This window comes from Azospirillum sp. TSH100, from assembly GCF_004923295.1.
In the GTDB taxonomy this organism is placed as follows: domain Bacteria; phylum Pseudomonadota; class Alphaproteobacteria; order Azospirillales; family Azospirillaceae; genus Azospirillum.
The window spans coordinates 992,401-1,047,847 of the sequence record NZ_CP039634.1; the positions used below are offsets into that span (position 1 = coordinate 992,401).

Genomic DNA, 55,447 nt, shown 5'->3' on the forward strand with positions numbered 1-55,447 from the left:
GGGTGGTCTCGACTCGGTGCAGCGCGAGGTGACGGTGATGTTCACCGACATCCGCGGCTTCTCCCGCATGGCCGAGCATATGGCCGCCGCCGACACCGCCGCCCTGCTGAACGAGCATTTTACCCTGCTCGCCGCCTGCATCGAGGCGGAGGGCGGCACGGTGGACAAGTTCATCGGCGATTCCCTGATGGCCTTCTGGGGCGCGCCGGAGGCGCAGGAGGACCATGCCGTCCGCGGTCTGCGCGCGGCGCTGGCGATCCATCATGCCATCCGTGCCGACAACCGCCGCCGCGTCGCCGAGGGCCGGGCGCCGATCCAAGTCCGCGTCGGTTTGCACAGCGGCCCGGTGGTGGTCGGCAACATCGGTTCCGACAGCCGGATCAACTACACCATCGTCGGCGACACCGTGAACGTCGCCGCCCGCATCGAGGAGCTGTCGGCCGCCCTCCAGGGCGAGTCCGAGGTTATCGTGCTGACCAGCGGCGTCACCGCTGCCAAGGGCAAGGACGCCGTCCCGCTGGTCCGCCAGGGCGGCCGGTCGCTGCGCGGCCGCACCGGCATGACCGAACTCTGGCGCCTGGTGCTGGAGGAGGAGAAGAAGGACGCGGCGAGGGCGGGGGAGAAAACGACGCCAACTCTTTCCCTCCCTTCCCCTCCCGACACCGGAGAGGGCGCGAAGCCGGCTTTCGCAGGTAAGGATACACCCTAAACCGGGCCGGTGTTTCCGTCTAAGTCGTTGAAAAATATGGAAACCTCCTGCCCGCTTCCTTACCTCAACGCCAGCCGCGACGGCCACCGCGGCGGTCGTCCTCGTCGAACAGTTCCGCCAGCTTGTTCATCATCGTGCCGCCCAGCTGCTCCGCATCGACGATGGTCACGGCGCGGCGGTAGTAGCGGGTCACGTCGTGGCCGATGCCGATCGCCACCAGCTCGACCGGCGAGCGGGTCTCGATCTGCTCGATGGTCTGGCGCAGATGGCGTTCCAGATAATTGCCGGCATTCACCGACAGGGTCGAGTCGTCGACCGGAGCGCCGTCGGAGATCACCATCAGGATACGGCGCTGTTCCGGCCGGCCGAGCAGCCGGTTGTGCGCCCATTGCAGCGCCTCGCCGTCAATGTTCTCCTTCAGGATGCCTTCGCGCAGCATCAGGCCCAGATTCTTGCGGGCGCGGCGCCACGGCATGTCGGCGGCCTTGTAGACGATGTGGCGCAGGTCGTTCAGGCGGCCGGGATGCGCCGGCTTGCCGGCGGCGACCCAGGCCTCGCGCGCCTGTCCGCCCTTCCAGGCACGGGTGGTGAAGCCCAGCACCTCGACCTTCACCGCGCAGCGCTCCAGCGTGCGGGCGAGGATGTCAGCGCTCATCGCGGCGATGGAGATCGGCCGGCCACGCATGGAGCCGGAATTGTCGATCAGCAGCGACACCACCGTGTCGCGGAAGTCCATCTCCTTCTCTTTCTTGAAGGAGAGCGGCAGGACCGGGTTGGCGACAACGCGGGCAAGCCGGGCGGCGTCGAGGATGCCCTCCTCCAGGTCGAAGTTCCAGGAGCGCTGCTGCTTGGCCATCAGGCGCCGCTGCAAGCGGTTCGCCAGCTTGGAGATCACGCCCTGGAGGTGCTGCAGCTGCTGGTCCAGCAGGTGGCGCAGCCGTTCCAGCTCCGCCGGGTCGCAGAGGTCGGCGGCGTCGACCACCTCGTCATACTGCGTGGTGAAGGCCTTGTAGGCGTTGGGATCGGGCTCGTTGCGGCGGTTGGCATCGTTGCGCCAGGGCTGGCCGGGGCCGGCGGGCTCCTCCGCCCCCTCGCCCTCGCCCATCTCCATGTCGCCTTCCTCGCCTGCACCCTCCTCGGCGCTGTCGCCGGCCTCCGACGAGTCCTGCATCTCCGACGAGGCCATGGATTCGGAGTCCGACTGGTCCTCGTCCTGGCCGCGGGTCTGGCCGTGCTGGGGCGACTCCTCGTCCTCGGAGGACTGGGTCTGCTGATCCTCTTCCTCCTCCTGGTCGGCTTCCTGCCCGACTTCCATGTCGAGATCGGCCAGCAGGCGGCGGACCGTCTTGGCGTAGGCCTCCTGGTCGCCGGCGTAGTTCGCCAGCCCCTTCATGTCCTTGCCCAGCCGCTCCTCGATCCAGGGGCGCCAGAGGTCGACGGCATGGGCGGCGGCGGGCGGCGGCGGCGCGCCGGTCATCGCCTCGCGCGCCATCAGCCGCAGCGCTTCGGACAGGGGCACCTGCCCGCGGTCCTCGAAACGGTCGAAGCCCTGGCGGGTGTAGCGATCGTCCAGCGCTGCTTCCAGATTATGGGCGACGCCGGCCATGTCGCGGCTGCCCAGCGCCTCGCAGCGCGCCTGTTCCATCGCGTCATAGGCCTGGCGCGCGGCATCGCCCAGCGGCATGCGGTGGGCATGCACCGTGGCGTCGTGATAGCGCAGCCGCAGCGCCACGGCATCGGCCGCCCCGCGCAGCTTGGCGACCTCCACCGGATTGAGATCGCGCGCCGGCAGTGGCACCCGCACCCGCTGGCCCGACAGCCCCGGCGGATCGGACGAAAAGCCCACCTGCACCTCCGCCCGCCGGGACATGGCGCGCACCGTGGCGGTGGTGGACCGCTTGAAGGCTTCGACGGGGGTGTCGTTCTGGGTGGTCATCGCGGGGCGTCTTTGTTCTTGGGACAATTAAGGCGCGGTGGGCAGGATCGACACGGAACAGGGCATGGCGTTTACGGACATGCCGGGACTTGAACCGCTGATACAAGCTCTTGCCCAGTGATGCCATCCGCCCCGGTCCGCGTGAATCCTTGTGTGCCGCGCCCCGACTTCACCGAAGAGCGGGGCGCGGCGCACAGGATCACACGAGGTTCGCCTGAACCCCCGTCTCCGGCAGCTCGACGCCGAAGCAGCGCTGGTAGTATTCGGCCACCGTCGGCCGTTCCACCTCGTCGCATTTGTTCAGGAAGGTGATGCGGAAGGCAAAGGCGACGTCGTTGAAGATCCGCGCGTTCTCGGCCCAGGTGATGACCGTGCGCGGGCTCATGACGGTGGAGATGTCGCCGTTGATGAAGCCGGCGCGGGTCAGGTCGGCCAGACGCACCATCGACGCCACGGTGTCGCGGCCCCTGGCGTCGTCGTAGGACGCGACCTTGGCCTGGACGATCTTCACCTCGGCGTCGACCGGCAGGTAGTTCAGCGTCGCCACGATGTTCCAGCGGTCCATCTGGCCCTGGTTGATCTGCTGGGTGCCGTGATACAGGCCGGTGGTGTCGCCCAGGCCCACGGTGTTCGCGGTGGCGAACAGGCGGAAGGCCGGATGCGGACGAATGACGCGGTTCTGGTCGAGCAGCGTCAGCTTGCCTTCCACCTCAAGCACGCGCTGGATCACGAACATCACGTCCGGGCGGCCGGCGTCATATTCGTCGAACACCAGGGCGCAGGCATGCTGCAAGGCCCAGGGCAGGATGCCCTCGCGGTATTCGGTGACCTGCACGCCGTCGCGGAGCACGATGGCATCCTTGCCCATCAGGTCGATGCGGCTGATGTGGCTGTCCAGGTTGACGCGGATGCAGGGCCAGTTCAGCCGGGCGGCGACCTGTTCGATGTGGGTCGACTTTCCGGTGCCGTGATAGCCCTGGACCATGACGCGGCGGTTGTAGGCGAAGCCGGCGAGGATGGCCAGCGTCGTGTCCCGGTCGAAGCGGTAGGCGCTGTCGAGGTCGGGCACATGCTCCGTGCGCTGGCTGAAGGCCGGCACCTGCATGTCGCTGTCGATGCCGAAGACCTCACGCACCGAGACCGTCGTGTCGGGCTTGTGGTCGAACAGGGCCGAGCTGGCCTGGGTCGCTCCTTGGGAAGCCATGGGTGGTTTCTTACGTTCCAGCGAGTGTCGGTTGTCCGGCGGCCGCGGGATTGACCCGGCCCGCCAACGGGGGTTCAGGCAGCATAACAGGCTTTCAGCGTATTGTAGGCCTGATTGATTTCTTTCAGGCGTTCTTCCGCAGCCTTGTCGCCGCCGTTGGCATCGGGATGATGCTTTTTCGCAAGCTCCCGATAGCGTGCCTTGATCCGTGTGAAGTCCACAGGGGGCGTCAGTTCGAGGACCGCCAGTGCCTTTTCCTCGTCGGTGCGGGCATGGTTGCGCCGTTGCGCCTTTTCCTCATCCTTCGTCTTGCCGGTGTCCTGGCCGAATTCGAAACTGAAGCCGTTGACGACGCGGTCGCGGATGAAGCGCTCCTGCGTCGCCCATTTGCCGAGCGGCCAGCTCGGCCGTTGCCATGTGGTGTCGCGCCGCACCTCCGCCTCGATCTGGTCGGTGGACATGCCGGCGTAATAGTCCCAGGCGCGGTTGTACTCCCGGACGTGGTCCAGGCAGAACCACCAGTATTCGTTGAGGCTGCTGCGGCTCTTCGGCGCACGATATTCGCCGGCGGCGACGCAATCGGGATGGTCGCACACACGGGTGGCCGCACGCGGGGCGGCATAGCTGTCGTAACTGGAGCGGGCGCGGTTCCTGGTCATCGGCCAAGTATGGGAAGAGCCGATGGCTCTGGCAAGCACGCCGAATCGAGCTTCCGTCATCCGCAATCTGCGGGACGCCGGGCTTGACAGGCGCTTGACAGGGCAGGGAACGCACCGTCTCCTGACTGCCGGTGCGGCTGCCCGGACATGCTCCTCCGCCGCAGCCCCTTCCATCCATCCCCGATTAGTGCCGAGACATCAGGAACCTGCCATGGAATACGCCACGCGCATCCGCGAAAAGCTGACCACCGGACTGGCGCCGGACCGGTTGGAGGTCGTCGACGACAGCGCCCGCCATGCCGGCCATGCCGGGGCGGACGCCGCCGGCGAAACCCATTTTCACGTCACCATCGTTTCCGCCGCCTTCGCCGGCAAGTCGCGGGTGGAGCGTCAGCGGATGGTCTACGCGCTGCTGGCGGACGAACTGCGCGAGCGAGTGCATGCGCTGGGACTGACCACTCACGCACCCGGCGAAGCCGGGGCATGAAATCCTCCCGGTGAAGCCTGGGCCTGAAGCATCTCCCAGGGAAGCCTGGGCGTAAGGCAAAGCCCCGTTCTCTTACGCAAGCTGCTGAAAAACTGACCGTTAGTGCGCTTTAAATAACGAGTGGTTGAGCGCTGGAAATAGCATACATATGGATGCAACCAAGAGTCGATTTTAGGAAAACTTGTAAGAATGAGAGACGCTAGCGTGGTTGCAATTCCCGCCGCGTTTAGTAGAGTGCTATATATGCAACCATTTATCGCGCCGTGGCGGACACAAACTTCGCATGTCCGCCGGCGGCTTCGTGGAAGGGGCTGCGGATGGCGAAGCGTGGGCCGAAGAAAAAGCGCGTGAACACTTCCCATGCGGGGGTGGAACCGCTGAGGAGCCAGAACATCATGATCGGCGGACACCGCACGAGCATGCGGCTGGAACCGTCGATGTGGGATGCTCTGGAGGATATCGGCCGTCGGGAAGGCATGACCGTCAACCGCCTCTGCACCCAGATCAAGGAGCGGATCGAGGAGCAGGCGCGCCGTAAAGGCATCAAGCCGGAGGACGCGGATGTCACACTGACCTCCGCGGTGCGTGTCTTCATCGCGTCCTATTACCGCCGTGCCTGCACGGAGGACGGCCACCAGCGTGCCGGCCATGGCGGCAGCGACCCGTTCATCGGCACACCTTTCGAACTGCCGCCGGTCGACGACGCCGAAGGGGTCAAGGCTGCGGTCGCCGAAGGCGGCAATTTCCCCACGCCTGGTCAGACCCAGGCAGCTTCGGTCCGACCCGGCCTGGAGGCCTGAACAGCGCCACCCGGCGCCTTCTCCCGCCGGGCAGCCTCCTTGCCGCCGCCCCGGGGTGAATTCGTATGTTATTCCGCCGCCTCTTCCCGGGCGGCGTCTTCGTTTTGGTGGCCGGTGTAATGGGCTGGCCAATGTTTGCGCACCACTTCGCCGTTGCTGTCGAAAATGTGGCACATGTTCAGCAGAACCGGCCTCTTGCCGTCGTCCTGGGCCGGTTTGCCGGAGGCTTTCGCGCGCTCCGCCGCCTCGCGGGCCAGAATCGGATAGACGGTCTGGAAGGCGGTGGTCGCCAGCGGTCCCAGCAGCTCCACCAGATGGGTACACCCCTTCGGCCCGCCCAGCCGGTCCTTCACCGCCCGGGTCCAGCCCGGACCGATGCGCAGGCCCACCAGCTGCTGAAACCGTGGCGTGATGCTGGCGCAGGCGTTGTAGGGGCTGTGTTCGGTCACCGCCTCCACCGCCTGGACGGTCAGTTTGTCGTCGATGGTCAGGCGCATCCACATCTGGTGGATCGGTGTCCCCGGCTCCAGATGCCCGCGTTCCTCCGTGTGGAAGCCGTAACTCTTGACGTCGGTTAGATGGCCTTCGATGTCCCACAGCCCATCGGCACGCCGAAAGCCCTGGCAGGTCACACGGCGGGTGTGGATGGGCTCGCGCGCGGTGGGGGCGGACAGCGAGGGCGCGGACATCGGGCTTTCCAGTTCGGCAGTGAGGATGGCTCACCCTCGACTATCGACGGGGCCGGGCGCCCGGTCAACCCGACCCCGCCGCAACGCAGCGTTACCTATAGGTCAACTCCCGGTCCCCGATCAGCCGACAGTCGCCTCCGCCGAATAGCCGCTGCCGAACATGTAGGCCTCGCGGTTGCGCAGTTCGTCCTCCAGATGGGTCCGTACCACGGCGAACAGGTCACGGATCGACACCATGCCGACGGCCTCGCCGTTCACCGCGATCGGCAAGTGGCGGTAATGGTGACGTTCCATCAGGTCGAGTGCCGCCAGCGCGGTGGCCGAGGGTTCCAGCGTGTCGGGATCGGCGGTCATCACCGCCGACAGCGGGGTGGTGTCGGGGGCGAGCCCGGCCGCGATCACGCGGGTGGTCATGTCGCGTTCGGTGACGATGCCCTTCAGCGTCCGTCCTTCGGTGATCAGCACGGCGGCGATGCGCTTTTCCGCCATCAGCGTGGCGGCGTCGCGCACGGTGGCGTCCGGCGGCAGGCAGGTCAGTTCCTGGTTCTTGATGACGTCGGGCATCAGTCGGCGTGTCGGCATGTGTCCCATCTCCCTCGTGATTGCAGGTTTTGTGGACGAACGATGCACTCGACCGCGATTTCGCAGCGCGGCATACACGATCCTGTCAGCTTGATGCGCGGATAGTCAATAGAACTGATTGTCGAAAACTTCCCGCGTGCGCCGGGTCATTGCCGCCGCCGATCCGGTTATTGGCCTGAGTCCAGACGTTTGCGCAGACCGTCGAAGCCACTGGTGTAGATGCCGGAGATCGCCTTGCGCGCGTCCGTGTCGGAGGCGCCGTTGGCCTCGAAGCGCGACGACCAGATGATCCGGGTGGTTCGGGCGTCCACCGCGCTCAGCCGGATGGTGGAGGTGTAGTTCCTAACCGGCAGCGGTCCGCTCAGCAGGGTGTAGCGCATCCGGTGCTTGGCGGCGGAAAGGCCGGTCAGCCGCTCCTGGATGGCGCCGCCGCCCTTCAGCGCGATGTCGCGCTCCTGCTTGTTGCCGGTCTTGCGCAGGGTGCAGCTTTCCACCGCCGGGTGCCAGTCGCCGATCGCGCAGAAGGGGCCGATCTGCTTCCACACCTGCTCGATCGGCGCCTTGATCGTCGCCTGTTCGCGAACCTCCAGCGCCATGGCAGGCGCCGCCGCCAGCAGCAGCACCGCTCCCATCGCCGACATCCCCAGCATCGCCTTCATCACGCATCCTCCCCGTCGCCGCCGCGGCCGGATGGCCGCGATCTTGAAGCGGAGTATGGGGGCGCAGCCGTTGCCGCGGCTATTGTGCGAAAGACTGATTATCCGTGATGAGTGGAAATCAGGCGGGCTGGACCGCCTCTTCCAGAACGGCGCGGACGGTGGCGGCATCGACGTCGCGGCGGGTGAAGGCGTTGCCGATGCGGTCGGCCAGGATGAAGGTGATGCGGCCGTCCTGCACCTTCTTGTCCTTGGCCATCGACCGGACCAGCCCGTCGACGTCCCAGGCGACGCCGGGAATGTCGGCCGGGCGCACCGGCAGGCCGACATCGGCCAGATGGGCGCGGGCGCGCCGCGCGTCCTCGGCAGGACACAGCCCCAGACGGACCGACAGGTCGAAGGCCAGCACCATGCCGATCGCCACCCCTTCGCCATGCAGCAGGGTCTGGCCGAAGCCGGTCGCCGCCTCCAGCGCATGGCCGAAGGTGTGCCCCAGGTTCAACAGCGCCCGGTCGCCGCTCTCGCGTTCGTCGACACCGACGATGTCGGCCTTGGCGCGGCAGCTGACCGTCACAGCGTGGCGGCGGGCGTCGCTGTCGCCGTCCACCACGCGCCGGCCGTTCCGCTCCAGCCAGGCGAAGAAGTCGGGCTGGCGGATCAGGCCGTACTTCACCACCTCGGCATAGCCGGCCAGCACCTCGCGCCGGGGCAGGGTGTCGAGCGTGGCGGTGTCGGCGATGACCAGACGCGGCTGGTGGAAGGCGCCGATCAGGTTCTTGCCGTGGCGGCTGTTGATGCCGGTCTTGCCGCCGACCGAGCTGTCGACCTGGGACAGCAGCGTGGTCGGCACCTGGATGAAGTCGATGCCGCGCAATGCCGACGCTGCGGCGAAGCCGGTGATGTCGCCGATCACTCCGCCGCCCAGCGCCAGCAGAACGGTGGAGCGCTCGATGCCGCGGCCCAGGACGTCGTCCATCAACTGCTGGAAATGGGCGAAGTCCTTGGTCTTCTCGCCGGCCGGCAGGACGATGGCCGGCTGTGGGGCGATCCCCGCCTCCAGCATCGCGGCGTTCAGCGTGTCCAGGTGCAGCGGCGCCACGTTGGCGTCGGTCACCACGATGGGCGCCCGGCCGCGGGTGATGGCGGCGATGCGCTCCCCGGCATCGGCCAGAACGCCGTCGCCGACCAGGATGTCGTAGCTGCGTGCGCCCAGCTCCAGGCGGACGGTGTCGAGTGCGGCCGGGGTGGTGGCGTTGACGGAGGTCATCGGGGCAGTCCGCGAAGCTGGTGGTTCAGGAAAGGGGCTTAAGGCGTATCAGGTGGCGTCGGCCTTCCCAGGCCGGCCGCTGCGCTGGGCGTTGCTCTGGCCTTGCCCCTGATTGTGCCCAGGATTTTGGCGGTGGGGAAGCTGGACGCCGAAATGCGCCTCCAGCGCGTCGATCACCAGTTCCACCGTCACATCGGGCGGGCGTTCGTCGCTGACCACGGTCAGGTCGGCCTCGGCATAGACGGGATAGCGCTGCTCCATCAGCCGGCCCAGGATGGCGCGCGGGTCGCCCTGGTTCAGGATGGGGCGATGGGTGCGCCGGGCGGTGCGGGCGACCAGCACCTCCAGTTCGGCGCGCAGCCAGACCGACACGCCGTGCTGGCGGATGGCGGCGCGGGTCTCCGGATCCATGAAGGCGCCGCCGCCGGTCGCCAGGATATGCACCGGCTCGTCCTTCACCAGACGGGTGATGATGCGGCGTTCGACCGAGCGGAAGACCGGCTCGCCGTCACGGGCGAAGATCTCGGCGATGGTGCAGCCGGCGGCGGCCTCGATCTCGGTGTCGGCGTCGCGGAAGGGCAGGTGCAGGCGCGTCGCCAGCCGGCGCCCGATGGCGCTCTTGCCGGCCCCCATCAGCCCGACCAGCACCACGGTGCGCGGCAGCAGCGGCTCCGCATCCTCCGCCGTACCCGGACCAGTACCCGGACCTTGGGCCGTCATCGCCTTGCGCAGTCCCATCACATCCATCCGATCGCCACCCGCACTCTCCGGCGCCAGCCTGCCGGCGTTTCCGCCGGCCGTCACACCGCTGCAACAGACAACACTCATACCCGCCGAAAGCTGGCCGGCACAAGCGCCCCGGCCCCGCAAGCTCCCGCGTCCCTCCGGCCCGATCCGGAAGCCCGGGAGGGACTGGTGGACGGGTTGCGCGGCGGTCCAACCTGTGGCTACACTGCGCCGCCGCCCGGTCTTCGGTCAGTGCCATGCGGCCTGCGCCATGGCCGGGGTCGCGGATGCTTTAGCAGAAAAGCCATTGCTTGTCCCAAGCCCCGCGGACGCAGGGCGTGGTAGCTCCGCTCCGTTCCTCCGTTTTCCGACACAACACGTCCCTGGTGCCATGAGCCGGTTTCTCTCGATCCTCTTCGTCCTGCTGTTGCTGGTGATCGCCGGTGGCATGGTGTTCCTCGCCTCGTGGGACCTGCCGGCTCCGTCGAAAACGGTGGAGAAGGTTCTGCCGGATGAGCGCTTCCCGCGCTGAACCCCGACAACCGGCCGGGGGTGCCCGACCCGGGGACGTCCCTCAGGGAGCCGTTCCGCTGCTGGCCGGGGTTCTGGCAGGACTGCTGGCGGCCAGCTGGGCCGTGGTGGCCGCCGCGCAGGTGGCCGGTCCGCCGATCCGGCTGACGCCGGATGCCGCGGTGGAAACCGCCCCTTCGCCCCGGCCCCCCGCTTCCGTTCCTGCCCTGCCCGTCGTGCCGGCCTACCCGCCCGTGGTAAAGCCGCCGCCCGCCGTTTCTCCGGTGGTGGCGCGGCCGGCCCCCGTCGCGCGTGAGCCCTTGGGCGCACCCGACCCGGACGGTGCGGGCCCCCTCGCCGGTCTGCAAGGGCTGGGCGGCGATCCCTGGCGCGGCATCGGCCGGGCGGAGCTTCTGCCCCTGATCGCCGCCCTGCCGGTCGACACACCATCCCCCACCGTCAAGGTGCTGGAGCGCCGGCTGCTGCTGAGCGCCGGCTCCCCCGCCGTCGCGATCGGAGAGCCGCCGCCGCCCCGCCGCCTGGGCGCCTTGCGCATCGAGAAGCTGGCGCGGCTTGGCGATCCCGCTGGGGCGGCCGAACTGGCCGGACTTTTGCCGGCGGCGCTGGCGGCGGACGAGCCGGCGGCCAGGGCGCTGACCGATGCCGAACTGGTGCGTGGCGGCCTGGACTGTCCGCGCGCGCTGGCCCGCGGCAAGAGCTTCGTCTCCGCCTATTGGAGCAAGCTGGCGCTGTTCTGCCGCGCCCGCGCCGGCGATCGCGCCGGCACCGACGAGGCGCTGGCGGGCCTGCGCGGCGGCGGCCGCCGCTCCGACTCCTTCCTGCTGGTTGCCGAGGCCTTGGCCGGCGCCGCCCCACCCTCCGCCCGCTCGCTGTCCCTGGAGGAGGATGGCGACGGATTGGCGCTGCTGCTTGCCGCCATGCGGACGGCGCGGATCGGCGTGCCGCCCGAGCGGTTGCCGCTGGACAAGCCGCCGGCGCTGGCCGCCATCGCCACCAACCCTGCCGTCGATGCCGCCACCCGTGCCGCCGCGGGGGAACGGGCCGCGGCCTCCCTGTTTCTCGACGCCCGCCAGTTGCAGGACCTCTATGTCCAGGTGCCGGCGGTGGGGGACGAGCTGCTTCGGGTCCGCGACATCGCCCGGCGCGACCGTGGCGCCCGCACCCGCGCGCTGGTCCATCAGGCGATGGTGGCGGCGATGGACGGGCGGCGGCGCGTGGCGCTGGCCGCCCTGGCGGTGGAGCTGGTCGACCCGCGTCTGCGTGCCGGACCGGTCGGCGGTGCCGCCGCCGCGCTGCTCGACAGCGTGTCGCCGACCGGCGATGCCGCGGCGCTGGCCCCGGCGGCGGCGCGGCTCTATTACGCGCAAGGGCGCCTCGATCAGGCGCGGCGCTGGCAGGATCTGGCCCTGCGCAGCGGACGGAGCGCCGATACCGCCTGGCTGTGGCCGCTGGCCGTGGTGGCGACAGGGCAGGGGGCTCAAGACCCGCACGCTCTGACCGCATGGTTGGATGAGGCGCTGCGCGGCGCCGACAGCTCCGCCCGCAGCCGTGTCGCCGGTCAGTTGGCGCTTCTTCAGGCTACCGGAGTTTCGATCCCGGACGAGACGTGGATGGCCGCCACCGATGGCGCCGGCCCGCCCAGTGGCAGCGACGCCGGTGTCGATCCGGCGCTGTGGCAGCGGCTGGGCGACGCCGCGGCCGGCGGGCGTATCGGCGAGACGGTGGCCGTCGCCCTGCTTCTGCTGGGGGAGGCCGGACCAGCCACCCTGCCGCCCGTCGTCACCGCCCGTGTGGCGGCCAACCTGAAGGCGGTCGGGCTGGAACCGGATGCCCGCGCGCTGGTTCGCGAGGCGATGGCCGCCATCGCCGGCCCTTCCACGCCCACCTCGACCGCCGACTGACCTCATGCCCGGGGAACCCATCACAATCATGACGCCGACACCATGACCGGCAGCAAGCCCCCCGCCAAATCAGGCGCCAAATCAGGTGCCAAGCGCCGCGGCCGGCCGTGCAAGCCGCGCCCGCTCGCCACCTCACCGCATCTGGACGCCTTCCTCGACATGCTGACGGCGGAGCGGGGGGCGGCGGTGAACACGCGGCTGGCCTACGAGCGCGACCTTGCCGACCTCGGCCGCTGGCTGGCACAGCGCGGCGTGGCGCTGGAGGCGGCGGGCACCGAGGATTTGCGCGCCTATCTGGCGGTGCAGAGCAAGGACGGCGCCCCCCGCACCGTGGCGCGGCGGCTGTCGGCGATGCGGCAGTTCTACCGCTTCCTGCTGTCCGAGGGCCGCCGCACCGACGATCCCGCCTCGCCGCTCGACAGTCCCAAGCAGGGCCGCCCGCTGCCCAAAATCCTGACGGAGGCGGAGGTCGGCGCCATGCTGTCGACCGCCGAGGCGCGCGGCGGGCCGGAGGGGTTGCGGCTGGTGGCGCTGCTGGAGGTGCTCTACGCCACCGGCCTGCGCGTGTCGGAACTGGTCGGCCTGCCGATGACGGCGATCATGCGCGACGGCCGCGGTCTGCTTGTGCGCGGAAAGGGCGGCAAGGAACGGATGGTGCCGCTGTCCGACCCGGCGCTGGCGGCGCTGGCCGGCTACATCCCGTTCCGAGGCCACTTCATCCCGCCCACCGCCGGGGCAGGGGCGGGGGGTGAGGCCGGGCACAGCCCCTTCCTGTTCCCGTCCCGCATCTCGGCCGAAGGGCACCTGACGCGCCAGCGCTTCGCCCAGCTGCTGAAACAGCTGGCCATCGACTCCGGCATCGACCCGGAAAAGGTCAGCCCCCACGTCCTGCGCCATGCCTTCGCCACCCATCTGCTGGACCATGGCGCCGACCTGCGCTCGGTCCAGAAGATGCTGGGCCATGCCGACATCGCGACGACGCAGATCTACACCCACGTGGTGACGGAGCGGCTGAAGAAGGTCATGCACGACCACCATCCGCTCGCGCGCCGCAAGGTGGAGGAGCCGTCGGAGGGGTAGGAGAGGTAAGGATGGGGGAGGGATGTCGGCTGACGACACCACCCACAAACCCTTACTTCTTCTCCAGCATCAGCGTGCCCTGGCGGGTCACCTTGTTCCTGATCTTGTCGGCCAGCAGGGCCAGCGCCCAGGGCAGTTGCACCTCCATCTCGACGCTGTCGTCCAGCACGTCGATGTGGCCGGCGATGGTCTGGGCCAGCGCCACGACGCGGAAGGTCAGGCGGTCGTCGGTCCAGCTGTCGTCGACGCTTGCGGCCACGGCGCTGAGGCGCGCGCGCGCCTCGCCCATGCCGTCGACCAGCCGGCGCTTGGCCTCCGCCCGGCCGAGCGAGTGGGGAATGGACAGGGTCAAGGGCTTCGGCATCGTCGGCGGCTCCGCACTGCACAGGGCTCTGGTGTCCCGCCGGCACCTCACCGGCGGGACATGGGTAACGTCCTGAAGCGGGTGTTGGGTCCGGTACAGAGGTCAGCGGTCGTGCAGCGGCGCCATCTGGTCCAGGCGGTGGGCGAAGTCGATGTCGGCCTGGGTCACGGCGTCGGCATTGCGGGTGTACAGGATCACCTCGACCCGGCCCAGGTCGTTGAACCATTCGGGATGGTGGCCGGTCTTCTCGGCCAGCAGGGCGACCTGGTTCATGAACCCCCAGGCGGCCGGGAAATCGGCGAAATGGTAGGTCTTGCGGATGGCGTCGCGTTCCAGCACCTCCGCCCAGCCGTGCAGTTCCTTCAGCGCCGTCTGGCGGGGCGCGCCGACAAGGCGATCGGACATGATGACCTCCCTTTCCTCAAGTCACTCTTTTGCCGCCCGCAGCTTCTTGGCGAACGGGCGGCGGTTCGCTACCTTCTGCGGCATGATACGGAAACTTTCAGGTCCCCATACGGTTCCGCCCACGGTCGAAGACCTGGAGCGCATGGCCGAAGAGGCGCTCGACACCATCCCGGCGGAGCTGCTCGCCCCTGTCGGGAACCTCGTCATCCATGTCGAGGATTTTCCCGATGAGGATACCGAGCGGGAGATGGAGCTGGAAAGTCCATTCGACCTGTTGGGCCTCTATCGCGGGGTGGATCTGACGCGGCAAAGCGTCGCCGATCTGCGCGGCGGGCCGGACATGATCTTCCTCTACCGCCGTCCGATCCTCGATTACTGGTGCGAGACGGGGGAGGACCTGCCGGCCATCGTCCGCCATGTCCTGATCCACGAGATCGGCCACCATTTCGGCTTCTCCGACGAGGACATGGAGCGGATCGAGACGATGGAGTAGGGCCAGGGGAGCAGAGCCTGGGGAATAAGGCGGGCGCCGTCAGCCCTCCAGCGCGTCGGCCACCCGGCGGCGCAGGGCCGGCACCAGTTCCTCCTCGAACCAGGGGTTCCGGTTCAGCCAGGCGGTGTTGCGCCAGCTCGGGTGCGGCAGCGGCATGAAGGCCGGGCCGTACTCCCGCCAGTTCGCCACCGTATCCGTCATTGTCGCCTTCCGCCGCTCGCCCAGATATCGCGTCTGGGCGTACTGCCCGATCAGCAGGGTCAGCCGCACGCCCGACAGCGCCTCCAACACCGGCGGGTGCCACAGCGGTGCGCATTCGGGACGCGGCGGGTAATCGCCGCCCTTCGGCATGGTCCCCGGATAGCACAGCCCCATCGGCACCACGGCGATGCGCGATTCGTCGTAGAAGGCCGGACGGTCCATCGCCAGCCACTTGCGCAGCCGGTCGCCGGAGGCATCGTCCCAGGGAATGCCGCTGGCATGCACCCGTGCGCCTGGCGCCTGTCCGACAATCAGCAGCCGGGCGACGGCGCTGCCGCGCAGGACCGGGCGGCAGCCGTGGGGCAGCACCTCCGCACACAGCGTGCAGGCGCGCACCCTAGCGAACAGGTGGTCGAGGCTTGAGCCGCCTTCAACAGCGTCATCAGACAAGCGTCAGCAAATCCTGGATGAAAGCCGGTACCACCTGGGTCGCCGGGCCGTGGATCGAACTGTGGAAATAGGAGGCGCCTTCCGATGGTTCCAGGTTCAGCTCGACCGTATAGGCGCCGGCCGACCGGGCTTCCGCCACGAAGCCGGCGGCGGGATAGACATGGCCCGACGTGCCGATCGACACGAACAGATCGCATTCCTCCAGCGCCCGCTGGATGCGCTCCATCTGATAGGGCATCTCGCCGAACCACACCACGTCGGGCCGCATGCCGCCCTTGCGCCCGCAGGTCAGGCAATGGTCGTGCACCGACAGGTCGCCCTGCACCTCCACCACCGTGCGGCAATGAAGGCAGAAGGCCTTCAGCAGCTCGCCATGCATGTGCAGCGGCGCAACAGACCCGCCGCGCTCGTGCAGGTCGTCGATGTTCTGCGTCACCAGCAGGACATCGCCCCTCCAGCGCCTCTCCAGCTCCGCCAGCGCCCTGTGCGCGGCGTTGGGCTGCACCGCCGGGTCGGCGAGGCCGCGGCGGCGGTCATTGTAGAAGCGATGGACCAGATCCGGGTTGCGCGCGAAACCCTCCGGCGTCGCCACATCCTCCAGATCGACCTGACTCCAGATGCCGCCGGAGCAACGGAAGGTGTCCAGCCCGGACTCCTTGGAGATCCCGGCCCCGGTCAGGATGACGATCTGGTCGGTCGGACGCAGGCGGTTGGTCAGCGCGGGTGAGGGCATGGGGATTCCCTTAGCGGTTCGGAAACCGGTCACGTGGAAAACTGCTGCGGCGTACGCTCGTCACGCCCGGAAGTAAAGCCGAAGAAAACAAAGAAGAGGGATGTCAGGAGTGGTCAAGGTCCTGTTCGTCTGCACGGGCAACATCTGCCGCTCGCCCACCGCCGAGGGGGTGTTCCACCAACTGGCCGAACGCGCCGGCCTCGCCACGCTGGTGGTCGCCGACTCCGCCGGTACCCACAGCTACCATGTCGGCGAACCGCCCGACCCGCGCACGCAGCGCGCGGCGCTGGCCCGTGGCGTCGACCTGTCGGGCTTGCGTGCCCGCAAGGTGGTGGCGGCCGACTTCACCCGCTTCGACCATATCCTGGCGATGGACCACGGCCACCTGGCCCAGTTGCGCCGCATCGCCCCGGTGGATGCCACGGCGGCGCTGCGCCTGTTCCTGGACGATGCGTCGGGGCTGGAGGGGAGGGAGGTGCCCGATCCCTATTACGGCGGCCCCGACGGATTCGAGCAGGTGCTGGACCTGTGCGAGGCCGGGGCGCGCGGCCTGTTGGACCGCCTGTCGCGCGAATGCCGCTTTCCGATTCGCGAAAGGCTCGGGTAACGTCTCGCGGTTTCCCGGTTGCTTGATCTATGCTGTCTGGATAAGGCCCATTCGGAGCATACCTTCACCATGACCAGCGCCACCACCGGCACCGCCTCGCCCGGCGGGATCCTCGACGGCATCGTCCTGTTCGAGGCCTTCTCGCCGGAGGAGCGCGCGGCCGTGGCTTCGCGCGGGCGGGTGTTCGACGCGCCGGCCGGCACGGTGCTGATGCGCGAGGGCGACAGTGCCAGCTCGCTGTATGTCCTGCTGGACGGCACGGTGCGGGTGGTGCGCGACGATCCCTTCGGCGGTCAGGTGGAGGTCGGCTTCCGCCGCTCCGGCGACTGTTTCGGGGAGATGGCGCTGATCGACGGCGGCTCCCGCTCCGCCTCCGTCATCGCCGCCACGCCGGTGACGGTGTTCGAGCTGGAACGCGACTTGTTCCTGGCGCTGATCTCCCCTTCGCCCGACCTGCTGGCGAAGCTTCTGCGCGAACTCAGCCGCATGATCCGCGAGGTCTCGGAGCGGGTGGTGCGCGAGGATCTGGAACGCCGCACCCGCATCGCCGAATCGGCGCTGGCCCGTCAGCGCGCCATCACCCAGGCGGTGACCGGGCTGGCCCATGAACTGAACACGCCGCTCGGCGTCTGCGTCACCGCCGCCAGCCATCTGCAGGATCTGGCGCGCCCCGGCAACGGTCCGCTGTCCACCGAGGAACTGCGGGAGCCGGCCACCCTGCTCGACGCCAACCTCGCCCGCGCGGTGGATCTGGTGGAGGCCTTCTCCGCCATCGCCGCCTGCCAGACCGCCGAACCGCTGGAGGCGCTCGACCTGCGCCGCATGGCGGAGGAGGCGGCGAGCCTGTTCGCGATCCAGAATCCCGACCTGCCGCTGGCCATCAGCGTCGCTCCCGGCGCGCCCTGCCCCTGGATCGGCTACGCCCCGCATCTTGAACGGGTGCTGCACCAGCTGTTCGCCAACGCCGCCGCCCATGGCTATGGCGGCGGTGCGGGGGAGGTCGAGGTTGCGGTGGAACCGGCGGCGCTGGACGCGGTGCCGGCCTGGAGCCTGACCGTCCGCGACAATGGCGCCGGCATCCCGGCCGGCAACCTGCCGACCCTGACCGACGCCTTCTTCACCACCGCCCGCCACCGCGGCCACAAGGGGCTGGGTCTGGCGGTGGTGTTCAACACCGTGACCGGCCCGCTCGGCGGCCGGCTCGCCGTCAACAGCATGCCGGGTGCCGGCACCAGCGTGACGATCACCGTCCCGCAGGAGCTGTGACCGGCGAGGCCGCCCTTATCCCTGCCCCTCAACCATGCAGGGCGAGCCCCTTCATCGTCTTGTCGACCGCCTTCTTCGGCCCGCGCAGGGCCAGCCCGACCAGATCGGGGGCGTCCGCATCCTCGGCCCGGAAGGCGGCGCGGTTGGCGTCGTCGTTGCCGGTGCCGAACATCGCCGCGACATAGGGCACCAGCGTCAGTCCCCGCTCCAGCGCTGCATCGCGGACGGCGCGCAGCTGCTCGCCATCGGCGGTGAAGATCAGCATCGGCTGGCCCAGCATCCGGCCATAGCGGCGGCCGGCGCCGTCGACATACGCCTCGCCCAGCGCGTCCGGCGCGGCGGCGGCGATCCCGGTGGCGAGGAAGGCGGCGACGTTCAGCTTCTGCCATACCGCCAGGTCGGCACGGATCACCAGCGCGACCTTGGTGTCGAAGCGGACGGGGGCATCTGCGGGACTGGTCTCGGGCATCAGGCTGTCGGGCATGGTGGGGTCTCCTTATGCCCGTTCAGATGCCGGATGACGGCGCCTCAGTCTGGAACGTTCGTGCACAGATCGCGGTAGGCAGCCGGGGTCAGGCCATAGGCGCGGCGGAACCAGCGCCCGAGATGGCTCTGGTCGGCAAAGCCCACCTCCACTGCCACCAGGGCCGGCGCCTCCCCTTCAGCCAGCCGGCGCCGGGCGGCGCGCAGCCGCAATCGCACCAGATAGGCGTGCGGCGACAGGCCGAAGGCGGCACGGAAGGAGCGGTTCAGCCGGAAGCGGTCGACGCCGGCCGCGGTGGACAGCTCGTCCAGCCCGATATCCTCCGCCATCCGGGCATGCAGCAGCTCGCGCGCCCGGACGGCGGCGCGGTCTGGACGCAACGGCCGGAGTTCCTCCGGCTGTTCCAGATGGCCGGCCAACCTTGCCGCCAGCCGGTCCACCGACAGGTCGCGGGCGAGCCGCCCCTCGCGCTGGTGCAGGGCCAGGAAGGCGCTGCGGATCGCCGCAGCAAGGACGGGGTCGTCGGCCAGCGTGTCGCGGAATCCCAGCGGCAGGCCGGCTCCCTGCGGCATCAGGCTGCGCAGGGCATCGCTGCGGGCCGACAGCAGCGGTACCGGCAGATAGAGCATGGCATAGGTGAAGCCGTCCTCTCCCGGGCTGTGGCCGTCATGAGCCTCGCCGGGTTCAATCAGGATGACGCGGCCAGGGACGCTGGTGTGCAGTCGGCGCCGGCAGCGGAATGCCTGCACCCCCTGTTCGGTGACGCCGACCAGCAGCTCGTCATGGTCATGAAGGTCATAGGCATGGCCGCGGAAATGGGCGCGAATGGTCTCGATGCCGGTCTCCGCATCACGGCGCACCGTCACCCAGTCGTTCTTTCCGCCGGTTGCCTGACCAGCCATTCGGCCCATCCGGCACCTCCGTCACCGATCAATAGATCAGCTCGTTCTCGCCGCCGCTTTCGGCCAGGACCAGTTCACCGCGGGCAGCCAGATCCTTGGCCATCTGCACCATGTACATTTGCGCCTCGTCCACGTCGCGCACGCGGACCGGACCCATGGCGGCCATGTCCTCGCGCAGGATCTTGCCGGCGCGCTCGGACATGTTGGAGAAGAACAGGTCCTTCAGCGTCTCCGACGCTCCCTTCAGCGCGGTGCCCAGCTTCTGCTTGTCGACCGTGCGCAGCATCGTCTGGACGCCGCTGGGGTCGAGCTTCGACAGATCCTCGAAGGTGAACATCAGCGACTTGATGCGTTCGGCGCTGTCGCGGTTGCGCTCCTCCAGCGCGGCCATGAAGCGGTGTTCGGTGGTGCGGTCCAGCCCGTTGAAGATCTCCGCCAGCATCTCGTGGCTGTCGCGCCGGCTGGTGCGGGCGAGATTGGTCATGAACTCCGTGCGCAGCGTGCGCTCGACATCGTCCAGAACCTCCTTCTGCACCGCCTCCATGCGCAGCATGCGCATGATGACTTCCATGGAGAAGCTTTCCGGCAGCTGGGTCAGGACGCGGCCGGCATGTTCGGGACGGATCTTGGACAGGACAACCGCGACGGTCTGTGGGTATTCGTTCTTCAGGTAGTTGGACAGCACCGACTCGTTGACGTTCGCCAGCTTGTCCCACATCGTCCGGCCGGCCGGACCACGGATTTCCTCCATGATCTGATCGACCTTGTCCTTCGGCAGGGTCTTCAGCAGCAGGCGTTCGGTCGAATCGAAGGAGCCGACCAGCGATCCGGTGGCCGACATCTGCTCGGCGAATTCGACGAACAGTCGCTCGATCAGGTTGGCCGACACGGTGCCCAGGTTCGCCATCACCTGGGACAGTTCCTTGATCTCCTCGTCGCCCATCAGCGAGAACAGCCTGGATGCATGCTCCTCGCCGAGCGCAAGCATCATGATGGCGGCCTTTTCGGGGCCGGTGAGGGTCCGGTAATCCTCGCGAACCTTCAAAGCCATGCGTCCGCCTCCGCCACCACCCGGCACGCCCCTTGTCTGGGGCGAGTGGTTCATTCTTACACGTCAGGTTTCCTGTTCTTCCGTTTTAATACGATCCCCTTGTGCATTCCATCCCTTCGAGGGTGAAGGGCCGGGACAAATTCCGTCGGTTCCCGGCCCTTCGACCCGTTTTCCGCCGCCCGGGGCGGTGGAGGATCAGCCGAACCGCTTGGCGATCACCGCATAGGTGGCGCGCAGCCCCAGCGCCTCGCCGCCTTCCGGCCGGCCGGGCCGGGCAGAGCCGTTCCAGGCATAGGTGTCGAGATGCGCCCAGGGCGTCTCCTTCGATACGAATTCCTGCAGGAACAGCCCGGCGGTGATCGCACCGGCGAAGCCGTTGGTGGTGACGTTGTTGATGTCGGCCACCTTGCTGTCCAGCCCCTTGCGGTAGGGAGCCCACAGTGGCAGCCGCCACATCGGGTCGTCCACTGCCGTCCCCGCCTCCGTCAGGTCGTTGGCGAGCCTGTCGTCGTTGCACATCAGCGCCGGCAGGTCGGGGCCAAGCGCCACGCGCGCCGCTCCGGTCAGGGTGGCGAAGTCGATCAGCAGCTCCGGCTTCTCCGAATCCGCCTCGGCCAGCGCGTCGCACAGGATCAGGCGACCCTCGGCATCGGTGTTGCCGACCTCCACCGTCAGGCCCTTGCGGGTCTTCAGCACATCCTGCGGCTTGAAGCTGTCGCCCGACACGACATTCTCCACCGCCGGCACCAGCACGCGCAGCCGCACCGGCAGACCGGCCATCATGATCATGCGGCCGAGCGCAAGCGCATGCGCCGCCCCGCCCATGTCCTTCTTCATGATCAGCATGGCCGACGACGGCTTCAGGTCGAGCCCGCCGGTGTCGAAGCAGACGCCCTTGCCGACGATGGTCACCTTCGGATGTTCCGGGTTGCCCCAGCGCAGATCGATCAACCGCGGTTCGCGCGGGCTGGCGCGGCCGACGGCATGGACGGCCGGATAGTCGCGGTCGAGCAGGTCCTGCCCGACGATCACCTCGACCGCCGCGTCGAACTCCGCCGCCAGATCCTGTGCCGCCCGGGCCAGTTCGGCCGGCCCCATGTCGCAGGCGGGGGTGTTCACCAGATCGCGCACGAGGTAGGTGGCAGTCGCCGCGCGTTCCACCTCGCCGTGGTCGGCCTCCGCCGGCCAGACCAGAGCGGCGAAGCCCTTTTCGGGCGGCTTCTTGTAGCGGCTGAAGCGATAGCTGCCGAGCGCCCAGCCCAGAGCCGCCCGCGTCGCCGCCCGTTCATCCAGCGCGGCGTCGATCCTGTAGGACCCGGCCGGCAGCGAGGCGGGCAGGCCGGCGAAGGCCCACAAATCGTCGATGGCCGTGACGCCGGCCAGCACATGGGCGACGGCGCCGTCCGGTCCCGGCAGGAAGACGGTCGATCCGGCCTCGCCGGTGAAGCCCACCGCCTTGACCCAGGAGGCGACGGCGGGCGATTGCGCCGACAGCCAGTCGGCCAATCCGGCCTTGGTCACGGGGGTGAGGGCGACGGTGTCCGGACCGTCGACGGCAAGCAGGGTGGCGAGCAAGACTGGGGATCCTTCTCACAAGATCACGTCACGCATCCGAAACGGATGCCCATTCCCCAAGGATGGCGCGCCGGCGGCCGGCTGGGAAGGGGCGGCGTGGAACAGAGTGAAACGGTTTTCGGGCAGATGTTCACCCTTTTCCGTAATAGGAAATTCGATGTGGATTTACCGATCAAGCAAGTTGATTGTCTCAGGGTGGGTTCCGGAGCAGGATGAAGAACAATTCATTGTCCATGCAGGTTGTCTCGTGATGCGGCGCGATATGGTGAATTGATGACAAAATGACATTGCCAGGTATTTCTCGTGGTAAATAAATAATCTATCGGTTATTTCGGACTGAAAAGCACTGCTTCGGCAGTCTGTTCACCGGAGAGGGTGCTCAGTCTGCGAAAGCATGTCCCGGTCAATTCCGATCAACCCCGCTGCTACCGCCTATGATTGCACTCGACATCGCCACTGTGCTGTTTCTGAACCAGTCGTCGCTTCTGGCCGGTGCGGCGGTGTTCATGATCGCCCGGCAGCGGCGATCGTCGTCTTCGGGATTCGGCACATTGGCGGCGGCCTTCTCCCTGCAGGGACTGGGCGCCGTCCTGGCCAGCTTCGGCGAGCAGGCGATGCTGCCCGAGACGGTCTGGACCCTGGGCAGCCTCACTCTCGGCATGGTCGGACATGGGTTGCTGGTGCTGGGCATGGAGCGTCTGCGGTCGGGACGTCCGCCTCGTGTCTGGCGCCTGCTGGCGGTCTATCCCATTCCCTTCTGGATTGCCGGCTGGCTCACCGCGTTCCATCTGGACAACCAACTGCGGGCCACCCTCTTCCATCTGAACGCGGCGCTTTGTCTGCTTGCGGCGTCCCGCATCGTGGCCCGGCTCCGTCGGGTCGAGCCGCTGCCGTCCTGCCTGCCGCTGGAAGCGGTGCTGGCGTTCAGCGGGCTGTCCTTCCTGCTCGGCGCCGGGGTCATCGCCTTCGTTCCCGACTTCGTGCCCTGGCTGGCCCTGGAGTTCTTCGTCCAGATCCTGGTCAATTTCACCATTGCGGTCCTGATCTACAGCGTCGCCACCGATCGGGCGGAGCGCAAGCTTGCCCTGATGGCGGAGCTGGACAGCCTGACCGGCATCGGCAACCGCCGCTGGCTCGACAAGATGCTGCCGAGCCGCCTTAGCCCCGGCGACGCCGTCTTCTGCATCGATCTGGACCATTTCAAGCGGATCAACGACCGGTTCGGCCATGCCACCGGCGACACGGTACTGGTCGCCGTGGCCGCGACGCTGAGGAATCTGAAGCGCCCCGACGATGTTCTGGCGCGGATGGGCGGGGAGGAGTTCCTGCTGTTCCTGCCGGAACTGCGGACATCCGATACGCCATCGGTTGCCGAGCGGATCCGCGAGGCCATCCAGGCGATCCCGTTCCAGCATCAGGGAACCGCCCTGGGGGTGACCGCCAGCATCGGCGTCGCCCAGGTTGTCCGGGTGGGGGAGACGTGGCCGGACCTCGTCCATGCCGCCGACATGGCGCTCTATGATGCCAAGCGCGAAGGACGCAACCGTGTCGCGTATGCGCCGCGGGTTTCGCAGGAGCTTATCCCGGCGTAAGAAGGGGGACGTCGCTAGCGCGACGGTGTCCCTCATTCTCTTTCCTTCCCCCTGCACGAGAGGAAGCGTTCGATGTCCGACCTGACCCTGGTGATCGGGAACAAGGCCTATTCGTCCTGGTCGTTGCGTCCGTGGCTGGCGCTCAGGCAGGCCGGGCTGGCCTTCACCGAGACCGTCATCCCTCTCCGCCAGCCGGACACCGCCCGGCGCATCGCCGAGCATTCGCCGTCGGGCCGGGTGCCGTCCCTGATCCATGGCGGTCTGACCGTCTGGGATTCACTGGCGATCTGCGAGTATGTGGCGGAACTGGCGCCCGACGCCGGGCTGTGGCCGGCCGATCGGGCGGCCCGGGCGGTGGCGCGGTCGGTCTCGGCCGAGATGCATTCCGGCTTCGTCTCCCTGCGCAGCACCATGCCGATGAATCTCAGGAGCGACCTCAAGGGGCAGGGCATGACCGAGGCGACCGCCGCCGACATCGCCCGGATCGAGACGCTGTGGGCCGATGCCCGCGCCCGCTTCGGCCGCCCGGCCGGCGGACCCTTCCTGTTCGGCGCCTTCACCGTCGCCGATGCCATGTTCGCCCCGGTGGTGACGCGGCTTGAAACCTATGGTGCTCCGGTGTCGCCCGAGTCGCGGGCCTACATGGACGCCGTGCTGGCTCTGCCGGCGATGCGGGACTGGATTGCCGCGGCCAAGGCGGAGCCGTGGGAATTCGAACCGTGAGCTTCACGATCCGCAAGGCGCGGCCGGAGGATGCCGCGGCGGTGGACAGGGTGCTGTCGGCTTCCTATCCGACGCTGATGCCGGCCGGCTATCCGCCACAGGTCATGGAGCGGGTGCTGCCCCTCATCACCCGGTCGAACCCGGCGCTGCTGGGCGCCGGCACCTATTATCTGGCGGAGACCGCCGATGGCACGCCGGCGGGCTGCGGCGGCTGGAGCTTCGACTGGCCGGGCGAGCCGATGCGTCCGCCGCAGCCTGGGCTGGCCCATGTCCGCCATTTCGCCACCCATCCCGGCTGGCTGCGCCGCGGCATCGGACGGGCGTTGCTCGACCGCTGCCTCGCCGATGCCGCCGAGGCCGGGGCATCGCGGATGCTGTGCTACGCCAGTCTGGTGGCGGAAGAGTTCTACGCCTCCGCCGGCTTTGTGGCGACCGGCCGGAATTCCATGGAGTTTCCGCCCGGAAACCAATTCGACAGCATCATGATGGAGCGGGGCCTGTAGCCTGTTCCGGCCCGCTGAAACGGGAAACGGCGCGCCGTCCTGCCGGATGGCGCGCCGTTCTCGTGTGAGCCGTCCGCCCCGCCGTGGGGCGGGGCGGGAGAGGGCAGTCCTTACTCCGCCGGAATGGCGCGCGGCAGGGTCACCGGCACGGCCAGACGGTGCAGCATCTCCTTCGGAACCACCTGCCAGAAGTGGCCGAGTTCACGCTCCCAGTCGTTGAGGATCTCGGCGGCGAAACGGCTCTGCGTCTCGGCGACATGCTCCTCGATCAGGGCGCGGAGCTGTGCCTCGTAGTGGGGCACCTCGATCCGCTGGAAGATGACGCTTTCCTCGTTGATGTGGAGCGGCAGCGAGTCTTCCGGGTCGTACAGGTAGGCCATGCCCCCGGTCATGCCGGCGGCGAAGTTGTCGCCGACCTTGCCCAGGATGACGGCCGTGCCGCCCGTCATGTACTCGCAGCCGTTGGAGCCGCAGCCCTCCACCACCACGGTGGCGCCGGAGTTGCGCACCGCGAACCGCTCGCCGGCCTGGCCGGCGGCGAACAGCTTGCCGGCGGTGGCGCCGTACAGCACCGTGTTGCCGATGATGGTGTTCCGGTTCGACTCCAGCGGGCTGCTGGTCGCCGGACGGACGACAATGGTACCGCCCGACAGGCCCTTGCCGACATAGTCGTTGGCGTCGCCCATCACCTCCAGCTTGATGCCCTGGACCGCGAAGGCGCCCAAGGACTGGCCGGCGGTGCCGCGCAGGCGGACGGTGATGTGGCCGGGCTGGAGCCCGAACATCCCGAACTTCCGCGTCACCATCGAGGACAGCCGCGTGCCGATGGCGCGCTGCGTGTTGCGGGCGTTGTAGGCGAGCTGCATCTTCTCGCCTTCCTCGAACAGCGGGCGGGCGTCGGCGACGATGCGGGCGTCCAGCGTGTCCGGCACCTCGTTGCGGCCCTGGAGCGTGCAGTAGCGTGCGTTCTCGCCGGGATCGACCTGGGCCAGCAGCGGGTTGAGGTCGAGGTCGTCGAGATGGGCGCCGCCGCGGCTGACCTGATGCAGCAGGTCGGTACGGCCGATCACCTCGGTCAGCGAGCGGAAGCCCAGCTTGGCGAGGATCTCGCGGACCTCCTCGGCCAGGAAGGTGAAGAGGTTGACGACCTTCTCCGGCGAGCCGACGAACTTCTCGCGCAGCTTCTCGTCCTGGACGCAGACACCGACCGGGCAGGTGTTGGAATGGCACTGCCGGACCATGATGCAGCCCATGGCGATCAGGCTGGCGGTGCCGATGCCGAACTCTTCCGCGCCCAGCATGGCGGCGATGACGATGTCGCGGCCGGTCTTCAGGCCGCCGTCGGTGCGCAGCCGCACGCGGTGGCGCAGCTTGTTCAGCGTCAGGACCTGATGCACCTCCGACAGGCCCATCTCCCAGGGCAGGCCGGCGAACTTGATCGAGGTCTGCGGCGAGGCGCCGGTGCCGCCGGAGTTGCCGGAGATCAGGATGATGTCGGCATTCGCCTTCGCCACGCCGGCGGCGATGGTGCCGATGCCCGACCGGCTGACCAGCTTCACCGTGACCTTGGCGTCCGGGTTGATCTGCTTCAGGTCATAGATGAGCTGCGCCAGATCCTCGATCGAGTAGATGTCGTGGTGCGGCGGCGGGCTGATCAGCATGACGCCCGGCGTCGAGTGACGCAGCCGCGCGATCATCTCCGTCACCTTGAAGCCGGGCAGCTGCCCGCCCTCGCCGGGCTTGGCGCCCTGGGCGACCTTGATCTCCAGCTCGCGGCACTGGTTCAGGTACTCGGCGGTGACGCCGAAGCGGCCCGACGCCACCTGCTTGATGGCGGAGTTCCAGTTGTCGCCGTTCTTGTCGGGGCGGAAGCGCGCCGGATCCTCGCCGCCCTCGCCCGAGTCGGACTTGGCGCCGATGCGGTTCATCGCGACGTTCAGCGTGCCGTGCGCCTCGGGCGACAGGGCGCCCATCGACATGCCCGGCGTGATGAAGCGCTTGCGGATGGAGGTGATGCTCTCGACCTCGTCCACCGGAACGGCGGCCTTGGTGGTGCGGAACTCCAAGAGGTCGCGCAGCTGCATCGGCGGCCGCTTGTTCACCTGCTCCGAATACTTCTTGAAGGTGGTGTAGCTGTCGTTGGTGACGGCCTGCTGCAGGGTGTGGATGATCCCACCCTCCCAGCCATGGCGGTCGCCCGACTTGCGGAAGCGGTAGAAGCCGCCGACCGGCAGGGGCAGCGCCTCGCCGGCATAGGCGAGCGCGTGCTGCTCCAGGACCTTCTTCTGGATGCCGTTCAGGCCGATGCCGGAGATGCGGCTGACCATCGCCGGGAAATGCTCCGCAACCAGGGCGCGGCTGAGGCCGATGGCCTCGAAGTTGCCGCCGCCGCGGTAGCTGCTGATGACCGAGATGCCCATCTTGGACATGATCTTCAGCAGGCCGTCGTCGATGGCCTTCTTGTAGTTCGTCATCGCCTTTTCCAGCGACAGCGAACCGAGCAGGCCGCGGCGCTGACGCTCGGCCACCGCCTCCTGGGCGAGATAGGCGTTGACGGTGGTGGCGCCGACGCCGATCAGCACCGCGAAGTAATGGGTGTCCAGGCATTCCGCCGTGCGCAGGTTCAGCGAGGTGAAGGTGCGCAGGTTGGAGCGGATCAGGTGGGTGTGGACCGCGCCGGTCGCCAGGATGGCCGGGATGGCGGCGCGGTCGGAACCCATCGCCTCGTCGGTCAGGATGACGTGGTTGGCGCCGCCGCGCACGGCGTCCTCCGCCTCCTGGCGGATGCGGCGCAGGGCGTCGCGTAGCGCGTCGGGGCCGCCGTCGACCGGGAAGGTCGCATCGATCTCCGCCGCCGTCTCGCCCATATAGGCGCGCATGGCGCGGAATTCGGCGGTGGTCAGCACCGGGCTGTCGAGTTGCAGCAGCCGGGTCTGGCTCTCATCCTCGTCCAGGATGTTGCCGAGGTTGCCCAGCCGCGTCTTCAGGCTCATCACCCGGCGCTCGCGCAAGCTGTCGATGGGCGGATTGGTGACCTGGGAGAAGTTCTGGCGGAAGAAGTGGTGCAGGCCGCGGTACTTGTCCGACAGCACGGCGATCGGGCTGTCGTCGCCCATCGAGCCGACGGCTTCCTTGCCGTCCTCCGCCATCGGGTGGAGGATCAGCTCCATGTCTTCCATGGCGAGGCCGAAGGCCATCTGGCGACGGCGCAGCTCCTCCTTTTCCATCTCCGACACCTCGCCCTTCAGCGCGGCGGTCTTGACCAGCTCGTCCAGATGCGTGGTGTTCTTGACCCACTGGCCCCAGGGCTTCTGGGCGGCCAGATGGTCCTTCAGCTCACGGTCGTTGAACAGCTTGCCGGCCTGGAGATCGACGGCGATCATCTCGCCCGGGCCGAGGCGGCCCTTCTCGACCACCTGGTTCTCCTCGATCTTGACCATGCCGGTCTCGGAACCGCCGATGATCAGGCCGTCGGTGGTGATGGTGTAGCGCATCGGGCGCAGGCCGTTGCGGTCCATGCCGCCGACGACCCAGCGGCCGTCGGTCATGGCGAGCGCGGCCGGGCCGTCCCACGGCTCCATGACGGAGTTGCAGTAGGCGATCAGCGCCTTGTGGTTGTCCGGCGTGGTCTGCGAGCTGGTCAGCGCCTGCGGCACCAGCATCATCTTGACCATCGGCGCGCTGCGGCCGGCGCGGACCATCACCTCGAACACGCTGTCGAGCGCGCCCGAGTCGGACAGGCCGACGCCGATGACCGGCTTCAGGTCGCCCATGCTGGCGCCGAACACCGGATGCTCCATCCGGGTCTCGTGCGCCTTCATCCAGTTGACGTTGCCCTTCAGCGTGTTGATCTCGCCGTTGTGGGCGAGCATGCGGAAGGGCTGGGCCAGCGGCCAGGTCGGGAAGGTGTTGGTCGAATAGCGCTGGTGGTAGATGGCGAAGGACGACTCGAAACGGTCGTCGGTCAGGTCCGGATAGAAGGTGGACAGCTGTTCGGCGAGGAACATGCCCTTGTAGATGATCGAGCGCGCCGACAGCGAGCAGATGTAGAAGTCGTTGATGCGCTCGTTCTGCACCGCCTTCTCGATCCGGCGGCGGATGATGTAGAGGTCGAGTTCGAACTGCTCGTCCGACACGCCCTTGGCATTGCCGATGATGATCTGCTCGATCTCGGGCCGGGTGGCGTTGGCCTTCTCGCCGATGATGTCGACGTTGATCGGCACCTGGCGCCAGCCGTAGATGTAGTAGCCGAAGGCCAGGATCTCGGTCTCGACGATGCAGCGGCAGGCCTCCTGGGCGTCCAGGCTGATGCGCGGCAGGAAGACCTGACCGACCGCCAGATTGTTCTCCGGCGGCAGGTGGCCGATGATCTTGACGTGGTCCTTGAAGAACTTCTGCGGCACCTGGACATGGATGCCGGCGCCGTCGCCGGTCTTGCCGTCGGCGTCCACCGCACCACGGTGCCAGACCGCCTTCAGGGCTTCGATGCCTTTTTCGACCACCGAGCGGCGGGGCTTGCCGTCGATCGCGGCGATGAAGCCGACGCCGCAGGCGTCGTGCTCGTCGGCCGGATTGTAGGCGTGGGCAGTGGTCAGCGCCGCGGCGTTGGCGCGGAAATCGGCGACGAACTGCTCACCCTGGTTCAACTCGCCCTGGTTAAACTCGGCGGTCATGGAACGACCCTTTCACAGTCTGGACGTTAACCTGGGGGGCCGAAGGGAAGGCCCCCTGGGGTAGACGGTGTTCTGATAGCGGAAAAGATGAGGCGCCTTACTCGGCGGCGACGGCCAGCTTCGGCGCGCCGACGGTCTGGGCGTAGGCGTGCATCGCGTCGGCGGCGTCGCGGCCGTCGCGGATGGCCCACACCACCAGCGAGGCGCCGCGGACGATGTCGCCGGCGGCGAAGACGCCGTCCAGGCTGGTCATCTTGGTGCGGTGGTCGACCAGCAGCGTGCCCCAGCGGGTGACGGTCAGGTCCGGCGAGCCGAACATGCCCGGCAGATCCTCCGGTTCGAAGCCGAGAGCCTTGATGACGAGGTCGGCCGGCTCGGTGAAGTCGGAGCCCTCGATCACCTGCGGGGTCTGGCGGCCGGTGGCGTCGGCGACGCCCAGATGGATGCGGACGGCACGGACGCCGGTCACCACGTCGTCGCCGGTGAAGGCTTCCGGAGCCGCCTGCCAGACGAACTCGACGCCCTCCTCCTCGGCATGCGCCACTTCGCGCTGCGAGCCCGGCATGTTCTTGCGGTCGCGGCGGTACAGGCACTTGACCGAAGTGGCACCCTGGCGGATCGCCGTGCGCACGCAGTCCATCGCGGTGTCGCCGCCGCCGAGCACCACCACCTTCTTGCCGGCGGCGTTCAGCGAGCCGTCGTCATAGGCTTCGACCGTGTCGCCCAGACCGACCTTGTTGGAGGTGGTCAGGTATTCCAGCGCCGGCACGATGTTCTTCAGCCCCGAGCCGGGGGCCTTGATGTCGCGGGCCTTGTAGACGCCGGTGGCGATCAGGATGGTGACGTGGCGCTCGCGCAGCTCGGCCAGGGTGGCGTCGCGGCCGACCTCGAAATTGGAATGGAAGATGACGCCGGCGTCGGCCAGACGCTGGACGCGGCGGGCGACGACGTCCTTCTCCAGCTTGAAGCCGGGGATGCCGTAGACCAGCAGGCCGCCCATGCGGTCGTAGCGGTCATAGACATGGACCTCGTAGCCCTTGGCGCGCAGCTCCTCGGCGGCGGCGAGGCCGGCCGGGCCGGCGCCGATCACGCCGGCCGACAGGCCGAGCTCGCGGGCCGGCTTGCGCGGCTTGACCCAGCCATTCTCCCAGGCGGTGTCGTTGATGTACTTCTCGACCGAGCCGATGGTGACGGCGCCGTGGGTCGACTGCTCGATGACGCAGTTGCCCTCGCACAGCCGGTCCTGCGGGCAGATGCGGCCGCAGATTTCCGGGAAGTTGTTGGTGGCCTGGGAGACCTCGTAAGCCTCCTCCAGACGCCCTTCGGCGGTCAGCTTCAGCCAGTCCGGGATGTTGTTGGAGACCGGGCAATGCACCTGGCAGAAGGGAACGCCGCACTGTGAGCAGCGGTTGGCCTGCTCGCCGGCGCGCTCATCGCTGAAGCGGGCGTAGATCTCGGCGAAGTCCTGGCGGCGGTCGGCGGCAGACCGCTTGTCGGGCATCTTCTGCGCGGTGTGCACGAAGCCCAACATTTTCTGGTTCGCCATGACGTCTGCTCCTTGCTTCGCGGCCCCGCCCGCTGTCGCGGGGGCATCGCCTTGCTGGGCCTGACCGGGGGCTGCGGCTCTGGCCTACACCGACCGGCTGGGTTGAAATCGAACGTCCGCGAAGTGGCGGACGCTCGTCATATAACGCATGAGCCAAGCGCACGAAAGCACAAAAATACCGATAGGTCCGGTTTGTTGACCTTTTCTCCCGCAAGGCTGAAATGCGTGAGCGTAGCGGCAGGGTGTCACAAAAACGCGACAGAAAATTAGTCCTATATCGAGACTATCTCTCGAATAGGGGTACCGACCCCACGCCATCGCCAAGCGTGGCCGGGGCCTGCTATAAGCGCTGCAACATACAACCGTGCCGAAGGCTGCGTGCGCGATGATGATCGATCAATATCTGGACGCCACCCTGCTGGGGCTGATCGAGGGGCTGACCGAGTTCCTGCCCGTCTCCTCCACCGGCCACCTGATCATGCTCGACGAACTGCTGGGCTTCGAGGGCCCGCCCGGCAAGGTGTTCGAGGTGGTGATCCAGCTTGGCGCCATCCTGGCGATCTGCGTGGTCTATTTCCAGCGGCTGTGGCATGTCGCCACAGGGCTGAAGGACGATCCCGGCGCCCGGCGCTTCGTGATGGCGGTGCTGATCGCCTTCCTGCCTGCGATGGTGCTGGGCGCCGGCCTGCACGGCATCATCAAGTCGGTGCTGTTCAACCCGACCGTGGTCAGCATCGCGCTGATCGTCGGCGGCATCGCCATCCTGCTGGTGGAGCGGCTGATCCCGGTCGCCCGCTACCACAAGATCGAGAATTTCTCCGCCCCGCTGGCGCTGAAGATCGGCTTCTGCCAGTGCCTGGCGCTGGTTCCCGGCGTCTCGCGCTCGGGCGCCAGCATCCTGGGCGCCCTGCTGATGGGCGTCGACCGCAAGGCGGCGGCCGAATTCTCCTTCTTCCTGGCGGTACCGACCATGGCCGGCGCCACCGTCTACGACCTCTACAAGAACTGGTCGGTGATGAGCATGGACAGCGGCCTGCTGATCCTGGTCGGCTTCGTCACCGCCTTCATCGCCGCGGCCCTGGTGGTGAAGACGCTGGTCGACTTCGTCGGCCGCTACGGCTTCACCCCCTTCGGCTGGTACCGCATCGCCGTCGGCACCGGCATGCTGGCTTTCCTCTACCTGTAAACCTTCAACCCGCCTGCCGCGGCACCGCACGGGCCGCGGCGGCGGCCATGCCCAGCGCCAGCAGCGCGATCATCGCGAAGGCGGTGGCGAGGCTGGTGGCCTCGGCGATGAAGCCGACCAGCGGCGGGCCGCACAGCACGCCGGCATAGCCCATGGTGGACACCGCGGCGACCGCGTGGTCGGGATGGCCGCTGTCCACCGCCCCCGCCGTGCTGAACAGCACCGGCACGATGTTCGACAGGCCGATCCCGGTCAGCCCGAAGCCGACCATCGCCAGCACCGGCACTCCCTCGACGACGGGTCCCCCGGCCAGCACCAACCCCAGCCCGGCCGCCGCCAGCACCCCGCCTGTGCGCATCAGCGTCGCCCCGCCGAAGCGGTGGCGCAGCCGGTCGCCGCCGAACCGCCCGATCGCCATGGCGGCGCTGAACACGCCGAAGCCCATGCCGGAGACGGACGCCGGCGCACCCAGATCGTCGCGCAGATGGATGGCGCTCCAATCGAGGATCGCTCCCTCGCCCATGAAGGCCATGGCGGCCAGCAGGCCGAGCAGCAGGGTCTTGCGGTCGGGCAGCACCAGCCCGCCGCCGCCGGCATTGCGGTCGGGCAGGAAACGCCCCTGCAAGGACAGGAACAGTGCGAGCAGTCCGGCCGACACCAGCCCGGCCTGCGCCGCCGCCGGCATCAGCGGCAGCAGCAAGCCGCCGAGAGCCGCGCCGGTCAGTCCGCCGAGGCTCCACATTCCATGCAGCGACGACATGATCGGTCGGCCCATCCGCCGCTCGACCATGGCGCCCTGGGCGTTCATGGCGACGTCCATGGTGCCGCCCGACGCGCCGAACAGCGCCAGCACGATGCACAGCGTCACCACGTCCGGCACCAGGGACGGCAGCGGCAGCAGGCCGGCGAACAGCAGGGCGGTCACCCGCGTCACCGGTGCGCTGCCGAGCCGCCCCAGCAGCGGACCGCTGGCGATCATCGCCGTCAGGGCGCCGACGGCAAGGCAGAGCAGTGCCGCGCCCAGCACCGCCGGGCTGAGGTCCAGCCGGTTCTTCAACAGCGGGATCTGGGTCGCCCAGACGCCGAAGACGGTGCCGTTCAGGAAGAAGGCGGCGACGGTGGCCCAGCGCGCGGCCGATGCCTGTTCCACCACCCGGCCCGACACGCCCCGGATATCCTCTGCTCCCGTCATCACCGTTCCCGCCTCAGTTGAACCGCCGAGATGACGGCGGCGGCGGTGGAATTCAAGCGGCGATGCGGCAGGCGTGCCATGCCCTGCGGAGCAGGGAACTCTTCAAGGCCCGCACCGGGCGGGAACTCCTCAATGCCGCCACATCCGCACCGCCGACAGCAGCAGGATCGCCGCCAGGGCCGGCAGCAGCACCCGGTCCGGCACCACGCCCAGCAGCAGTCCACCCAGGAGGGCGCCGGCCAGCGACCCCGCCGCCATCAGCAGGACGAAGCCGCGATTCCGCAGCAGCAGGGCAAGGCTGCGGTCGCGGGCGTAGCGGGAGAAGCCGGCGACCATCGTCGGCAGGCTGATCGCCAGCGACAGGCTGCCCGCCAGCTTGACGTCGACCCCGAACAGCAGGACCAGCGTCGGGATCAGCAGCTCGCCGCCGGCCACGCCAAGCAGCGAGGCGACGACCCCGATGGCGAATCCGACGGCACAGCCGGCGACCACCAGTGCCGGCCCCTCCAGCAGCGGCGCCCCCTCCCCCGACAGGCCATGCCCGAACAGCAGGGCCACGGCGATCAGAACCAGCAGCGCGGCCATCACCCGCTGCAATCGGGCGGCATCCATCCGCATTGCCCAGCCGGCACCGATCCAGGCGCCGAGCAGGCTGCCGGCCAGCAGGTTTACGATCACCCCGCCGTTGACGGCGACGAGGCCGAGCGGCACCGAACCGGCGCGAAAGGGCAGGGCGGCGGCGACGACGACGAGGCTCATCGCCTTGTTCAGGACCACGGCGTCGAGCGCGGCGAAGCGGAAGGCGCCGATCAGCAGAGGCAGGCGGAACTCGGCGCCGCCCAGCCCGATCAGCCCGCCCAGCGTGCCGATGACGGCGCCGCAGGCGAAGGCGGCCAGCGCCCGCAGCCTCGACAAAGCAAAAGCCCCGGCGCGGGGGCCGGGGCTTTCGGACGTCATCTGACTTTTCCGCCCGCTCAGTGCGCGCTGTTGGTCTGGCCGCTGAACTTGCCGCCGACGATGAAGCGAGACAGGTAGGTCGGCAGGATCACCTCGCAGGTTGCCAGTTCGGTGATGCCCAGATCCTTGAAGCCCAGCGCGCTCGGCGAGACGACATTGTCCCGCTTCAGCAGAGCCACCTGATCGCGGGTCAGCGCCGGGGCCAGCACCGGCACCTTCTCCAGGATGCCGGCCAGCGACTCGGCGGCGCTCCAGGGGATGGTCACCAGCGGACGGTGGCGCTGGATGTCCTTCTGGGTCAGGTCGAGAAGTTCGCGGAAGGTGTAGACGCGCGGACCGCCCAGCTCATAGGTCTTGCCGCGGCTGGCGTCGCTGTCCAGCGCCGCAACGACGGCGTCGGCCAGATCGCCGACATAGACCGGCTGGAACAGGGTCTTGCCGCCGCCGATCAGCGGCAGGGCCGGGGCCTTCTGCGCCATCGCCGCGAACTTGTTGAAGAAGTTGTCCTCCGGCCCGAAGACGATGCTGGGGCGCAGGATGGTCGCCGCCGGGAAGGCCGACAGCACCGCCTGCTCGCCGGCCGCCTTGGAACGGGCATAGATCGAGGGCGAGGAGGCGTCGGCGCCGATGGCCGAGACATGGACCAGCCGGTTGACGCCGTTGGCCGCGGCCAGCCGGGCGATGCGCGACGCGGCGTCGATATGCACGCCCTGGAAGCTCTGGCTCCCGCGCTCGTACAGCACGCCCAGCAGGTTGATGGCGATGTCCGCCCCCTGGAGGGCGCGGGCGACCGACACGTCATTGGTGCAGTCGGTGGCGAACGGCACGATCTGGCCGACGGCGCCGGCCGTCTTCAGGAAGCCGGCCTTGCCCGGGTTGCGGGTGGCGATGCGGATGAGGGCGCCCGACTTGGCGAGGCGCCGGATCAGATGGCGGCCGATGAAGCCCGAACCGCCGAACACCGTGATAACCTGAGTGCGATAGGACATCGACCGTCTCCCGTGTCGTTGCGCGCCAAATCCAGGGGGAACCGGGGTCTTCGCGCTGATGCGCGCGCCCCCGCGCGTCGTCCGACTGTGTGTCGCCATAGAGGACTGCTGGAACTGCGGCCATGCTTATAGCGAATGGACCGTCACCAAGCTAGGGACTGCATCGCCGCGCCTGCCGGCGGTGGGGCGAAAACCCGCGATGCGACAAAAAAATGAAGGGTTCGGAAAAAAGCTGTTGACGCCCCTGGGCCAGATCATTAAACAACCGCCCACACACCGAGCACCGAGCCCAGGTGGCGGAATTGGTAGACGCGCAGGTTTCAGGTACCTGTGGCAGAAATGTCGTGGAAGTTCGAGTCTTCTCCTGGGCACCATTTCTTTCTACCCGGCTGCGCCGCATGCACAGCTCCTTCGATTAGGAAGGAGATCGTGCAGAGCGGCGTTCGTCGTTTCTAGGGTCCATGGCCGGGGGCCTGACCACCCGGGAAGCGACCATGCCCATCGACCTTCATGACGGCGACCTCCCCGACGGCCTCGATCTCGCCGTCGGCGCCCGCGACAACTGCGTCGCCATCGACACCGAGACCATGGGGCTGAACCCCCACCGCGACCGCCTCTGCCTGGTGCAGCTGTCGGCCGGCGACGGTGCCGTCCATCTGGTGCAGTTCCGCCCCGGCCAGTACGAGGCGCCGAACCTGAAGCGTCTTCTGACCAATCCCGGCGTGACCAAGCTGTTCCACTTCGCCCGTTTCGACGTGGCGGTGATGAAGGCCTATCTGGGCGTCAGCTGCCAGCCGGTCTATTGCACCAAGGTGGCCTCCAAGCTGGTCCGCACCTTCACCGACCGCCATGGCCTGAAGGATCTGTGCAAGGACCTGCTGGGCGTGGAGATCTCCAAGCAGCAGCAGTCCTCCGACTGGGGCGCGCCGGAACTGACCACCGACCAGATGAAGTACGCCGCGTCGGACGTGCTGCACCTGCATGACCTGAAGGCGAAGCTGGACGTCATGCTGGCGCGCGAAGGCCGCACCCATCTGGCCCAGGCCTGCTTCGACTTCCTGCCCGCCCGCGGCGAGCTGGACCTCGGCGGCTGGGAGACCCCGGACATTCTGGCGCACTGACACTGCGATCATCGCCCTCTCCCGCCTCTCGCACAAACTTCGTTTGTTCTGACGGCGTCAGGCGGATCGAAGTTCCGCTGAGAGCCTTGGGAGAGGGAGCCGGATGCGACACTCCGCCCCTGACCGGGCGTTGATTTGACCCGGCGTCCGCCGGTGGGCATACTGGCTGATGCGCCTGTCCGGGAGTCCACCGGGCAGGCGCCGTCTTTGTGAACGGCCCATCGCTGGGCCTTGCGAATGGAAGGCATGACAGCCTTGACCAGTGTTATCACGTCCAGCCTCACCGGCAGCCTGACCGACGGTTCCGCCGCCCCGGCGGGATCGAGCCCGGTCGAGAACCGCGATCTCGCCTGCGCCACCCGCGTCCTGCGGACCGAGGCGGATGCGCTGGTGGCGCTGGCCGGCAGCCTCGACGGTGCGTTCCTGCGGGCGCTCGACATCCTGCAGGGCATCGAAGGCCGGGTGATCGTCACCGGCATGGGCAAGTCGGGCCATGTCGCCCGCAAGATCGCCGCCACCATGGCCTCGACCGGCACGCCGGCCTTCTTCGTCCATCCCGGCGAGGCGAGCCACGGCGACCTCGGCATGATCGCCAAGATCGACGCGGTGGTGGCGCTGTCCAACTCCGGCGAGACGCACGAGCTGGCGGACATCATCGCCTACACCCGCCGCTTCGGCATTCCGCTGATCGGCATGACGCGCCGCGCCGTCTCCGCGCTGGCCGAGCAGTCGGACGTTGCGCTGGTCATCCCGCCGGAGCCGGAGGCCTGCCCGCTGGGGCTGGCGCCCACCACCTCCACCACGATGATGCTGGCGCTGGGCGATGCGCTGGCGGTGGCTCTGCTTGAGCGGCGCGGCTTCTCCGCCGCCGATTTCCGCGAGTTCCATCCCGGCGGTCAGCTGGGCCGCGCCTTGCTGAAGGTCACCGACATCATGCACAAGGGCGAGGATTTGCCCCTGTGCCGCCTTGACTCGCCGCTGTCCGACGTCATCTTCGAGATGACGGCCAAGCGGCTGGGCTGCGTCGGGGTGACCGACGATGCCGGGGTGCTGGTCGGGATCATCACCGACGGCGACCTGCGCCGTCATCTGACGCCGGAGCTTCTGGCTGAACGCGCGGACAGCATCATGTCGCCGCGGCCCAAGACCATCCGCCCCAAGGCGCTGATCGTCGAGGCGCTGCGTGAGATGAACGACAAGAAGATCACCACCCTGTTCGTGATCGAGGCCGACCGGCCGCTCGGCATCGTGCACATCCACGATGTCCTGCGCGCCGGCGCGGCCTGACGATTGCCCTGTCCATGATGGAAGCCAAGCGCCGAGCCGGAGGGACGAAGATTTGAGCCTGGACGACCTGCGCAGCCCCGACCGTACGGCAGCCGGCCGCACCGCACCCGTTTTGACCGCCGGGGAGGCATCCACCGCCGGTTCCTCTGGTGCCCGCAATGCGTCCACTGCCGCGGAACCGCCGGCGGCGCTGCGGGCGCACCGTCGCCGCGACACCCGTCCGGTCAGCCGGGTCTACAGCCGTTTCGTTTCCGCAATGAAGTTCGTGCTGCCGGCGGCTGCGCTGGCGATGGTGGCTCTGCTGGCCGCCTGGCCGTCGCTGAACAGCCCGCAGAGCGCTCGCGTCGCCGCCGACGCCGGGCAGAGCGAGATGCTGAAACCACGCTATTTCAGCCTGGACGAACACAACCAGCCCTTCTCGCTGGTGGCGGCCAAGGCCGACAAGTCGGCCGACCAGCCCGACATCGTCCTGCTCGACGACCCGCAGGCGGAGATGACCGAGACCACCGGCACCTGGGTGACCATGCGGTCCGACAAGGGCTGGTACAATCAGGCCACCGGCATCCTGCTGATGCGCGGCAACGTCCATGTCCTGCGCGACGACGGCAACGAGTTCACCACCAGCGAGGCCGAGGCCGACATCCGCAAGGGCAACGCCTGGGGCGAGCAGGCGGTGACCGGCCAGGGCCCGCAGGGCGAGATCAACGCCAAGGGTTTCCGCATGACGGACCGCGGCAAGAATGTCGTCTTCCTCAACCAGTCGAAGGCCGAGGTCCAGGCCGCCGAACGCCCCGGGAGCAAGAAGCCGTGACGTCCAAACGGTCGCCATTCCTTACCGCCCTGTCGGCCATCCTGGCCGGCGGGTTTCTCTCTTTCGCGTCACTGGTGCCGGGGGCCGCTCATGCCCAGGGCCTGCCCGGCATGGGCGGCAAGCAGCCGGTGGAGATCAACGCCGATCAGGCGATCGAATGGCACCAGGACGTCCGCGCCTATGTGGCGCGCGGCAACGCGTCGGCCAAGCGCAACGACTCGACCGTCTTTGCCGACGTGCTGACCGCCTATTACCGCGAAGTCCCCGGCAAGGGGAACGAGGTGTTCCAGCTGGTCGCCGACGGCAATGTCCGCGTCGTCAGCCCGACCCAGCAGGTGTTCGGCGACCATGGCGTCTATGACGTCGACAAGCAGGTGGCCGTCGTCACCGGCAAGGACCTGAAGCTGGTCACCACCAAGGACGTGGTGACCGCCCGTGACAGCCTGGAATATTACGAGGCGCAGGATCTGACCGTCGCGCGCGGCGACGCGGTTGCGGTGCGCGGCAACGACCGGCTGCGCGCCGACGTGCTGATCGGCCGGCTGAAGAAGATGCCGGACGGCACCACCCAGATGGAGCGGATCGACGGCTCCGGCAACATCATCGTCACCACGCCCACCGACGTGGCGCTGTCCGACAAGCTGGTCTATTCGGTTGCCGACAATGTCGCGGTGCTGATCGGCAATGTCCGGATCACCCGCGGTGACAACCAGCTGAACGGCGAAGCCGCCGAGATGAATATGAACACCAAGATCAACCGCGTCATCGCCGGCCGCGACGCCGGCGGCCGGGTCAGCGGCCTGCTGATCCCCGGCGAAAAAAATGGGGGCGAGAAGAACGGGTCCGGCGTCCCCGCGGGCAAGAAGCCGTGACCGTGCTGACCGCGAACGGGCCCGGCGCCGCTCCCGCCGGAAACATCGCCGCGACCGCCGCCCCGACCGAAGGGCTGGTGGCCCAGCATCTCGGCAAGTCGTTCAAGAAGCGGCCGGTGGTGCGCGACGTCTCGATCAGCGTCCAGCGCGGCGAGGCGGTCGGCCTGCTCGGCCCCAACGGCGCCGGCAAGACCACCTGCTTCTACATGATCACCGGGCTGATCGCCGCCGACTCCGGCACGATCACGCTGGACGGCCAGGACATCACCGCGCTGCCGATGTACCGCCGCGCCCGGCTCGGCATCGGCTATCTGCCGCAGGAGGCCTCGATCTTCCGCGGCATGACGGTGGAGAACAACATCCGCTCCGTGCTGGAGGTGGTGGAGAGCGACCGCGACGCGCGCGAGGCGATGCTGGACGAGCTGTTGGCCGAATTCTCGGTCACGCATCTGCGCCGCTCCCCCGCCCTGGCGCTGTCGGGCGGCGAGCGGCGGCGCGTGGAGATCGCCCGCGCGCTCGCCGGCCAGCCGCACTTCATCCTGCTGGACGAGCCGCTGGCCGGCATCGATCCCATCGCGGTGAACGACATCCGCGAGCTGGTCGGCCATCTGCGCGACCGCGGCATCGGCGTGCTGATCACCGACCACAACGTGCGTGAAACGCTCGACCTCGTCGATCGGGCATACATTTTGCACGATGGTGTGGTACTAATGGAGGGACGGCCGGACGAGATCGTGGCGCACGAGGGCGTGCGCCGGGTCTATCTCGGCGACCGGTTCAGTCTGTAGCCCTCCGTTCCCACTGGTCCCGGTTCCACAGCCATGGCGCTTGCTCAACGTCTCGACCTTCGACAAGCCCAGACCCTGGTGATGACGCCGCAGTTGCAGCAGGCCATCAAGCTGCTGCAGCTGTCGAACATCGAACTGTCGGACTTCGTCGATCGCGAGATCGAGCAGAACCCGCTGCTGGAACGCGACGGCGGCCCGGCCGACGGCGGCAGCGATCCTGTCGGCGACGGTGCCGGCGGTGAGGCGCCGGGCGGGCTGGACGGCCCCGGCGGGATGGAGGCGAACGGTCTCAGCGTCGACGGGCTGAATGGTCGCGACGACGGTCCGGGGCCGGCTCCCAGCGACGGGCGCACCCGCGACACGGTGGAGATGACCTCGTCGGACACGCTGGCCTCCTCGTCCGAAGCGCCGCTCGACACCGATTTCGAGAATGTCTACAGCGACGACCGTTTCTCCGACGGCGCGGATGGTGGCAGCGAGGTCTACGGCTCCTACGGCGAACGCGGCGGCCGCAGCGGTTTCGAGGATGACGACAGCAACCTCGAAGCGACGCTGACCAGCGAGAAGAACCTCCGCGACCACCTGACCGAACAGCTGAAGATCGACCTGCCCGACCACGGCGACCAGCTGATCGGGCTGGCCCTGATCGACATGCTGGACGAGGCCGGCTGGCTGATCGGTTTCGACGCCCAGGCGATGGCCGAGCAGCTGGGCTGCGGCGTGGAGCGGGTGGAGCGGGTGCTGGCCGCCTGCCAACGCTTCGATCCGCCCGGCATCTTCGCCCGATCGCTGAAGGAATGCCTCGCCATCCAGCTGCGCGAGAAGAATCGCCTCGATCCGGCGATGGCGACGCTGCTCGACAATCTGGAGCTTCTGGCCGCGCGCAACCTGCCGGCCATCATGAAGGTCTGCGGCGTCGATGCCGAAGACGTCGCCGATATGGTCGCCGACATCCGCAAGCTGAACCCGAAGCCGGCACTGGCCTTCGACCACACCCCGGCCCAGCTGGTCACCCCCGACATCCTGATGCGCGCCAATCCCGGCGGCGGCTGGCTGATCGACCTGAACCCGGACACGCTGCCGCGCGTGCTGGTCAACCACCGCTATTTCGCCCGCATTTCCGACAGCGCCCGCAACAAGGCCGACAAGGAATACATCTCGGAACGCTTCCAGTCGGCCAACTGGCTGGTGAAGTCGCTGCACCAGCGCGCCACCACCATTTTGAAGGTGGCGAGCGAGATCATCCGCCAGCAGGATGCCTTCTTCATCCATGGTGTTTCGCACCTGCGGCCGCTGATCCTGCGCGACATCGCCGAGGCGATCGGCATGCATGAGAGCACCGTCAGCCGCGTCACCACCAACAAGTTCATGGCAACCCCGCGCGGCGTCTTCGAGCTGAAATACTTCTTCACCTCCGCCATCCAAGGTGCGGACGGTCAGGCTTCTCATTCCGCGGAAGCGGTTCGGCACCGCATCAAAACCATGATCGATGCGGAAAAGCCGGACGACGTGCTGTCCGACGACAAACTGGTGGAGATTCTCCGTGCGGAAGGGATCGACATTGCGCGAAGGACGGTCGCGAAGTATCGTGAAGCGATGAAAATACCGTCATCGGTGCAGCGACGCCGTGCCAAGATGTCACGCATGTAAGCGGGTTGGATGGGGGAGGGCTCGATTGACAGTCCGGTGACCCTTGCCTATCGTCCCGGCCCGCAAGCGGCGGATCAGCATCTGCGAACCCGACATCTTCAAACGTCGTGTCTACACCGTCCCCAGCGGACCAATATTGGAAACGTTCCACCATGCAACTCTCCGTCAAAGGCAAGCAGCTCGATGTGGGTGACGCTCTGCGCACCCATGTGGCCGACAGCCTGAACGCCGTGGTCGGCAAGTACTTCGACAAGCCGATCGAGGCGAACGTCGTCCTGACCAAGGACGCGCACCTCTACAAGGCCGACATCCAGGTCCATGTGGGCCGCGGGATCGTCCTGCAGAGCGCCGGCGACGCCACCGAACCCTACCCGGCCTTCGACATCGCCTGCGAGAAGCTGGCCAAGCGCCTGCGCCGCTACAAGCGCCGCCTGCGCGACCACCACGCCGCCGAGAACGGCGCCGCCGTGCCGGCGAGCTACCGCGTGCTGGAGGCCGAGGCCGACGAGCATCACGACGAGGCGGAGACTGCGGCCGATGGCGCCGCCCACCCGATGGTCGTCGCCGAGATGGAGACGAGCATCGCCACCCTGTCGGTCAGCGAGGCGGTTATGCGCCTGGAACTGGCGCAGGCTCCGGCTCTCATGTTCCACAACGGTGCGCATGGCCGTCTGAACATGGTCTACCGCCGCGCCGACGGGAACATCGGCTGGGTCGATCCGGCGGAGAAGGCCGGCGCCTGACGGCGCCGACCCGTCCCTCTGGTCAAGAAGCGTCATGCTCGACCTCATTTCTCCGCACGCCATCCTCCCGAACCTGAAGGCCGGCAACAAGAAGCAGGCCCTGCAGGAGATGGCGCGCAAAGCGTCCGAGCTGACCGGTCAGCACGAGCGGGCGATCTTCGACGTGCTTCTGGAGCGCGAAAGGCTGGGCACGACCGGCGTGGGCCATGGCATCGCCATCCCGCACGGCAAGCTGTCCAGCCTGGACCGCGTCCATGGCGTCTTCGCCCGTGTCGAGCGGCCCATCGATTTCGATGCGATCGATGAGCAGCCGGTCGACCTGATCTTCCTCCTTCTCGCCCCGGAACAGGCGGGAGCCGACCATCTGAAGGCCCTTGCCCGCGTCTCGCGCCTTCTGCGGGACCAGTCCATGTGCGAGAAGCTGCGCGGAGCCCAGTCGGGCGACGCGATGTACGCGCTCCTGACCCAGCACGAGCCGAGCCCGTCCAACTGACGGGCCGCCGGTGAGGGGCAGATAGCCAAAGGGCCGCCGCACGTCCGTGCGCGGCCCTTTTTCTTTGGCAGTGGATGCACCAATTGGTGTGGGGCCGGGCGGCCTGCTACACTGGGCCGAGCCGACATGACCGACGGGGACCACGGCCATGGGAAACGCACAGCGCAAGCCCTGGATTTCGCCGCAGGCTTACCTCGCCGCCGAACGCAGCGCCGAGGTCCGCCACGAGTATGTCGATGGCGAGATCTTCGCGATGGTCGGGGCGAGCCTGAACCATGCACGGATCGTGGCGCGCCTCGGGTATGCGATCCGGCAGGCGGCGCTGCGTCGTGGGTGTGATGCGTTCACCAACGATGTGAAGGTCAGGGTGGAGGCGGCGAACGCCTACTACTATCCCGACATTGTGGCGACCTGCGCCGCTGACGACGACCCCTATGTCGTCAAGGATCCGGTCCTGGTGGTGGAGGTGCTGTCCGACAGCACTGAGGCCATCGACCGCCGCGAGAAGCGGACCAACTATCAGAAGATCCCGTCCCTGCGCGAGATCGTGCTGGTCTCGCAGAGCGAGCGTCTGGTCGAGATCTACCGCCGCGATGGCGCTGGCTGGACCGTCGATGTCGTGCGCGACGGTCCGGTCATGCTGGCTGCGTTGGACCTGACCATTCCACTCGACGCTGTGTACGAGGACTGAGGGAAGCCGGCGCTTTAAAAATACCCCCCTCCCTCGGCTGTCATCCCCGCGAAGGCGGGGATGCAGGCTTACGGCCCAAGCGGCTGAAACGGCTGGATCCCCGCCTGCGCGGGAATAGCGGTCGATATGAAGATTCGTCAGCTTCGGGCGGATGGTGCCCTCACCCCCGCTCCGCCCAGCCCATGTAGTTCACGTCCAGATCGCGCGCGTTCAGCCGGAACTCGTCGCTCAGCGGGTTGTAGGTGATGCCGGTCAGGTCGCGCATGCCCAGCCCGTACGGGCGGACGATGGCGTTCAGTTCGGACGGGCGCAGGAACTGGCGCCAGTTGTGGGTGCCGCGAGGCAGCCAGCGCAGGATGTATTCCGCCCCGACGATGGCCAGCGCGAAGGATTTCGGCGTGCGGTTCAGCGTCGCCAGGAACAGCACGCCGCCCGGCGCCAGCAGCTCCGACAGCGACTTCACGAACAGGGGCACGTCGGCGACATGCTCGATCACCTCCATCGCCAGAACCACGTCGAATGTTTCGCCGCTGGCCGCCAGGGCCTCGGCGGTGGTGGCGCGGTAGTCCACCGTCGTGCCGGTCTCGGCGGCGTGGGTGGCGGCGGTCTTGATGTTCTTCTCCGACGCGTCCACCCCGACCACCTCGGCGCCCATCCGCGCCAGCGGTTCGGCCAGCAGGCCGCCGCCGCAGCCGATGTCGACGATGCGCAGGCCCGCCAGCGGGTTCGGCGCCAGCGGGTCGCGGCCAAGCCGCTTGCAGACGCTGTCGCGGATGTAGGTCAGGCGCAGCGGGTTCAGCCGGTGCAGCGGCTTGAACTTGCCGGTCGGATCCCACCATTCAGCGGCGATGGCGGAGAAGCGGGCGACATCCTCCGGATCCACGGTTCCACCGCCGAGTCCGCCAGCGGGAGCGGTTGCGGACGCGTGCGGGAAGGCGGAGGATGAGGCGGCCATGGTAAAATTCCGTAAACTGTGAGGCGGGACGGGTGCGGGCAACTTGCCTCGCTTCCAGCGACGGAGTATGGATACGCCGCCCCGCGCCGGCAACGGTGGAGCGGGGGTGCGCTCAGCCGACCCGCATGATCCAGACATCATGACCGGGCGGCCAGACATGGTGTGAGGTATGGCGCGGATCGTCCTGAAGTTCGGAGGCACGTCGGTCGGCGACATCGACCGCATCAAGAACGTGGCCCGGAAGGTCGAGCAAGAGGTGAAGGCGGGGCATCAGGTCGCCGTCGTCGTGTCGGCGATGTCCGGCGTGACCAACCAGCTCGTCAAATACTGCAACGACATCGACAAGCTGCACGACGCGCGCGAATATGACGCGGTTGTCGCGTCGGGCGAACAGGTGACCTCCGGTCTCCTGGCCGTTGCCCTCCAGTCGCTCGGCATTCCTGCCCGCTCCTGGGCCGGCTGGCAGATTCCGATCCGCACCGACGACACGCACGGCAAGGCGCGCATCGTCTCGATCGACACCACCGAAATGGAAAAGTCCTTGCAGACCGGCGAAGTCGCCGTGGTCGCGGGCTTCCAGGGCGTGTCGGCGCAGGGCCGCATCACCACGCTGGGCCGCGGCGGCTCGGACACCTCGGCGGTGGCGCTGGCGGCGGCGGTGAAGGCTGACCGCTGCGACATCTACACCGACGTCGACGGCGTCTACACCACCGACCCGCGCATCGTCACCAAGGCGCGCAAGCTCGACAAGATCACCTACGAGGAGATGCTTGAGCTGGCCTCGCAGGGGGCGAAGGTGCTTCAGACCCGCTCGGTCGAGATGGCGATGAACCACCGCGTGCGCGTGCAGGTGCTGTCGAGCTTCGAAGCGGCGGCGGGCAGTTCGCTTCCCGGAACCCTGGTTGTTGACGAGGACGAGATCGTGGAAAAGGAAGTTGTTAGCGGCATCGCCTACAGCCGCGACGAGGCGAAGATCACCCTGGTGGGCGTCGCCGACCAGCCGGGCGTCGCCGCCGCCATCTTCGGTCCGCTGACCGACAACGCCGTCAACGTCGACATGATCGTCCAGAACGTGTCGGAAGACGGCAAGTCCACCGACATGACCTTCACCGTCGGCAAGGCGGACATCGCCCGCGCCGTGAAGGTGCTGGAGGACGCGCAGTCGACCCTGAACTACAAGCGCATCGTCTCCGATGCCAATGTGGTCAAGGTGTCGGTCATCGGCGTCGGCATGCGCAGCCATGCCGGCGTCGCCCAGCGCATGTTCAAGGCGCTGGCCGACAAGGGCATCAACATCCAGGTCATCTCGACCTCGGAGATCAAGATCTCGGTCCTGATCGCCGAAGAGTATGCGGAACTGGCGCTGCGCGCCCTGCACACCGCCTACGGCCTGGACGCCGCCTGATCGCAGGTGGGTGGGAACCCGGATGCCGGGGACCGCAACAGCAGGAGAGGGCCGGCCATGACCGACGCCACATCGCACGCGGCGGAAGCATTGGCCCAAGCCCGTCTTGAGCAGTCCCGTCCTGACGGTGCCGGCCCGAACCGCGCCCGTCTCGACCGGCTCTGGCAGCGGGGGCGGGATTTCCTCGGTACCCGTACCGCCGTGATGGGCGGTGCGATGAGCTGGGTGTCGGAACGGCATCTGGTCTCCGCCATTTCCAACGCCGGCGGTTTCGGCGTTCTGGCCTGCGGCTCTATGGCCCCGGACCAGCTGGCGGTGGAGATCGCAGGCACCAGGGCGCTGACCGACAAGCCGTTCGGCGTCAACGTCATCAATATGCATCCGGCACTCGACCAACTGATCGACGTCTGCCGCGAGCAGGGCGTCGGTCATGTGGTCGTCGCCGGCGGCCTGCCGTCCGGCGCCACCCTGCGCCGCATCAAGGACGGCGGGGCCAAGGCGATGGCCTTCGCCCCGACCCTGACCGCCGGCCGGCGGCTGGTGAAGCATGGCGCCGACGCGCTGGTGATCGAGGGAACCGAGGCCGGCGGCCATATCGGCCCGGTCTCCACCACCGTTCTGGCCCAGGAGATCCTGCCCGACCTGCGCGAGGTGCCGGTCTTCGTCGCCGGCGGTATCGGCCGGGGCGAGGCGATCCTGTCCTATCTGGAGCTGGGGGCGGCCGGCGTGCAGGTCGGCACCCGCTTCGTCTGTGCCACCGAATGCGTGGCCCATCCCAATTTCAAGCAGGCCTTCATCCGGGCGTCCGCCCGCGACGCCCAGCCGTCGGTGCAGATCGACCCGCGCTTCCCCGTCATTCCGGTGCGGGCGCTGGCGAACGAGGCGTCCAAGCGCTTCATGGAATTCCAGCGCGACGTCATCGCCAAGGTCGACGCCGGCGCCATGAGCCGTGACGAAGGCATGCTTGAGATCGAACATTTCTGGGCCGGCGCCCTGCGCCGCGCAGTGATCGAGGGCGACGTGGAGACCGGCTCGCTGATGGCCGGGCAGAGCGTCGGGCTCGTCACCCGGGAGCAGCCTGTGGCCGAAATCCTGGCCGAATTGATCGCCCAGGCCGAATCGGCGCTGGCACGGCGGGCGATGGATGAGGCATCGTTAAGCCTGATGGCGGAGCCGACGGTGGGAGCGCTGTAGCGATGACCGACACCCTCGACACGGCAGCCGGTGACGGCGGTATGGGTGGGGGTGTGCATCCCCGTTTCGACGGCACCTCGTCGCGCCGGCTGCTCGCCCGGCTGCGCGACATCATGGCCGGGTCGGGGTCGGGGCAGGACCGGCTGGACAAGATCGTCACGCTGATCGCCGCCGAGATGAAGGCGGATGTCTGCTCCTGCTACGTCATGCGCGCCGGTGAGGTGCTGGAACTGTTCTCCACCGAGGGCCTGAACAAGACCGCCGTCCACAACACCCGGCTCAGGGTGGGCGAGGGCATCGTCGGCTACATCGCCGGCCACGCCCGCCCGGTGGCGATGGACAACGCGCCGTCCCATCCCAGCTTCGCCTACCGCCCGGAAACCGGGGAAGACCCGTTCCAGTCGCTGGCCGGCGTGCCGATCCTGCGCGGCAGCAAGGTGCGCGGTGTGCTGGTGATCCAGCACAAGGACCGCCGCCGCTATGTCGAGGAGGAGGTCGAAACCCTCCAGACCATCGCCATGGTCGTCGCCGAGCTGGTGGCGCAGAGTGAACTGGTCAACCCGGTGGAGGTCACCACCACCGGCGATCCCGTGCTGCTACCCGCCCGCCTGTCGGGCACGGCGATGAGCGCCGGGCTGGCCATGGGCCTCGCCGTCATCCACCGGCCGCAGCTGACCGTCCGCCAGATGGTGGCGGAGGATGCCGACGCCGAACTGGAGCGCTTCAACGCGGCGCTTCAGACCATGCACAGCGCCATTGATGATCTGCTGGAGGCGGCATCGCTGGCGGGCCTCAGCGAGCCGCGTGACATCCTGGAGACCTACCGGATGTTCGCCGAGGACCGTGGCTGGCTGTCGCGCATCCGCGAGGCGATCCGCGTCGGCCTGACCGCCGAGGCCGCGGTGCAGCAGGTGCAGAACGACACCCGCGCCCGCATGAGCCATCTGACCGATCCCTACATCCGGGAACGGTTGATGGATTTCGAGGATCTGACCAACAGGTTGCTGCAACATCTGGCCGGCAAGACCAGCGGCACCGATGGCGCCACCCTGCCGGACGACATGATCTTGGTCGCCCGCTCCATGGGCCCGGCCGAACTGCTGGATTACGACCGCACCCGCCTGCGCGGCCTGCTGCTGGAGGAAGGGTCGCCGGCCAGCCATGTCTGCATCGTCGCCCGCGCGCTCAACATCCCGGTGGTGCAGGCGGCCGATGCGTTGAACCGGATCGAGCCGCTCGACCAGTTGATCGTCGACGGCGACCATGGGCAGGTCTTCATCCGTCCGGCCGAAGACATCCAGATGGCCTTCGGCGAGGCGGTGGCGTTGCAGCACCGCAAGGAGCAGATGTATGCGGAGATCCGCAACCTGCCCTCGGTGACGCGCGACGGGGTGCCGATCTCCATCCAGCTGAACTGCGGCCTGCTGATCGACCTGCCGCACCTGACCGCCAGCGGGGCGGAGGGGGTCGGGCTCTACCGCACCGAAATCCCCTTCATGGTCCGCGCCTCCTACCCCGACGTGACGGCGCAGACCACGCTCTATTCCCGCATCATGGACGAGGTCGGCAACAAGCCGGTCGTCTTCCGCACGTTGGATGTCGGCGGCGACAAGATGCTGCCCTACATGACCGGTGGCGAGGAGGAGAATCCGGCGCTGGGCTGGCGCGCCGTGCGCATCGGCTTGGACCACCCGTCGCTGCTGCGCCAGCAGCTGCGGGCGTTGCTGCTGGCCGCCGCCGGTCGGCCGCTGTCGGTGATGTTCCCGATGATCGCCGAAGTCGCCGAGTTCGACGGCGCCCGCCGCCTGCTGGAACTGGAGCTGAAGCGCTTGGCCGCCCAGGGGATCGAGCCGCCCAGCAGCCTGCGTGTCGGCACCATGCTGGAGGTGCCGTCCCTGTTGTGGCAACTCCCGGCCCTGCTGCCCAAGCTGGATTTCCTGTCGGTCGGATCCAACGACCTGACCCAGTATCTGTTCGCCGCCGACCGCGGCAACCCGCGCACCTCGACCCGCTACGACCCGCTGTCGCCGTCGATGCTGTGCGTGCTGCGCCGTCTGGTCGACGAATGCACCCGTCACAGGGTCTCGCTCAGCATCTGCGGCGAGATGGCCGGCCGGCCGCTGGATGCCATGGCGCTGATCGGCGTCGGCTTCCGCACCCTGTCGATGTCGCCGCCCTCGGTCGGGCCGGTGAAGACCATGCTGCGTTCGCTCGATGTCGCCGCCCTGCGGCAATACATGAGCGGGCTCTACACCGGGGCCGACCACAGCCTGCGTGACAAGCTGAAGACCTTCGCCAAGGACCATGGCGTTTTGATCTGAGGGGCGTGCTGATCTGAGCTGCGCTAACCGCAGTCGGGAAATCAATCGCTCACCGTGACACGGGATATCGCCGCTTCACGCTCGGCGAAGGAGGCGCGTGCCTGCTCGATCTCGGCATGGTGCGTCTCCGCCCAGATCCATACGCCGCAGAATGCCGCTCCCAAACTCTCGCCGAGCGGCGTGAGCGTGTAATCCACATGGGGTGGGATGACCGGATGAACCGTGCGCCGTACCAGGCCGTCCTTCTCCATCTGGCGCACGGTTTGGGTCAGCATCTTCTGGCTGATCCGACCGACGACCTTGCCGAGTTGCGTGAAGCGCAAGGTGCCATGCTCATGCAGGGCCTCGAGGATCAGCATGGTCCATTTATCGGCCACCTTGCCGATGATGTCGTGAACCAGGGCTTCTATGGCCGGATCGACCGTCTCGGGAGCCGGCTGCCTGCGCCGTGCCTCGATCTGCGGGTCAGGCAAAGCCTTGCGCATCCTACACTCTCCTTTTGGTGCGTATAAATCTTTTTGGTGCCTACTTTTACATGGAGAGTGTGAGCGATACCTTCAAAGCGGACAACAGCGAAAGTCACGCTCATGAAAATCCAAGGTAATACCATCCTGATCACCGGTGGCGGCTCAGGGATCGGCAAAGCTCTGGCCTATCGTTTTCATGATCTCGGCAATACCGTGATTGTCGCCGGCCGTCGAAAAGATGTGCTGCAAGAGGCAGTTTCCGGTCGGCCGAACATGCACGCGATGACCTTCGATGCCGACAGCGCCGCGGGTGTCGCCGACTTCGCGCGGCGGGTGACGGCGGAGCATCCGGCACTCAACGTGCTGATCAACAATGCCGGGATCATGCGCTACGAGGCGCTGGATCGGCAGCGCGATCTTGGCGATGCGGAGGCGACGGTCGCGACCAACCTGCTCGGCCCCATCCGGCTGACCGATGCCTTGATCGAGCATCTGGGCCGCCAGCCCGATGCGGCCCTGGTCAACGTCACCTCCGGCCTTGCCTTCGTGCCGCTGGTTGCCGCCCCGACCTACTCGGCGACCAAGGCGGCCATGCACAGCTACACGGTCGCCCTGCGCGAAGCGCTGAAGGGCAAAATCGAGGTCATCGAACTGGTGCCGCCGGCTGTCCAGACCGATCTCACCCCAGGGCAGGCCACCCGTCCGGGCTACCTGCCGCTGGCCGACTTCATCGACGAAGTGATGGCGCTGTTCCAGCAGCAGCCGACCCCGCGCGAGATCCTGGTGCAGCGCGTCGCCTTCCAGCGTCAGGCCGAGGCGGAGCATCGCTTTGACGAGGCGGTGACGACGCTCAACGACATGGCCCGCAAAGCGCGAGAGGCGCAACAGTAAGGATGCGAAGCGGGTGGCGTCGTCCGGATGTAAAAAAGCGGAGCCGCGAAGGCTCCGCTTTCTTATTTCGCTCAAATGACCACACCACAGACATCACACGTCCAGGTTCGACACCTTCAGCGCGTTGTCCTGGATGAACTCGCGGCGCGGTTCGACGACGTCGCCCATCAGGGTGGAGAAGACCTCCTCCGCCTGATCGGCGTGGCTGACGCGGACCTGCAACAGCGAGCGCTTGGACGGGTCCAGCGTGGTTTCCCACAGCTGGTCCGGGTTCATCTCGCCCAGACCCTTGTAGCGCTGGATGGTGACGCCGCGGCGGCCCAGCTCCATCACCGTGTCGAACAGGGCGACGGGGCCGGTCAGGGCACGGCTTTCCTTCTGCTTCTCGAAGGCCTTGCCGGCTGTGCCGAACACCCGCTTCAGGTCGGCGGCCAGCGCGTCGAGACGGCGGGCCTCGACGCTCTTCAGCAGGTCGGTGTCGAACAGGTGGCGGTGGGTGACGCCGCGCCGGGCGCGGATCACGGCATAACCACCCTGGGGCAGGGCCTCGCCGCGCCAGCCGCCGTCGGCGTCCAGCGCGTTCATCCGCTCGGCCACCGCCTGCGCCGCGGCCTCGGCCGCCGCCTTGTCGTCGGCCAGGGCGGCGGACAGAGTGCCGGCGACCGCCGCCTGCTCCACCACCATGGCGTTGCCGACCTTGCGCGACAGCGTGTCGATCGCCGGCCGCGCGGTGCGGGCCTGTTCGACCAGACCGGCCAGTTGATCGCCGATCAGCAGCGTGCCATCCGCCAGCCGGACCGACAGGTCGCCCAGCGCCGCCTCGACCAGATACTCTTCCAGCGCCCGGTCGTCCTTCAGGTAGCGTTCCTTGGCGTTGCCGCGCTTGATGCGGTAGAGCGGCGGCTGGGCGATGTAGAGATAGCCGCGCTCGATCAGGTCGGGCATCTGCCGGAAGAAGAAGGTCAGCAGCAGGGTGCGGATGTGGCTGCCGTCCACGTCCGCGTCGGTCATGATGATGATCTTGTGGTAGCGCGCCTTGTCGGCGTTGAACTCGTCGCTGATGCCGGTGCCCAGCGCCGCGATCAGCGTGCCGATCTCCGCCGACGACAGCATCTTGTCCAGCCGCGCCCGCTCCACGTTCAGGATCTTGCCGCGCAGCGGCAGGATGGCCTGGGACTGGCGCGAGCGGCCCTGCTTGGCCGAACCGCCGGCCGAATCGCCCTCGACGATGAAAAGTTCCGACAGCGCCGGATCACGCTCCTGGCAGTCCGCCAGCTTGCCCGGCAGCGACGACATGCTGAGCGAGCTTTTCCGCGTCATCTCGCGCGCCTTGCGGGCGGCCTCGCGGGCGGCGGCGGCCTCGACCACCTTCTGGACGACGCGCTTGGCGTCGGCCGGATGCTCCTCGAAATACTGGGCCAGTGCCTCGCCCACAACCGCCTCGACGACGGGACGGACTTCGCTTGATACCAGCTTGTCCTTGGTCTGGCTGGAGAATTTCGGATCGGGAACCTTCACCGACAGGACGCAGGTCAGGCCTTCACGGGCGTCGTCGCCCGACAGGTTGACCTTCTCCTTCTTGGCGATGCCGGATTCGGCCGCGTAGTTGTTGATGGCGCGGGTCAGCGCCGCGCGGAAGCCGGCGAGGTGGGTGCCACCGTCCTTCTGCGGAATGTTGTTGGTGAAGCAGAGCGTCGTCTCGTGGTAGCTGTCGTTCCACTGCAGCGCGCATTCCACCGTCACCACGCCGCCATGCTCGGTCGGGCGCTCGCTCTTCAGCGTGATCGCCGGCTTGTGCAGCGCCGTCTTGGACCGGTCGAGCCAGCTGACGAAGGCCTCCAGGCCGCCTTCGTAATGCAGGTCCTGCACCTTCGGCTCCACCCCGCGCGCGTCGGTCAGCAGCAGGCGGACGCCGGAGTTGAGGAAGGCCAGCTCGCGCAGCCGGTGTTCCAGCGTGGCGAAATCGAACTCGATGTTGGTGAAGGTCTCGGCCGAGGGCATGAAGGTGACTTCGGTGCCCGACAGCTGCTTGCCCTTCTCCGGTACCATCGGCGCCTCGCCGACATCGGCCAGCGGCGCCTCGGCGTTGCCGTGGCGGAAGCGCATGCTCCAGGTCCGGCCGCCGCGCCAGATGCGCAGATCGAGCGTCTCGGACAGCGCGTTCACCACCGACACGCCGACGCCGTGCAGGCCGCCGGAGACCTTGTAGCTGTTCTGGTTGAACTTGCCGCCGGCATGCAGTTGGGTCATCACGACCTCGGCCGCCGAGACGCCTTCCTCCGGATGGATGTCGGTCGGGATGCCGCGGCCATTGTCGCGCACCGTGACCGATCCGTCGGCGTTCAGCACGACCTCGACCTTGTCGCAATAGCCGGCCAGCGCCTCGTCGATGGCGTTGTCGACCACCTCGTACACCATGTGGTGCAGGCCGGAGCCGTCATCGGTGTCGCCGATGTACATGCCGGGGCGTTTGCGCACGGCATCGAGCCCGCGCAGAACGGTGATCGACTCCGCCCCGTAGTCCGCCTGCTGGGGCTCCGACTGCGGGAGGTCGTTCTTCAGTGCTTCCTGTGCCATGCGTCGACTATAACAGATTCGGTTGCGGATTCGGCGGTTTAGCGTGGGCGAAGACGCCTTTTTTTTGGGTCTTGGCCCGAATTTCCACCCCTATCCGGGGCGGATGTGGGCGTCTTCGATGTGGAAGCGGCGGGCATCCTCGCCAAGGGGGTCGAAAACCCCCTCGTCGGTGCCGGTCATCCAGGCCTGGGCGCCCAATGCCAGGATTTCGCCGAACAGCGCGGCACGCCGGTCGGGATCGAGATGGGCCGCAACCTCGTCGAGCAGCAGGATCGGCGCCGCGCCGCGTTCAGCCGCCAGCAGCCGGGCGTTGGCCAGTACGATGGCGATCAGCAGGGCCTTCTGCTCGCCGGTGGAACAGAGCCCGGCCGGCATGTCCTTGGGCGCATGGCGGACGGCGAGGTCGCTCTTGTGCGGTCCCGCCAACGCACCGCCGCCGTCGGCATCGGCACGGCGACCGGAGCGCAGACTATCGCGCAGCGCATCCTCCGCCGCCAGGGCCGGGCCCTCGTCAAGCCATTGCTCCACTGTGCCGGCGACGGCGAGGTCGGCGCCGGGGAAGGGACCGACCGAGCGGGCGCAGGCGGCGCGCAACCGCTGCACCACCTCGCGCCTTGCGGCGGCGACGGCGATGCCGGTGGTCGCCATCTGGTCCTCCAGCGCGCCGAGCCAGCCCTCGTCGAAACGGCCGTCGCGCAGCAGCCGGGCGCGTTCACGCAACGCATGCTCATAGCGCGACAGCCGGCCGGCATGGGCGGGGTCGAAGCCGAAGACCAGCCGGTCGAGGAAGCGCCGCCGTCCGCTCGACCCTTCGAGAAACAGGCGGTCCATCTGCGGGGTCAGCCAGACCATGGCGACATGGTCGGCCAGCGCCGTCTGGCCCTTGGCCGGGTGGCCGTCGATGCGGACCAGCCGGCGGTCGCGGTCCGAGGCGCGGTTGCCGTCATGCGGTTCGCGGCCGGTGCCGATCTCCACCGGACCCAGCGGGGTGTCGAGCGTCGCCGCCACCGCCCAGCCCGCGCCGGGGGGCGAGCCCAGCCGTTCCACCTCGGCCAGCCGGGCGCCGCGGATGCCGCGGCCGGGGGCGAGGAAGCTGACGGCCTCCAGCAGATTGGTCTTGCCGGCGCCGTTCGGGCCGATCAGCGCGACGGGACGGCGGTCGGGCTCCAGCCGAGCGGAGTCGTAGCCGCGGAAACGCGTCAGCGTCATCCGCCTGACCGCAAGGGCCGGAGCCAAAGCCTGAGTTGCGGCGGGCACCGGGCTGCCGCCGCTCATCGAAACTGCCGTGTGCTGCAACTGGTCCGTTCCGCCTGGGGCGGGGAGGATCCCCGCAGCCCCATCACACGCGCATCGGCATCAGGACATAGAGCGCGGTGGAGTCGGCGACGTCGCGGATGATGGTCGGCGACGCGGCGTCGGCCAGCGTGAACTGGGCGCCCTCGCCCTCGATCTGCTGCGTGATGTCCAGCAGATAGCGAGAGTTGAAGCCGATTTCCAGGGGGGATTCCTGGTAATTGACCTCCAACTCCTCGGTGGCGCTGCCCGATTCCGGGCTGGTGGCCGACAGGGTCAGGGCACCGCGGACCAGCGACAGCTTCACCGCCCGGCTCTTCTCGGTGGAGATGGTGGCGACGCGGTCGACGGCAGCGGCGAACAGCTTGGCGTCGACTTCCATCACCTTGTCGTTGCCGACCGGGATCACCCGCTCATAGTCCGGGAAGGTGCCGTCGATCAGCTTGGAGGTGACGACGACGCTGTCGAAGCCGAAGCGGATCTTGTTGTCGGACAGCGACAGCTCGATGCGGTCGGCGGCCTCATCGACCAGCTTGCGGATTTCGGTGACGGTCTTTCGTGGAATGATGACGCCGGGGATACCCTCGGCCCCGTCCGGCAGCGGCATCTCGACCCGCGCCAGCCGGTGGCCGTCGGTGGCGACGGCGCGCAGCACCGGCGTTTCCAGGCTGCCCATCTTGCTCTTGGCGGCGTGCAGGTAGATGCCGTTCAGGTAATAGCGCGTCTCCTCGGTGGAGATGGCGAAGCGGGTGCGGTCGATCAGACCGCG

The 55,447-nt window shown here is 68.0% G+C and carries 52 protein-coding genes and 1 tRNA gene (2 of these 53 running past the window's edge); 27 read left to right on the forward strand and 26 right to left on the reverse strand.

Features of this window, described 5'->3' with window-relative positions:
- On the forward strand, window positions 1-709 hold the final stretch of the coding sequence (locus tag E6C72_RS04790; RefSeq protein ID WP_247875560.1) for an adenylate/guanylate cyclase domain-containing protein. Its footprint begins 1,178 nt before the window's first position; only the last 709 of its 1,887 coding nucleotides appear in the window; its start codon lies beyond the left edge, outside the window; the stop codon is at window positions 707-709.
- Between the two features lie 64 nt (window positions 710-773).
- Here E6C72_RS04790 and cobT read toward each other — a convergent pair whose 3' ends face one another.
- From cobT to E6C72_RS04805, 3 genes are all read right to left on the reverse strand, one after another.
- Window positions 774-2,645, reverse strand: a complete 1,872-nt coding sequence (cobT, locus tag E6C72_RS04795; RefSeq protein WP_109084840.1) for a cobaltochelatase subunit CobT — start codon at window positions 2,643-2,645, stop codon at window positions 774-776.
- Window positions 2,646-2,844: 199 nt separating this feature from the next.
- Window positions 2,845-3,849 carry a cobaltochelatase subunit CobS gene (cobS, locus tag E6C72_RS04800; RefSeq protein ID WP_014249099.1) on the reverse strand — a complete coding sequence of 335 codons (1,005 nt, stop codon included), beginning with the start codon at window positions 3,847-3,849 and terminating at the stop codon, window positions 2,845-2,847.
- Between the two features lie 74 nt (window positions 3,850-3,923).
- Window positions 3,924-4,508, reverse strand: coding sequence for a DnaJ domain-containing protein (locus E6C72_RS04805; RefSeq protein ID WP_109084839.1), 585 nt, complete (start codon window positions 4,506-4,508; stop codon window positions 3,924-3,926).
- Window positions 4,509-4,719: 211 nt separating this feature from the next.
- Between E6C72_RS04805 and E6C72_RS04810 the strand changes: the two genes are divergently transcribed.
- A complete protein-coding gene (locus tag E6C72_RS04810; protein ID WP_109084838.1) occupies window positions 4,720-4,995 on the forward strand; it encodes a BolA family transcriptional regulator in 276 nt (91 codons plus the stop codon).
- A 347-nt stretch (window positions 4,996-5,342) separates the two neighbouring features.
- Window positions 5,343-5,795: a ribbon-helix-helix domain-containing protein gene (locus E6C72_RS04815; protein WP_247875558.1), complete on the forward strand. Its 453-nt coding sequence runs from the start codon at window positions 5,343-5,345 to the stop codon at window positions 5,793-5,795.
- A 68-nt stretch (window positions 5,796-5,863) separates the two neighbouring features.
- On the opposite strand, the gene E6C72_RS04820 is transcribed toward E6C72_RS04815, so the two are convergent.
- The 5 genes from E6C72_RS04820 to E6C72_RS31975 all read right to left on the reverse strand — a co-directional run bounded on the left by E6C72_RS04820 (window position 5,864) and on the right by E6C72_RS31975 (window position 9,736).
- Complete coding sequence (locus tag E6C72_RS04820) at window positions 5,864-6,484, reverse strand: DUF2889 domain-containing protein (protein ID WP_109084836.1); 621 nt, start codon at window positions 6,482-6,484, stop codon at window positions 5,864-5,866.
- 120 nt (window positions 6,485-6,604) lie between these two features.
- Window positions 6,605-7,066, reverse strand: coding sequence for a CBS domain-containing protein (locus E6C72_RS04825; RefSeq protein WP_109084835.1), 462 nt, complete (start codon window positions 7,064-7,066; stop codon window positions 6,605-6,607).
- 167 nt (window positions 7,067-7,233) lie between these two features.
- Window positions 7,234-7,725, reverse strand: a complete 492-nt coding sequence (locus E6C72_RS04830) for an SRPBCC family protein (RefSeq protein WP_109084834.1) — start codon at window positions 7,723-7,725, stop codon at window positions 7,234-7,236.
- A 118-nt stretch (window positions 7,726-7,843) separates the two neighbouring features.
- Complete coding sequence (gene aroB / locus E6C72_RS31970; RefSeq protein WP_109084833.1) at window positions 7,844-8,989, reverse strand: 3-dehydroquinate synthase; 1,146 nt, start codon at window positions 8,987-8,989, stop codon at window positions 7,844-7,846.
- Between the two features lie 48 nt (window positions 8,990-9,037).
- Window positions 9,038-9,736 carry a shikimate kinase gene (locus E6C72_RS31975; protein WP_247875557.1) on the reverse strand — a complete coding sequence of 233 codons (699 nt, stop codon included), beginning with the start codon at window positions 9,734-9,736 and terminating at the stop codon, window positions 9,038-9,040.
- Window positions 9,737-10,106: 370 nt separating this feature from the next.
- Between E6C72_RS31975 and E6C72_RS31685 the strand changes: the two genes are divergently transcribed.
- The 3 genes from E6C72_RS31685 to E6C72_RS04855 are packed head-to-tail and all read left to right on the forward strand — an operon-like array spanning window position 10,107 to window position 13,227.
- The gene (locus E6C72_RS31685; protein ID WP_167393297.1) at window positions 10,107-10,247 is read left to right on the forward strand and encodes a hypothetical protein; all 141 of its coding nucleotides are present in this window, start codon (window positions 10,107-10,109) and stop codon (window positions 10,245-10,247) included.
- Complete coding sequence (locus E6C72_RS04850; protein ID WP_109084832.1) at window positions 10,228-12,147, forward strand: hypothetical protein; 1,920 nt, start codon at window positions 10,228-10,230, stop codon at window positions 12,145-12,147. Before E6C72_RS31685 ends, E6C72_RS04850 begins: the two co-directional genes overlap by 20 nt.
- A gap of 42 nt (window positions 12,148-12,189) precedes the next feature.
- Complete coding sequence (locus E6C72_RS04855; RefSeq protein WP_109084831.1) at window positions 12,190-13,227, forward strand: site-specific tyrosine recombinase XerD; 1,038 nt, start codon at window positions 12,190-12,192, stop codon at window positions 13,225-13,227.
- A gap of 52 nt (window positions 13,228-13,279) precedes the next feature.
- Here E6C72_RS04855 and E6C72_RS04860 read toward each other — a convergent pair whose 3' ends face one another.
- Both E6C72_RS04860 and E6C72_RS04865 read right to left on the reverse strand, forming a co-directional pair.
- Window positions 13,280-13,591 (reverse strand): polyhydroxyalkanoic acid system family protein, encoded by a 312-nt coding sequence (locus E6C72_RS04860; RefSeq protein WP_109084830.1) that lies wholly within the window; start codon window positions 13,589-13,591, stop codon window positions 13,280-13,282.
- 102 nt (window positions 13,592-13,693) lie between these two features.
- Entirely contained in the window at window positions 13,694-13,996 is a 303-nt protein-coding gene (locus E6C72_RS04865; RefSeq protein WP_109084829.1) for a 4a-hydroxytetrahydrobiopterin dehydratase, read from the reverse strand.
- A 142-nt stretch (window positions 13,997-14,138) separates the two neighbouring features.
- Here E6C72_RS04865 and E6C72_RS04870 point away from each other — a divergent pair, with 142 nt between their 5' ends.
- Entirely contained in the window at window positions 14,139-14,489 is a 351-nt protein-coding gene (locus E6C72_RS04870; RefSeq protein ID WP_109084828.1) for a metallopeptidase family protein, read from the forward strand.
- A 39-nt stretch (window positions 14,490-14,528) separates the two neighbouring features.
- On the opposite strand, the gene E6C72_RS04875 is transcribed toward E6C72_RS04870, so the two are convergent.
- Together E6C72_RS04875 and cobB are read right to left on the reverse strand one after the other, a co-directional pair.
- On the reverse strand, window positions 14,529-15,140 hold the full coding sequence (locus tag E6C72_RS04875; protein WP_109084827.1) for a uracil-DNA glycosylase family protein: 612 nt from the start codon (window positions 15,138-15,140) through the stop codon (window positions 14,529-14,531).
- Window positions 15,133-15,873, reverse strand: coding sequence for a Sir2 family NAD+-dependent deacetylase (cobB, locus tag E6C72_RS04880; protein WP_109084826.1), 741 nt, complete (start codon window positions 15,871-15,873; stop codon window positions 15,133-15,135). The genes E6C72_RS04875 and cobB overlap by 8 nt, the downstream gene beginning before the upstream one ends.
- Window positions 15,874-15,982: 109 nt before the next feature.
- Between cobB and E6C72_RS04885 the strand changes: the two genes are divergently transcribed.
- Both E6C72_RS04885 and E6C72_RS04890 read left to right on the forward strand, forming a co-directional pair.
- The gene (locus tag E6C72_RS04885; protein WP_109084825.1) at window positions 15,983-16,480 is read left to right on the forward strand and encodes a low molecular weight protein-tyrosine-phosphatase; all 498 of its coding nucleotides are present in this window, start codon (window positions 15,983-15,985) and stop codon (window positions 16,478-16,480) included.
- Window positions 16,481-16,549: 69 nt separating this feature from the next.
- Window positions 16,550-17,746 carry a sensor histidine kinase gene (locus E6C72_RS04890; protein ID WP_109084824.1) on the forward strand — a complete coding sequence of 399 codons (1,197 nt, stop codon included), beginning with the start codon at window positions 16,550-16,552 and terminating at the stop codon, window positions 17,744-17,746.
- Window positions 17,747-17,774: 28 nt separating this feature from the next.
- Here the strand turns inward: E6C72_RS04890 and E6C72_RS04895 are convergent, their stop codons facing one another.
- From E6C72_RS04895 to E6C72_RS04910, 4 genes are all read right to left on the reverse strand, one after another.
- Window positions 17,775-18,230, reverse strand: coding sequence for a DUF2000 domain-containing protein (locus E6C72_RS04895; RefSeq protein WP_247875556.1), 456 nt, complete (start codon window positions 18,228-18,230; stop codon window positions 17,775-17,777).
- A gap of 44 nt (window positions 18,231-18,274) precedes the next feature.
- The gene (locus E6C72_RS04900) at window positions 18,275-19,132 is read right to left on the reverse strand and encodes an AraC family transcriptional regulator (RefSeq protein WP_109084823.1); all 858 of its coding nucleotides are present in this window, start codon (window positions 19,130-19,132) and stop codon (window positions 18,275-18,277) included.
- A gap of 28 nt (window positions 19,133-19,160) precedes the next feature.
- Window positions 19,161-20,183, reverse strand: a complete 1,023-nt coding sequence (gene fliG, locus E6C72_RS04905) for a flagellar motor switch protein FliG (RefSeq protein ID WP_136700658.1) — start codon at window positions 20,181-20,183, stop codon at window positions 19,161-19,163.
- A gap of 195 nt (window positions 20,184-20,378) precedes the next feature.
- A complete protein-coding gene (locus E6C72_RS04910) occupies window positions 20,379-21,758 on the reverse strand; it encodes a M17 family metallopeptidase (RefSeq protein ID WP_109864911.1) in 1,380 nt (459 codons plus the stop codon).
- Between the two features lie 434 nt (window positions 21,759-22,192).
- Here E6C72_RS04910 and E6C72_RS04915 point away from each other — a divergent pair, with 434 nt between their 5' ends.
- The 3 genes from E6C72_RS04915 to E6C72_RS04925 all read left to right on the forward strand — a co-directional run bounded on the left by E6C72_RS04915 (window position 22,193) and on the right by E6C72_RS04925 (window position 24,576).
- Window positions 22,193-23,350, forward strand: coding sequence for a GGDEF domain-containing protein (locus tag E6C72_RS04915; protein ID WP_109864912.1), 1,158 nt, complete (start codon window positions 22,193-22,195; stop codon window positions 23,348-23,350).
- Window positions 23,351-23,422: 72 nt separating this feature from the next.
- Window positions 23,423-24,073 (forward strand): glutathione S-transferase family protein, encoded by a 651-nt coding sequence (locus tag E6C72_RS04920; RefSeq protein WP_109864913.1) that lies wholly within the window; start codon window positions 23,423-23,425, stop codon window positions 24,071-24,073.
- Entirely contained in the window at window positions 24,070-24,576 is a 507-nt protein-coding gene (locus tag E6C72_RS04925) for a GNAT family N-acetyltransferase (RefSeq protein WP_136700660.1), read from the forward strand. The genes E6C72_RS04920 and E6C72_RS04925 overlap by 4 nt, the downstream gene beginning before the upstream one ends.
- Before the next feature lie 110 nt (window positions 24,577-24,686).
- Here E6C72_RS04925 and gltB read toward each other — a convergent pair whose 3' ends face one another.
- Together gltB and E6C72_RS04935 are read right to left on the reverse strand one after the other, a co-directional pair.
- Window positions 24,687-29,249: a glutamate synthase large subunit gene (gene gltB / locus E6C72_RS04930; protein WP_109442908.1), complete on the reverse strand. Its 4,563-nt coding sequence runs from the start codon at window positions 29,247-29,249 to the stop codon at window positions 24,687-24,689.
- Window positions 29,250-29,346: 97 nt separating this feature from the next.
- The gene (locus tag E6C72_RS04935) at window positions 29,347-30,795 is read right to left on the reverse strand and encodes an NAD(P)-dependent oxidoreductase (RefSeq protein WP_109442909.1); all 1,449 of its coding nucleotides are present in this window, start codon (window positions 30,793-30,795) and stop codon (window positions 29,347-29,349) included.
- A 385-nt stretch (window positions 30,796-31,180) separates the two neighbouring features.
- On the opposite strand from E6C72_RS04935, the gene E6C72_RS04940 reads away from it, so the two are divergent.
- Entirely contained in the window at window positions 31,181-31,981 is an 801-nt protein-coding gene (locus E6C72_RS04940) for an undecaprenyl-diphosphate phosphatase (protein ID WP_109442910.1), read from the forward strand.
- Between the two features lie 4 nt (window positions 31,982-31,985).
- Here the strand turns inward: E6C72_RS04940 and E6C72_RS04945 are convergent, their stop codons facing one another.
- The 3 genes from E6C72_RS04945 to E6C72_RS04955 all read right to left on the reverse strand — a co-directional run bounded on the left by E6C72_RS04945 (window position 31,986) and on the right by E6C72_RS04955 (window position 35,119).
- Window positions 31,986-33,173, reverse strand: coding sequence for an MFS transporter (locus tag E6C72_RS04945; protein WP_109442911.1), 1,188 nt, complete (start codon window positions 33,171-33,173; stop codon window positions 31,986-31,988).
- 129 nt (window positions 33,174-33,302) lie between these two features.
- Complete coding sequence (locus E6C72_RS04950) at window positions 33,303-34,130, reverse strand: sulfite exporter TauE/SafE family protein (RefSeq protein WP_109442912.1); 828 nt, start codon at window positions 34,128-34,130, stop codon at window positions 33,303-33,305.
- 17 nt (window positions 34,131-34,147) lie between these two features.
- Window positions 34,148-35,119, reverse strand: coding sequence for a complex I NDUFA9 subunit family protein (locus E6C72_RS04955; protein ID WP_109442913.1), 972 nt, complete (start codon window positions 35,117-35,119; stop codon window positions 34,148-34,150).
- A gap of 287 nt (window positions 35,120-35,406) precedes the next feature.
- Here E6C72_RS04955 and E6C72_RS04960 point away from each other — a divergent pair.
- From E6C72_RS04960 to E6C72_RS05005, 10 genes are all read left to right on the forward strand, one after another.
- Window positions 35,407-35,493: transfer RNA gene (locus E6C72_RS04960), tRNA-Leu, on the forward strand.
- Between the two features lie 120 nt (window positions 35,494-35,613).
- Window positions 35,614-36,240 (forward strand): ribonuclease D, encoded by a 627-nt coding sequence (locus E6C72_RS04965; protein ID WP_109442957.1) that lies wholly within the window; start codon window positions 35,614-35,616, stop codon window positions 36,238-36,240.
- A 246-nt stretch (window positions 36,241-36,486) separates the two neighbouring features.
- Window positions 36,487-37,527, forward strand: a complete 1,041-nt coding sequence (locus E6C72_RS04970; protein ID WP_371298430.1) for an SIS domain-containing protein — start codon at window positions 36,487-36,489, stop codon at window positions 37,525-37,527.
- A gap of 52 nt (window positions 37,528-37,579) precedes the next feature.
- On the forward strand, window positions 37,580-38,338 hold the full coding sequence (gene lptC / locus E6C72_RS04975) for an LPS export ABC transporter periplasmic protein LptC (protein WP_247875930.1): 759 nt from the start codon (window positions 37,580-37,582) through the stop codon (window positions 38,336-38,338).
- Window positions 38,335-39,210, forward strand: a complete 876-nt coding sequence (locus E6C72_RS04980) for an LptA/OstA family protein (protein WP_109442915.1) — start codon at window positions 38,335-38,337, stop codon at window positions 39,208-39,210. Before lptC ends, E6C72_RS04980 begins: the two co-directional genes overlap by 4 nt.
- On the forward strand, window positions 39,207-39,998 hold the full coding sequence (gene lptB / locus E6C72_RS04985; protein ID WP_109442916.1) for an LPS export ABC transporter ATP-binding protein: 792 nt from the start codon (window positions 39,207-39,209) through the stop codon (window positions 39,996-39,998). Before E6C72_RS04980 ends, lptB begins: the two co-directional genes overlap by 4 nt.
- A 33-nt stretch (window positions 39,999-40,031) precedes the next feature.
- Window positions 40,032-41,648 (forward strand): RNA polymerase factor sigma-54, encoded by a 1,617-nt coding sequence (gene rpoN / locus E6C72_RS04990; RefSeq protein WP_109442917.1) that lies wholly within the window; start codon window positions 40,032-40,034, stop codon window positions 41,646-41,648.
- A 152-nt stretch (window positions 41,649-41,800) separates the two neighbouring features.
- Window positions 41,801-42,391, forward strand: a complete 591-nt coding sequence (hpf, locus tag E6C72_RS04995; RefSeq protein WP_109442918.1) for a ribosome hibernation-promoting factor, HPF/YfiA family — start codon at window positions 41,801-41,803, stop codon at window positions 42,389-42,391.
- Window positions 42,392-42,425: 34 nt separating this feature from the next.
- Window positions 42,426-42,884 carry a PTS IIA-like nitrogen regulatory protein PtsN gene (ptsN, locus tag E6C72_RS05000; protein WP_109095955.1) on the forward strand — a complete coding sequence of 153 codons (459 nt, stop codon included), beginning with the start codon at window positions 42,426-42,428 and terminating at the stop codon, window positions 42,882-42,884.
- Window positions 42,885-43,032: 148 nt separating this feature from the next.
- Window positions 43,033-43,575, forward strand: coding sequence for a Uma2 family endonuclease (locus E6C72_RS05005; RefSeq protein WP_109442919.1), 543 nt, complete (start codon window positions 43,033-43,035; stop codon window positions 43,573-43,575).
- Window positions 43,576-43,735: 160 nt separating this feature from the next.
- Here the strand turns inward: E6C72_RS05005 and ubiG are convergent, their stop codons facing one another.
- Entirely contained in the window at window positions 43,736-44,530 is a 795-nt protein-coding gene (ubiG, locus tag E6C72_RS05010) for a bifunctional 2-polyprenyl-6-hydroxyphenol methylase/3-demethylubiquinol 3-O-methyltransferase UbiG (RefSeq protein WP_247875931.1), read from the reverse strand.
- Window positions 44,531-44,699: 169 nt separating this feature from the next.
- Between ubiG and E6C72_RS05015 the strand changes: the two genes are divergently transcribed.
- From E6C72_RS05015 to ptsP, 3 genes are read left to right on the forward strand one after another with little or no spacing between them, the layout of a single operon-like run.
- A complete protein-coding gene (locus tag E6C72_RS05015; protein ID WP_109442920.1) occupies window positions 44,700-45,935 on the forward strand; it encodes an aspartate kinase in 1,236 nt (411 codons plus the stop codon).
- A 57-nt stretch (window positions 45,936-45,992) separates the two neighbouring features.
- On the forward strand, window positions 45,993-47,129 hold the full coding sequence (locus E6C72_RS05020) for a nitronate monooxygenase family protein (protein ID WP_109442921.1): 1,137 nt from the start codon (window positions 45,993-45,995) through the stop codon (window positions 47,127-47,129).
- A gap of 2 nt (window positions 47,130-47,131) precedes the next feature.
- A complete protein-coding gene (gene ptsP, locus E6C72_RS05025) occupies window positions 47,132-49,450 on the forward strand; it encodes a phosphoenolpyruvate--protein phosphotransferase (RefSeq protein WP_371298431.1) in 2,319 nt (772 codons plus the stop codon).
- Between the two features lie 41 nt (window positions 49,451-49,491).
- Here ptsP and E6C72_RS05030 read toward each other — a convergent pair whose 3' ends face one another.
- Window positions 49,492-49,935, reverse strand: a complete 444-nt coding sequence (locus E6C72_RS05030) for a helix-turn-helix domain-containing protein (protein WP_109442922.1) — start codon at window positions 49,933-49,935, stop codon at window positions 49,492-49,494.
- A gap of 102 nt (window positions 49,936-50,037) precedes the next feature.
- On the opposite strand from E6C72_RS05030, the gene E6C72_RS05035 reads away from it, so the two are divergent.
- Entirely contained in the window at window positions 50,038-50,808 is a 771-nt protein-coding gene (locus E6C72_RS05035) for an SDR family oxidoreductase (RefSeq protein WP_109442923.1), read from the forward strand.
- A 93-nt stretch (window positions 50,809-50,901) separates the two neighbouring features.
- Here the strand turns inward: E6C72_RS05035 and gyrB are convergent, their stop codons facing one another.
- The 3 genes from gyrB to dnaN all read right to left on the reverse strand — a co-directional run.
- Window positions 50,902-53,385 (reverse strand): DNA topoisomerase (ATP-hydrolyzing) subunit B, encoded by a 2,484-nt coding sequence (gene gyrB / locus E6C72_RS05040; RefSeq protein ID WP_109442924.1) that lies wholly within the window; start codon window positions 53,383-53,385, stop codon window positions 50,902-50,904.
- A 90-nt stretch (window positions 53,386-53,475) separates the two neighbouring features.
- Window positions 53,476-54,660, reverse strand: a complete 1,185-nt coding sequence (recF, locus tag E6C72_RS05045; RefSeq protein ID WP_109442925.1) for a DNA replication/repair protein RecF — start codon at window positions 54,658-54,660, stop codon at window positions 53,476-53,478.
- A 64-nt stretch (window positions 54,661-54,724) separates the two neighbouring features.
- A protein-coding gene (gene dnaN / locus E6C72_RS05050; protein WP_109442926.1) for a DNA polymerase III subunit beta crosses the window boundary here: on the reverse strand, window positions 54,725-55,447 show its 3' portion. The gene runs 408 nt beyond the window's last position; only the last 723 of its 1,131 coding nucleotides appear in the window; its start codon lies beyond the right edge, outside the window; it ends in the stop codon at window positions 54,725-54,727.

What these genes read in the sequence shown, in the direction of transcription:
- cobT (WP_109084840.1), bottom strand. Translation starts at nt 2,645, where the DNA reads ATGACCACCCAGAACGACACCCCCGTCGAAGCCTTCAAGCGGTCCACC.
- cobS (WP_014249099.1), bottom strand. Translation starts at nt 3,849, where the DNA reads ATGGCTTCCCAAGGAGCGACCCAGGCCAGCTCGGCCCTGTTCGACCAC.
- E6C72_RS04805 (WP_109084839.1), bottom strand. Translation starts at nt 4,508, where the DNA reads ATGACCAGGAACCGCGCCCGCTCCAGTTACGACAGCTATGCCGCCCCG.
- E6C72_RS04810 (WP_109084838.1), top strand. Translation starts at nt 4,720, where the DNA reads ATGGAATACGCCACGCGCATCCGCGAAAAGCTGACCACCGGACTGGCG.
- E6C72_RS04820 (WP_109084836.1), bottom strand. Translation starts at nt 6,484, where the DNA reads ATGTCCGCGCCCTCGCTGTCCGCCCCCACCGCGCGCGAGCCCATCCAC.
- E6C72_RS04825 (WP_109084835.1), bottom strand. Translation starts at nt 7,066, where the DNA reads ATGCCGACACGCCGACTGATGCCCGACGTCATCAAGAACCAGGAACTG.
- E6C72_RS04830 (WP_109084834.1), bottom strand. Translation starts at nt 7,725, where the DNA reads ATGAAGGCGATGCTGGGGATGTCGGCGATGGGAGCGGTGCTGCTGCTG.
- aroB (WP_109084833.1), bottom strand. Translation starts at nt 8,989, where the DNA reads ATGACCTCCGTCAACGCCACCACCCCGGCCGCACTCGACACCGTCCGC.
- E6C72_RS31975 (WP_247875557.1), bottom strand. Translation starts at nt 9,736, where the DNA reads ATGGATGTGATGGGACTGCGCAAGGCGATGACGGCCCAAGGTCCGGGT.
- E6C72_RS31685 (WP_167393297.1), top strand. Translation starts at nt 10,107, where the DNA reads ATGAGCCGGTTTCTCTCGATCCTCTTCGTCCTGCTGTTGCTGGTGATC.
- E6C72_RS04850 (WP_109084832.1), top strand. Translation starts at nt 10,228, where the DNA reads ATGAGCGCTTCCCGCGCTGAACCCCGACAACCGGCCGGGGGTGCCCGA.
- E6C72_RS04855 (WP_109084831.1), top strand. Translation starts at nt 12,190, where the DNA reads ATGACCGGCAGCAAGCCCCCCGCCAAATCAGGCGCCAAATCAGGTGCC.
- E6C72_RS04860 (WP_109084830.1), bottom strand. Translation starts at nt 13,591, where the DNA reads ATGCCGAAGCCCTTGACCCTGTCCATTCCCCACTCGCTCGGCCGGGCG.
- E6C72_RS04865 (WP_109084829.1), bottom strand. Translation starts at nt 13,996, where the DNA reads ATGTCCGATCGCCTTGTCGGCGCGCCCCGCCAGACGGCGCTGAAGGAA.
- E6C72_RS04870 (WP_109084828.1), top strand. Translation starts at nt 14,139, where the DNA reads ATGGCCGAAGAGGCGCTCGACACCATCCCGGCGGAGCTGCTCGCCCCT.
- cobB (WP_109084826.1), bottom strand. Translation starts at nt 15,873, where the DNA reads ATGCCCTCACCCGCGCTGACCAACCGCCTGCGTCCGACCGACCAGATC.
- E6C72_RS04890 (WP_109084824.1), top strand. Translation starts at nt 16,550, where the DNA reads ATGACCAGCGCCACCACCGGCACCGCCTCGCCCGGCGGGATCCTCGAC.
- E6C72_RS04895 (WP_247875556.1), bottom strand. Translation starts at nt 18,230, where the DNA reads ATGCCCGACAGCCTGATGCCCGAGACCAGTCCCGCAGATGCCCCCGTC.
- E6C72_RS04900 (WP_109084823.1), bottom strand. Translation starts at nt 19,132, where the DNA reads ATGGCTGGTCAGGCAACCGGCGGAAAGAACGACTGGGTGACGGTGCGC.
- fliG (WP_136700658.1), bottom strand. Translation starts at nt 20,183, where the DNA reads ATGGCTTTGAAGGTTCGCGAGGATTACCGGACCCTCACCGGCCCCGAA.
- E6C72_RS04915 (WP_109864912.1), top strand. Translation starts at nt 22,193, where the DNA reads ATGATTGCACTCGACATCGCCACTGTGCTGTTTCTGAACCAGTCGTCG.
- E6C72_RS04920 (WP_109864913.1), top strand. Translation starts at nt 23,423, where the DNA reads ATGTCCGACCTGACCCTGGTGATCGGGAACAAGGCCTATTCGTCCTGG.
- gltB (WP_109442908.1), bottom strand. Translation starts at nt 29,249, where the DNA reads ATGACCGCCGAGTTTAACCAGGGCGAGTTGAACCAGGGTGAGCAGTTC.
- E6C72_RS04935 (WP_109442909.1), bottom strand. Translation starts at nt 30,795, where the DNA reads ATGGCGAACCAGAAAATGTTGGGCTTCGTGCACACCGCGCAGAAGATG.
- E6C72_RS04940 (WP_109442910.1), top strand. Translation starts at nt 31,181, where the DNA reads ATGATGATCGATCAATATCTGGACGCCACCCTGCTGGGGCTGATCGAG.
- E6C72_RS04945 (WP_109442911.1), bottom strand. Translation starts at nt 33,173, where the DNA reads ATGACGGGAGCAGAGGATATCCGGGGCGTGTCGGGCCGGGTGGTGGAA.
- E6C72_RS04950 (WP_109442912.1), bottom strand. Translation starts at nt 34,130, where the DNA reads ATGACGTCCGAAAGCCCCGGCCCCCGCGCCGGGGCTTTTGCTTTGTCG.
- E6C72_RS04955 (WP_109442913.1), bottom strand. Translation starts at nt 35,119, where the DNA reads ATGTCCTATCGCACTCAGGTTATCACGGTGTTCGGCGGTTCGGGCTTC.
- E6C72_RS04965 (WP_109442957.1), top strand. Translation starts at nt 35,614, where the DNA reads ATGCCCATCGACCTTCATGACGGCGACCTCCCCGACGGCCTCGATCTC.
- E6C72_RS04970 (WP_371298430.1), top strand. Translation starts at nt 36,487, where the DNA reads ATGACAGCCTTGACCAGTGTTATCACGTCCAGCCTCACCGGCAGCCTG.
- rpoN (WP_109442917.1), top strand. Translation starts at nt 40,032, where the DNA reads ATGGCGCTTGCTCAACGTCTCGACCTTCGACAAGCCCAGACCCTGGTG.
- hpf (WP_109442918.1), top strand. Translation starts at nt 41,801, where the DNA reads ATGCAACTCTCCGTCAAAGGCAAGCAGCTCGATGTGGGTGACGCTCTG.
- ptsN (WP_109095955.1), top strand. Translation starts at nt 42,426, where the DNA reads ATGCTCGACCTCATTTCTCCGCACGCCATCCTCCCGAACCTGAAGGCC.
- E6C72_RS05005 (WP_109442919.1), top strand. Translation starts at nt 43,033, where the DNA reads ATGGGAAACGCACAGCGCAAGCCCTGGATTTCGCCGCAGGCTTACCTC.
- ubiG (WP_247875931.1), bottom strand. Translation starts at nt 44,530, where the DNA reads ATGGCCGCCTCATCCTCCGCCTTCCCGCACGCGTCCGCAACCGCTCCC.
- E6C72_RS05015 (WP_109442920.1), top strand. Translation starts at nt 44,700, where the DNA reads ATGGCGCGGATCGTCCTGAAGTTCGGAGGCACGTCGGTCGGCGACATC.
- E6C72_RS05020 (WP_109442921.1), top strand. Translation starts at nt 45,993, where the DNA reads ATGACCGACGCCACATCGCACGCGGCGGAAGCATTGGCCCAAGCCCGT.
- ptsP (WP_371298431.1), top strand. Translation starts at nt 47,132, where the DNA reads ATGACCGACACCCTCGACACGGCAGCCGGTGACGGCGGTATGGGTGGG.
- E6C72_RS05030 (WP_109442922.1), bottom strand. Translation starts at nt 49,935, where the DNA reads ATGCGCAAGGCTTTGCCTGACCCGCAGATCGAGGCACGGCGCAGGCAG.
- E6C72_RS05035 (WP_109442923.1), top strand. Translation starts at nt 50,038, where the DNA reads ATGAAAATCCAAGGTAATACCATCCTGATCACCGGTGGCGGCTCAGGG.
- gyrB (WP_109442924.1), bottom strand. Translation starts at nt 53,385, where the DNA reads ATGGCACAGGAAGCACTGAAGAACGACCTCCCGCAGTCGGAGCCCCAG.
- recF (WP_109442925.1), bottom strand. Translation starts at nt 54,660, where the DNA reads ATGAGCGGCGGCAGCCCGGTGCCCGCCGCAACTCAGGCTTTGGCTCCG.